General features: G+C 33.3%; 57 protein-coding genes (1 of these 57 running past the window's edge). 9 read left to right on the top strand and 48 right to left on the bottom strand.

From position 1 onward, the window contains the following. Positions 1-157 precede the first annotated feature (157 nt). From IRZ99_RS00005 to IRZ99_RS00030, 6 genes are all read right to left on the bottom strand, one after another. Positions 158-1471, bottom strand: a complete 1314-nt coding sequence (locus IRZ99_RS00005; protein ID WP_194655327.1) for an APC family permease — start codon at positions 1469-1471, stop codon at positions 158-160. A 191-nt stretch (positions 1472-1662) separates the two neighbouring features. After that, positions 1663-3942 (bottom strand): TonB-dependent siderophore receptor, encoded by a 2280-nt coding sequence (locus IRZ99_RS00010; protein ID WP_194655328.1) that lies wholly within the window; start codon positions 3940-3942, stop codon positions 1663-1665. A gap of 277 nt (positions 3943-4219) precedes the next feature. Next, positions 4220-4945, bottom strand: coding sequence for a DUF4198 domain-containing protein (locus IRZ99_RS00015; protein WP_194655329.1), 726 nt, complete (start codon positions 4943-4945; stop codon positions 4220-4222). An 87-nt stretch (positions 4946-5032) separates the two neighbouring features. Further along, a complete protein-coding gene (locus tag IRZ99_RS00020) occupies positions 5033-6169 on the bottom strand; it encodes an alpha/beta hydrolase-fold protein (RefSeq protein ID WP_194655330.1) in 1137 nt (378 codons plus the stop codon). 3 nt (positions 6170-6172) lie between these two features. Then, on the bottom strand, positions 6173-7342 hold the full coding sequence (locus IRZ99_RS00025) for a PepSY domain-containing protein (RefSeq protein ID WP_194655331.1): 1170 nt from the start codon (positions 7340-7342) through the stop codon (positions 6173-6175). A gap of 73 nt (positions 7343-7415) precedes the next feature. Continuing rightward, the gene (locus tag IRZ99_RS00030) at positions 7416-9815 is read right to left on the bottom strand and encodes a TonB-dependent receptor (protein WP_194655332.1); all 2400 of its coding nucleotides are present in this window, start codon (positions 9813-9815) and stop codon (positions 7416-7418) included. 186 nt (positions 9816-10001) lie between these two features. Here IRZ99_RS00030 and IRZ99_RS00035 point away from each other — a divergent pair, with 186 nt between their 5' ends. Then, complete coding sequence (locus tag IRZ99_RS00035) at positions 10002-10988, top strand: AraC family transcriptional regulator (protein ID WP_194655333.1); 987 nt, start codon at positions 10002-10004, stop codon at positions 10986-10988. Positions 10989-11044: 56 nt separating this feature from the next. On the opposite strand, the gene IRZ99_RS00040 is transcribed toward IRZ99_RS00035, so the two are convergent. Continuing rightward, positions 11045-13474 carry a TonB-dependent receptor gene (locus tag IRZ99_RS00040; protein ID WP_194655334.1) on the bottom strand — a complete coding sequence of 810 codons (2430 nt, stop codon included), beginning with the start codon at positions 13472-13474 and terminating at the stop codon, positions 11045-11047. Positions 13475-13717: 243 nt separating this feature from the next. Here IRZ99_RS00040 and IRZ99_RS00045 point away from each other — a divergent pair, with 243 nt between their 5' ends. Continuing rightward, positions 13718-14878, top strand: a complete 1161-nt coding sequence (locus tag IRZ99_RS00045; RefSeq protein ID WP_194655335.1) for an MFS transporter — start codon at positions 13718-13720, stop codon at positions 14876-14878. 35 nt (positions 14879-14913) lie between these two features. Here the strand turns inward: IRZ99_RS00045 and IRZ99_RS00050 are convergent, their stop codons facing one another. The 20 genes from IRZ99_RS00050 to IRZ99_RS00145 all read right to left on the bottom strand — a co-directional run bounded on the left by IRZ99_RS00050 (position 14914) and on the right by IRZ99_RS00145 (position 29787). Then, positions 14914-15426 (bottom strand): hypothetical protein, encoded by a 513-nt coding sequence (locus IRZ99_RS00050; RefSeq protein WP_194655336.1) that lies wholly within the window; start codon positions 15424-15426, stop codon positions 14914-14916. A gap of 8 nt (positions 15427-15434) precedes the next feature. Then, the gene (locus IRZ99_RS00055; protein WP_194655337.1) at positions 15435-15905 is read right to left on the bottom strand and encodes a hypothetical protein; all 471 of its coding nucleotides are present in this window, start codon (positions 15903-15905) and stop codon (positions 15435-15437) included. Positions 15906-15912: 7 nt separating this feature from the next. Beyond that, a complete protein-coding gene (locus IRZ99_RS00060; protein ID WP_194655338.1) occupies positions 15913-16389 on the bottom strand; it encodes a DUF6265 family protein in 477 nt (158 codons plus the stop codon). A 255-nt stretch (positions 16390-16644) separates the two neighbouring features. Continuing rightward, positions 16645-18960 (bottom strand): type IA DNA topoisomerase, encoded by a 2316-nt coding sequence (locus IRZ99_RS00065; protein ID WP_194655339.1) that lies wholly within the window; start codon positions 18958-18960, stop codon positions 16645-16647. Positions 18961-19257: 297 nt separating this feature from the next. Continuing rightward, entirely contained in the window at positions 19258-20415 is a 1158-nt protein-coding gene (locus tag IRZ99_RS00070) for an NAD(P)/FAD-dependent oxidoreductase (RefSeq protein WP_194655340.1), read from the bottom strand. Between the two features lie 60 nt (positions 20416-20475). Then, complete coding sequence (locus tag IRZ99_RS00075) at positions 20476-21231, bottom strand: AraC family transcriptional regulator (RefSeq protein ID WP_194655341.1); 756 nt, start codon at positions 21229-21231, stop codon at positions 20476-20478. Next, the gene (locus tag IRZ99_RS00080; protein ID WP_194655342.1) at positions 21221-22123 is read right to left on the bottom strand and encodes a hypothetical protein; all 903 of its coding nucleotides are present in this window, start codon (positions 22121-22123) and stop codon (positions 21221-21223) included. Before IRZ99_RS00080 ends, IRZ99_RS00075 begins: the two co-directional genes overlap by 11 nt. A gap of 193 nt (positions 22124-22316) precedes the next feature. Further along, positions 22317-23396 carry an acyltransferase gene (locus IRZ99_RS00085; RefSeq protein WP_194655343.1) on the bottom strand — a complete coding sequence of 360 codons (1080 nt, stop codon included), beginning with the start codon at positions 23394-23396 and terminating at the stop codon, positions 22317-22319. A gap of 141 nt (positions 23397-23537) precedes the next feature. Beyond that, positions 23538-24047: a hypothetical protein gene (locus tag IRZ99_RS00090; protein WP_194655344.1), complete on the bottom strand. Its 510-nt coding sequence runs from the start codon at positions 24045-24047 to the stop codon at positions 23538-23540. Positions 24048-24085: 38 nt separating this feature from the next. After that, the gene (locus tag IRZ99_RS00095; protein WP_194655345.1) at positions 24086-24517 is read right to left on the bottom strand and encodes a copper resistance protein NlpE N-terminal domain-containing protein; all 432 of its coding nucleotides are present in this window, start codon (positions 24515-24517) and stop codon (positions 24086-24088) included. A gap of 34 nt (positions 24518-24551) precedes the next feature. Continuing rightward, a complete protein-coding gene (locus tag IRZ99_RS00100; RefSeq protein WP_194655346.1) occupies positions 24552-24896 on the bottom strand; it encodes a hypothetical protein in 345 nt (114 codons plus the stop codon). Between the two features lie 53 nt (positions 24897-24949). After that, entirely contained in the window at positions 24950-25321 is a 372-nt protein-coding gene (locus IRZ99_RS00105) for a VOC family protein (protein WP_194655347.1), read from the bottom strand. A 117-nt stretch (positions 25322-25438) separates the two neighbouring features. After that, a complete protein-coding gene (locus IRZ99_RS00110) occupies positions 25439-25924 on the bottom strand; it encodes a hypothetical protein (protein WP_194655348.1) in 486 nt (161 codons plus the stop codon). Positions 25925-25962: 38 nt separating this feature from the next. Continuing rightward, positions 25963-26940, bottom strand: a complete 978-nt coding sequence (locus IRZ99_RS00115; RefSeq protein WP_194655349.1) for a hypothetical protein — start codon at positions 26938-26940, stop codon at positions 25963-25965. 129 nt (positions 26941-27069) lie between these two features. After that, entirely contained in the window at positions 27070-27876 is an 807-nt protein-coding gene (locus IRZ99_RS00120) for a hypothetical protein (protein ID WP_194655350.1), read from the bottom strand. A gap of 20 nt (positions 27877-27896) precedes the next feature. Then, entirely contained in the window at positions 27897-28043 is a 147-nt protein-coding gene (locus IRZ99_RS00125) for a hypothetical protein (RefSeq protein ID WP_194655351.1), read from the bottom strand. After that, a complete protein-coding gene (locus IRZ99_RS00130; protein WP_194655352.1) occupies positions 28040-28306 on the bottom strand; it encodes a hypothetical protein in 267 nt (88 codons plus the stop codon). The genes IRZ99_RS00125 and IRZ99_RS00130 overlap by 4 nt, the downstream gene beginning before the upstream one ends. A gap of 10 nt (positions 28307-28316) precedes the next feature. Further along, a complete protein-coding gene (locus tag IRZ99_RS00135) occupies positions 28317-28685 on the bottom strand; it encodes a hypothetical protein (RefSeq protein WP_194655353.1) in 369 nt (122 codons plus the stop codon). A 49-nt stretch (positions 28686-28734) separates the two neighbouring features. Beyond that, the gene (locus IRZ99_RS00140) at positions 28735-29232 is read right to left on the bottom strand and encodes a hypothetical protein (protein ID WP_194655354.1); all 498 of its coding nucleotides are present in this window, start codon (positions 29230-29232) and stop codon (positions 28735-28737) included. Positions 29233-29304: 72 nt separating this feature from the next. After that, positions 29305-29787, bottom strand: a complete 483-nt coding sequence (locus IRZ99_RS00145) for a WGR domain-containing protein (RefSeq protein ID WP_194655355.1) — start codon at positions 29785-29787, stop codon at positions 29305-29307. A 305-nt stretch (positions 29788-30092) separates the two neighbouring features. On the opposite strand from IRZ99_RS00145, the gene IRZ99_RS00150 reads away from it, so the two are divergent. Continuing rightward, the gene (locus tag IRZ99_RS00150; protein ID WP_194655356.1) at positions 30093-30326 is read left to right on the top strand and encodes a hypothetical protein; all 234 of its coding nucleotides are present in this window, start codon (positions 30093-30095) and stop codon (positions 30324-30326) included. Between the two features lie 318 nt (positions 30327-30644). On the opposite strand, the gene IRZ99_RS00155 is transcribed toward IRZ99_RS00150, so the two are convergent. The 3 genes from IRZ99_RS00155 to IRZ99_RS00165 all read right to left on the bottom strand — a co-directional run bounded on the left by IRZ99_RS00155 (position 30645) and on the right by IRZ99_RS00165 (position 33583). After that, positions 30645-31397 carry an abortive infection system antitoxin AbiGi family protein gene (locus IRZ99_RS00155; protein ID WP_194655357.1) on the bottom strand — a complete coding sequence of 251 codons (753 nt, stop codon included), beginning with the start codon at positions 31395-31397 and terminating at the stop codon, positions 30645-30647. Positions 31398-31562: 165 nt separating this feature from the next. Then, positions 31563-32507: a HEPN domain-containing protein gene (locus IRZ99_RS00160; protein ID WP_194655358.1), complete on the bottom strand. Its 945-nt coding sequence runs from the start codon at positions 32505-32507 to the stop codon at positions 31563-31565. Continuing rightward, positions 32507-33583 carry a DUF262 domain-containing protein gene (locus tag IRZ99_RS00165; protein ID WP_194655359.1) on the bottom strand — a complete coding sequence of 359 codons (1077 nt, stop codon included), beginning with the start codon at positions 33581-33583 and terminating at the stop codon, positions 32507-32509. The genes IRZ99_RS00160 and IRZ99_RS00165 overlap by 1 nt, the downstream gene beginning before the upstream one ends. A 582-nt stretch (positions 33584-34165) precedes the next feature. Between IRZ99_RS00165 and prfA the strand changes: the two genes are divergently transcribed. Then, complete coding sequence (gene prfA / locus IRZ99_RS00170) at positions 34166-35242, top strand: peptide chain release factor 1 (protein ID WP_026981929.1); 1077 nt, start codon at positions 34166-34168, stop codon at positions 35240-35242. Between the two features lie 331 nt (positions 35243-35573). Then, complete coding sequence (locus IRZ99_RS00175) at positions 35574-36932, top strand: DUF5723 family protein (protein WP_228518978.1); 1359 nt, start codon at positions 35574-35576, stop codon at positions 36930-36932. Positions 36933-37439: 507 nt separating this feature from the next. Here IRZ99_RS00175 and IRZ99_RS00180 read toward each other — a convergent pair. The 11 genes from IRZ99_RS00180 to IRZ99_RS00230 form a co-directional block, all read right to left on the bottom strand. Beyond that, on the bottom strand, positions 37440-37811 hold the full coding sequence (locus tag IRZ99_RS00180) for a hypothetical protein (protein ID WP_194655360.1): 372 nt from the start codon (positions 37809-37811) through the stop codon (positions 37440-37442). Positions 37812-37825: 14 nt separating this feature from the next. Continuing rightward, the gene (locus tag IRZ99_RS00185; protein ID WP_194655361.1) at positions 37826-38197 is read right to left on the bottom strand and encodes a hypothetical protein; all 372 of its coding nucleotides are present in this window, start codon (positions 38195-38197) and stop codon (positions 37826-37828) included. Positions 38198-38234: 37 nt separating this feature from the next. Continuing rightward, complete coding sequence (locus IRZ99_RS00190; protein WP_194655362.1) at positions 38235-38519, bottom strand: YtxH domain-containing protein; 285 nt, start codon at positions 38517-38519, stop codon at positions 38235-38237. Between the two features lie 47 nt (positions 38520-38566). Further along, on the bottom strand, positions 38567-38719 hold the full coding sequence (locus IRZ99_RS00195) for a lmo0937 family membrane protein (protein ID WP_139257033.1): 153 nt from the start codon (positions 38717-38719) through the stop codon (positions 38567-38569). Positions 38720-38755: 36 nt separating this feature from the next. Then, positions 38756-39397, bottom strand: coding sequence for a porin family protein (locus IRZ99_RS00200; RefSeq protein ID WP_194655363.1), 642 nt, complete (start codon positions 39395-39397; stop codon positions 38756-38758). 42 nt (positions 39398-39439) lie between these two features. Next, a complete protein-coding gene (locus tag IRZ99_RS00205; RefSeq protein WP_228518979.1) occupies positions 39440-40000 on the bottom strand; it encodes a DUF4142 domain-containing protein in 561 nt (186 codons plus the stop codon). A gap of 211 nt (positions 40001-40211) precedes the next feature. Then, positions 40212-41996, bottom strand: coding sequence for a CHASE3 domain-containing protein (locus tag IRZ99_RS00210; RefSeq protein WP_194655365.1), 1785 nt, complete (start codon positions 41994-41996; stop codon positions 40212-40214). 12 nt (positions 41997-42008) lie between these two features. Beyond that, positions 42009-42458 (bottom strand): response regulator, encoded by a 450-nt coding sequence (locus tag IRZ99_RS00215; protein WP_194655366.1) that lies wholly within the window; start codon positions 42456-42458, stop codon positions 42009-42011. Positions 42459-42478: 20 nt separating this feature from the next. Next, a complete protein-coding gene (locus IRZ99_RS00220) occupies positions 42479-43030 on the bottom strand; it encodes an AraC family transcriptional regulator (protein ID WP_072975628.1) in 552 nt (183 codons plus the stop codon). Positions 43031-43188: 158 nt separating this feature from the next. Beyond that, positions 43189-43374, bottom strand: coding sequence for a CsbD family protein (locus IRZ99_RS00225; protein WP_194655367.1), 186 nt, complete (start codon positions 43372-43374; stop codon positions 43189-43191). A 107-nt stretch (positions 43375-43481) separates the two neighbouring features. Next, positions 43482-43955 carry a Dps family protein gene (locus IRZ99_RS00230; RefSeq protein WP_194655368.1) on the bottom strand — a complete coding sequence of 158 codons (474 nt, stop codon included), beginning with the start codon at positions 43953-43955 and terminating at the stop codon, positions 43482-43484. A 236-nt stretch (positions 43956-44191) separates the two neighbouring features. On the opposite strand from IRZ99_RS00230, the gene pyrF reads away from it, so the two are divergent. From pyrF to IRZ99_RS00245, 3 genes are all read left to right on the top strand, one after another. Beyond that, on the top strand, positions 44192-45019 hold the full coding sequence (gene pyrF, locus IRZ99_RS00235; protein ID WP_194656114.1) for an orotidine-5'-phosphate decarboxylase: 828 nt from the start codon (positions 44192-44194) through the stop codon (positions 45017-45019). Between the two features lie 179 nt (positions 45020-45198). Then, positions 45199-45999 carry an ABC transporter substrate-binding protein gene (locus IRZ99_RS00240; RefSeq protein WP_194655369.1) on the top strand — a complete coding sequence of 267 codons (801 nt, stop codon included), beginning with the start codon at positions 45199-45201 and terminating at the stop codon, positions 45997-45999. 582 nt (positions 46000-46581) lie between these two features. Then, positions 46582-48075 (top strand): catalase, encoded by a 1494-nt coding sequence (locus IRZ99_RS00245; protein WP_194655370.1) that lies wholly within the window; start codon positions 46582-46584, stop codon positions 48073-48075. A gap of 376 nt (positions 48076-48451) precedes the next feature. Here the strand turns inward: IRZ99_RS00245 and purU are convergent, their stop codons facing one another. The 6 genes from purU to IRZ99_RS00275 all read right to left on the bottom strand — a co-directional run bounded on the left by purU (position 48452) and on the right by IRZ99_RS00275 (position 53488). Continuing rightward, positions 48452-49306 (bottom strand): formyltetrahydrofolate deformylase, encoded by an 855-nt coding sequence (gene purU, locus IRZ99_RS00250; protein WP_194655371.1) that lies wholly within the window; start codon positions 49304-49306, stop codon positions 48452-48454. Between the two features lie 130 nt (positions 49307-49436). Then, the gene (locus IRZ99_RS00255; RefSeq protein WP_072975615.1) at positions 49437-50156 is read right to left on the bottom strand and encodes a DUF4197 domain-containing protein; all 720 of its coding nucleotides are present in this window, start codon (positions 50154-50156) and stop codon (positions 49437-49439) included. Positions 50157-50445: 289 nt separating this feature from the next. After that, complete coding sequence (locus IRZ99_RS00260; RefSeq protein ID WP_194655372.1) at positions 50446-50931, bottom strand: hypothetical protein; 486 nt, start codon at positions 50929-50931, stop codon at positions 50446-50448. Further along, the gene (locus IRZ99_RS00265; protein ID WP_194655373.1) at positions 50918-51340 is read right to left on the bottom strand and encodes a DUF4348 domain-containing protein; all 423 of its coding nucleotides are present in this window, start codon (positions 51338-51340) and stop codon (positions 50918-50920) included. Before IRZ99_RS00265 ends, IRZ99_RS00260 begins: the two co-directional genes overlap by 14 nt. Before the next feature lie 18 nt (positions 51341-51358). Continuing rightward, positions 51359-51778, bottom strand: coding sequence for a cytochrome c oxidase assembly factor Coa1 family protein (locus tag IRZ99_RS00270; protein ID WP_194655374.1), 420 nt, complete (start codon positions 51776-51778; stop codon positions 51359-51361). A 108-nt stretch (positions 51779-51886) separates the two neighbouring features. Beyond that, entirely contained in the window at positions 51887-53488 is a 1602-nt protein-coding gene (locus IRZ99_RS00275; RefSeq protein ID WP_194655375.1) for a murein L,D-transpeptidase, read from the bottom strand. A gap of 295 nt (positions 53489-53783) precedes the next feature. On the opposite strand from IRZ99_RS00275, the gene IRZ99_RS00280 reads away from it, so the two are divergent. Next, the gene (locus IRZ99_RS00280) at positions 53784-57224 is read left to right on the top strand and encodes a methylmalonyl-CoA mutase family protein (RefSeq protein WP_194655376.1); all 3441 of its coding nucleotides are present in this window, start codon (positions 53784-53786) and stop codon (positions 57222-57224) included. An 87-nt stretch (positions 57225-57311) separates the two neighbouring features. On the opposite strand, the gene IRZ99_RS00285 is transcribed toward IRZ99_RS00280, so the two are convergent. Further along, positions 57312-57671 carry the 3' portion of a flagellar motor protein MotB gene (locus IRZ99_RS00285; protein ID WP_194655377.1) on the bottom strand. It continues 21 nt past the right edge of the window, so the window shows 360 of its 381 coding nt (coding positions 22-381); its start codon lies beyond the right edge, outside the window; its stop codon occupies positions 57312-57314.

A 57671-nucleotide genomic window follows, 5' to 3' on the forward strand; every position in this document is an offset into this window, starting at 1 on the left:
GCAAGAAGCTCTACAACGATTGTCTACTTTTCTATGCGGAGTTACTTGCGGGGATTCCTCGTTCGGAATGACAAAACAATACATATATAATAATTAATTCGTGAATTGATTCTCCTATTCCCTCAGGTAGAGTCATGGCCATTTCACATTTCACATTTTACTTCTTCCTCTTCAAAACCAAAAATAAAGGATAAGAAACCAATGTAATTCCAACAATAATAATAAAGCTTTTAGGATCGCTGTAAATAAATCCCATCAATAATGCGATAGAAGCTACGATTGCGATAATCGTCGTCCACGGATACCAAAAAGAGCGATATGGCCTTGGTAAGTCCGGTTCTGAAGCTCTTAACTTCAAAAGTGAGCAATACGCCAATCCCCAAACAATAATAGAAATAAAGGCAGCAAAGGAAAACAAAACTTCAAAAGAACCAATGCAGATTAAAAATAAGCTAACAAATGACGAAACTAAAAGAGCCACAATTGGCGTTCCGCCTTTATTAACCATAGTTCCTTTTTCAATAAAAAATCCATCGCGGCTTAATCCGTAAAGAATTCTCGGCGGAATCATCATAAAAGCATTCAGAATACTGATTAAAGAGAAGATAGAAATCACAGTAACAATTATAGCTCCGTTTTCGCCAAAAAGAATCTTAGCCACATCGGCAGCAGCCAGATTTGATTTTGCTACGTTTTCAAGTGATAAAACATGAAAAAAAGCAACGTTTACCAAAACATAAATGGCAATAACCAGAAGCACACCACTATATAATGATTTGGGAATGTTTTTACTTGGATCATCATTTTCCTCAGCAAAAAAGCAAACGCTGTTCCAGCCATTATAAGTTCCGATGATCAGCTGTAAGGATTTAAAAAAGCTAAATATAAGCCCGATTTGAAAAAACGAATTATCTGTTTTAATTGTTGGTACGGCAACACCAGAATACATAAAACAAGCCACAACCAAAGCTACAAAACAAATGACTTTAAGTAAGCTCGTAATTTGTTGAATTGTGCTTCCGTTTTTAACGCCACTTAAATGAATTATTACAAAAGCGGCCAATATGGAAATGGCCATAACCATTGAATAATTGGCAAGGGCAGGAAACAAAATAATCATGTATTCGCTTATGACAATACAATAAAATGCGGGCGGAATGGCATTGCAGATATAATCGTACCACCCAGATAAAAAACCGGCATATTCGCCAAAAGCTCTTTTAATATAATTGTAAGATCCTCCGGCTTTCGGAAGCATTGTGGCCAATTCTGCATACGAATTAGCGCCAATTAAAACATATAAACCACCAAAAAGCCAGGAAGCAATAATAAGCCAATAATTATCTAACATTCCGGCAATTGTTCCAGGTGTTCGTAGAATTCCAACCCCAATCGTTCCTCCAATTAATACGGCAATGTTAAAGCTTAATCCAAGTGTTTTTTTTAATTGGTTTGGTTTGGAATCTGACATAGAATTTTGTTTTGTTGAAATTGAGATGCTTTCTGCAAAAGTAAAGATATTTGAAGCAGTCTCGTCATGAATATAAAAAACCTCATCTATTGCTAAATGAGGTTTTTAGTGGAAATGAAACCAAAACTTCTGTTTTTTCAAGAATGAATAGACAGAAAAAGCTTTGGAATATTAAAATCTAATTCAAAAATTTAAAATTTGTATCTCAAGCTTGTCATGATTTGACGAGGCGCGATAGGATTCACACTATAATTTTCGTGAACGGTGTAATTTAATTCGTTTGTTATGTTTGATAGTTTACACAAAATCGAGATTTTTTTCCAGGTATAACCAGCTGAAACATCAATTGTAGTGTAACCTTCTAACGGAATTTCTCTATCCCAGATTCCTCCTGGTTTTGTAGAATCATATTGACTGTTCCAACCACCAATTCTGTCTCCAATATAATTTCCAATTGCACCAACAGACACACCTTTTAATAATCCTTCTTGTAAAGTATAGAAGAAACTTAAATTTGCTGTATTTAATGGTGTTCTTGCTACACGATCTCCTTCGATAAAGCTTCCGTTTAATCCTGAAGTTTCAGTATAACGCATATCGTTGTAACTATATCCGGCAATTATACTTAAACCATCTACTGGTTTAGCTGTGATGTCAATTTCTACACCTTTACTTTTTGTTCCACCACTTAATACTTTTATGTTTGTATCAGTGTTAGGTGTTCCGTCAGCTTTAAATTCGGCCATTTGTGCTAAATTACTATTGGTAATTTGATACACCGTAACATTTGTACTTAATAATCCTTTAAGGAAATCTGTTTTAATACCTGCTTCTACCTGATCAATAATAGACGGTTTTATAGGTTGTAGATCTGCAGTTGTTCCTGTATTTGGTGTAAAAGAGTTAGAATAACTTCCAAACAACGAAACATCTTTAGTTGGCTGATAAATCAATCCGGCTTTAGGAGAAAATGCGTTATCTAAACGTTTTGGAGTAACGGTTGGTATCGCATTTTCAGGCGCTACAGTTTGTTTTCCTCCTGCAAAAGTTTCTTTGTAAGTGCTTACTTCAGATTCCTGCCAAGACCAACGAATACCGGCAAGTACCTTGAATTTTTCTGTAATAGAAATTAAATCCTGAAAATAAACCCCAAAACGATTGGTATCGGTTTTTGCTATTTGTGTTGCTCTGTCAGTAGTTGGAATATCTTTTCTCTGATTATTTGGATCAAAAGTAAAAAGATTTATAGTATCATAAAGTGTTGGGCCATATACAGGCAATCCATCCTTTATACCTGTCTGAACATATTTTTCATTAAATGTATAAGTATAGGCTGTGGCAAATGAATTTTCCCAGTCTGCCCCTGTAAATATTTGATGTTTTACAGATCCTGTATTAAAATTTCCTTGTAAACTCAACTGATCGCCTAATATTTGTTCCAAGTTCTTATTCTTTGCTAATCCTCTGTTCCAATCACCAGGAGTTGCGTAAGTGTCTAAGTTTGATAATTGGGCAGTAGAATTACTTCCTCTGTTATAGCTTTGGAAAGAAGAGTTGAAATTTAATTTCCAGTTTTTATTAAAATCGTGATTTAATAATACAGATGCACTGGCAGATTTAGTTGTACCATTTGACCATAATGATCCGTAAAAAGCATTACGCGGTAAGTCTAAAATTTCTTTTCCGATAATTCCAGTTCCAAAATCAGGAGTCCAATCTGCAGATAGATAATCTCCCTGAAGCGTTATTTGTGTTTTTTGAGTTACATTAAAAAGTAAAGATGGATTAATGTATAAACGTTCGTTTTTTACAACATCTCTAAAACTTTCTGAGTTTTCATACGACCCGTTAATTCTAAAAGCGATAGAGTTAGTTAAGGGACCATAAAAATCGATAGATGGCTTATAAAAAGCATAACTACCTATTTGCATTGATATTTCACCACCACTTTTGAATGATGGAGTTTTGGTTACAAGATTAAGGATTCCACCCGGAGCGACATTTCCAAATAGCAATGCTGAACCGCCTTTAAGGAATTCTACTTTGTCTAAACCGGAAACATCAGGGATAGAACCCGCATTATAGCGGAAACCATTTTTAAACATATTATTTGGTCCCATATCATATCCTCTTGAGAAAAATGATTCCTGAGCACCACCTCTTGCAGAACTTACATAAACACCATTTGCATTTTTTAAGACCTCACTTAACCTGATAGCTTGTTGTTGTTCGATAATTTCAGAACCAATAACTTGTATCGCTTGTGGATTATCCATTGGCTTTAATCCAGAACGAACTGCTGTTACAGGTTTTGGCTCTCTTCCTTTAGTAACAATTACCTCATTAAGAATCTCTCCTTTTTTATTTTTTACAGTATCATTTAAAGTAGTCGTGTTTTCTGCACTGGTGTATTCCTGGCTATAAGCACCAAAGCTTAGGAAAGACAATGCAAGTAGTAAACTATGTTTCATGTTCTTTATTTAGATTTAATAAAAATAATTTTTTTGTGCAAATATAAGGTTACATTAATGTTTTAACAAAATTTAACAATGTATTTTCTTGCTTAAACTTATATTAGTTTTGTCTTAAGATTCGCTTAAGATGTTGTGGTTTTTATTTTTATTCATTATAAATAGTAATAATAGACTTCAATTTTAAAGCTTTAGAAACTAAGTAAAATGAAAAAACCTTGCTCAAAAGAACAAGGTTTTAATTATTGCAAATAGATAAAGATCTAAATATAGTATCTTATTTAACAGAAATTAAGTAAGTAGCCATTTTCCAGATTTCATCGTATTTTTTACCATTATGTTCACCCGAAGCTTTTTCTGTATATGCAAATTCTACCATATAATTTCCTGGCCAGATTGGTGTAAATGAAACTTCCCCGTTTTCATTACTCCATAATTCTTTTTCCCATCCGTTTGGAGCAATTACTTTCATTTTTTGTTCTTTGGCAATTTTGCCTTCATACAAAGCATTTACATTGATTTTAGTATTCTGTTTTGCAGTTAAAACATCTTTAGAAAATAACCCAATAACATTTGTGTTTGCTACAGCTTCATTTCCTTTTGCTGCATTGCCAACAGTAACATTAGCGCTTGAGTTATAATCTAAAACCATAGTACCATAAACATCTTTTACTTTATGATGCATTACAATAGTATATACTCCTTCTTCATCTGGTGTAAAAAAAGCCTGGTATTTATTATCTAATGCTTTTGCCGAAAGTTTAGTTTCTTTTTTTGATGGGCTAATTAAAACCAACGAAAAATCTTTTAGATCTGAAAACCATTTGTCAGCTTTAGTAATATCGTTATCTGAAAATTCTCCAAAGTAAACAGAGATTTCCTGTGCTTTTCCTTTTGTTCCTGTTGCTTTAGTTTCGATCCAAAGGGCATGTGCAAACAATTGCGGACTTGCAACTAACATAAAAAGGAAAAGGCTGACTTTTTTTAAAGTATTTAATTTCATAAGATCAAGGTATAAATTATTAAGTATGATATTTGTACAAATCTAAAGTTTATTTAGAACAATTAAAAATAAAATTCTGAAAAATGATTATTTTAATTGTAAGATCTTTTGTGCTGTTTCATTGGCAAGAGATTTATTTCCAATTTTGATATAAGCCTTTTCTAAAGAGAAATAAACATTTTTGCTTTTCGGATAATATTTTTCAGAAAGTTTAAAAAAGAAAATTGCCTGATCTGTTTTTTCATTGTCAAGACAATAATTTCCCATCCAGTCTAAATAACTTTCTGATGGAATAAAAGTAAAACCAGTATCTGCCGAAAGTTTTTTATATTGATTTTCAACAAGTGAAGGATCCTGCACAGCTTGTTTTACCTGAACCAGATGCTCCTTAAATATAAAACGTAATCCGTCATATTCAGCCGGAATCGGAATGGTGCCATGATCTTCATTTTCATAATATTTAAAACTCCAACGAAGGTTTTTGGGCTTTTTTTCTTTTAGGAGTTTTTCAAATTTCCTGATTCCTCTTGCCATATCTGTTGTAGTATCTTGCGGAATGTTTATTTTATTGGCCATTGCAACATAAATACTGCTGTGCTCAAAATCTTTACCATTAAAAATAGAATCGGCTTTTTTGATCATAATTTCATTATCCCACCAAAGACTCGGATCAATAATGACATAAGAATTGAACAATTTGGTATGATTTAAAAGAATATTAGTTGCGGTCAATCCTCCAAAAGAATGTCCGTTTAAAACATTATAGCCAGAGGTTCTATACTTTTTATCAATATAAGGGCGAAGTTCTTTTTCTAAAAAAGCAATAAAGTTTTTATTACCCCCACTTTGATTAAACATCTTTTTATTTTTATCAAAAAAGGCCTGGCGATTGGCTTCTGTAGGAGTTAAATCTCTTGTTCTATTGGTATTAGTAATTCCAACAACAATCATTTGCGGAATCATAGCGTAAGGTCCTTTAGCCAAAGATTGCTGCAATCCGGTAAACGAATGAAAATTACTTTCGGCATCTAATAAATAAACAACAGGATATTTTGCAGGAGCAAATTTTGTATTGTTATAATCGGGTGGGAGATAAATCCAGAAATTTCTTTCTTCGTTTAATGCCTTTGAAAAAATATGATGTTTGCTGCCAATTGTAATACTGTCCTGCGCAAATACTGTAACAGAGCAAAAGCAAAATAGGGCTAAAAGTATCTTTTTCATAATTTAAATAGTTTGCGGTTTTTTCTTTTTATTTCGTCGTCCGTACCAAATTAAAAAACCGGTTACTGGGAGAAACATACAAACCAATCCAACGGCTAAGGTTAAAATTTTCCCGATCCAGCCAGCCCAAAATCCAATATGAAGATTCATGGTGGTGTCGTCAATATTTAAGCCGTTCATGACTTTTACAGGAATTTCAATTTCCTGACCAGTATATCGGTTTATAGAAAATGTTTTTCCGTTTTGAATTCCCTTCAATCCAATATCTTCGGCTGCGACCGCAAATAAACTTGTAATACTGTCTTTTGCAGCAACTGATAATTTTACCTGTTCAACGGTTTTATCAGTTGAAAATAGTTTTTGAACAATTGGACTTATTGGAGCAAATGTTTTAGTGCTGTCGTACTCAGGTTTCAAATCCCGAATTTCCGCGTAGGCGCGAGGCATCCCGTCAAAAATTTTATGAGTGGTTTTATTTAAAGTTTTATTGACAATAATTAATCCGGTAATGGTAATAAAAAGGGCAGGTAATAAATTGTAAAATCCCGGAACATTGTGCAAATCATAATTAAGACGTTTAAAACTGGCGTTTGTTTTAATTGAAAAACTCTGCTTTTTAGTCGATTTATTCCATTTTTTTGGCCACCATAAAATAAGACCGGTAATCAATTCAATCAAAAATATCCAGACAGAAATTTCTACAATTAAATTTCCGACATCTCCAAACGGAATATGGCCACTGTGAATGTGAGCAATAACATAAAAAAAATCATACGCTTTTCCAGAAGTCAATATTTTTCCGGTATACGGATCAATCCAAGAAAACTGTAAATCTCTTTCTTTGGTCGAAGAAGCCAGTTTTATAGTTCTTTCGGGATCTCGATAAGTAATAAAGTAACTCGCTTTACGGTCTGGAAGCTGTTTTTTGAAAGCTGCCAGAATTTCTTCCGGTGATAATCTTTGTTCTTTTACTTCTGAAACATACAAAGAATCATAAGCCAATCCATCAATAATATCATCACAAAAAATAAATAAAACTCCGGTGAGTGAAACAATAAATACAATAATGCCGGAACTTAGTCCAAGCCATAAATGCAGCCAATGATTCAGCTTACTCCATTTACTTTTTTGCTTGGTTTTTATTTCAGTCTTTCTGATTGGATTTTTAGTCATAATATAAAACGGTAAAAACCAAGCCAGCAACTCAGAATTTGAGTTGGCAGCCTGGTTGTAACTAATAAAAAAATTAGAATTTTAAAGTAACATTGGCTACCAACTGTCTTGTAGGCATCATGTTAGACCAGTAATCTGAGGTCCAATATTCTTTATTGGCAATATTGTTTAATTTTAAACCAATTCTGAATTTTTGCTTTTCATAAAAAACGGTAGCGTCCATTACGGTATATCCGTCTACGGTAAACGTGTTTTCGTCATTTGCATAACTGTCGCTTTGTGTATTTCCTCCAAAACCAAAACCAACACCTTTAATTTTTCCGTCTAATATTTTATAGCTCAACCAAAGATTGGCTACATTTTTTGGTGCCGCATAAGGCGTATTTCCTTTCATTTCGCCAGATGTATATTCGCTTTCATTATACCCGTACCCCATAATCACGTGGAAACCTCTAAACGGATTCGCAATCAAATCTGCCTCAAAACCTTTACTGCTTTGTGTTCCGTCTTGCACAGGAAAAGTGTCTGTATAACGTACTTTGTCTTTTACTTTAATATCGTAATAACTTAGAGTTCCGTTCAATTTTCCGCCTAATAATTCCACTTTTACACCACCCTCTAATTGATTGGCTTGTTCCAATTTAAATTTTACTGGCACAGTCGGACTTTGGTCTGTTTCAGAGGGACCAACGTTTGTAAATCCGTTCATATAATTTCCAAAAACAGAAACTTTATTTTTTACGATTTGATACACTAAACCCATCTTAGGAGAAAGAGCATCCTGATTGTATTTTTCAACTCGGTCTTCATAATGATCAAAACGTGCACTGGCCATTGCAATAAATCGATCCGTAAAATTGATTACGTCAGACACGTAAACACTTGTAGTTCTTAAATCTCTATTGTTTAAAACCCATGGTTCGTCCATATCAGCAATCATTTGCTGATATTTTTCAAAATTGATAAATGGAGCATCTCCGTTTATTGGCGTCAAAGGATTCCCTGCTGCTGCATCATACGAATTGATCATCCATCTGTTGTCGTTTGTACTTAAATAAGTATAATCTAATCCTAGTAAAAGTCTATTTTTCATACTTCCAATTTTGAAAGTTCCAATGAAGTTTTGCTGAATTTGACTTGTTTTAAAAACACTGTTCACATTCATTAATCGACGCTGCAATAAAGGCAAAGCGTTAGCATCAGGATTATTGTTTATCAATAAGAATAAATAATTGGCTTTGTTGTTTGTAAATGCATTCGAAAAATTAGTCTGCGAAACCCATTGATCTGATAATTTATAAGTTGCTCTGGCAAAAATATTGGTCGTTTTAGCTTCAGATTGCAAATCATCCGTTGTATATGATTTTTTGAAATCAAAATTCAGATCATTAAAACTTTTGTATGGAGAATTTTCAACATCTAAGTTTCCTAAGCCAGTATAGGTTGAATTTCGGCTTCCGCTATAGATTTCTACATCAACATCAAAAGTCAATCGGTCATTTACTAAATAAGTAAACGATGGCGCAATAATAAAAGTGCGGCTTTTGCCATAATCCTGCCATGTTTTTTGATTGTCTAAAGCGGCGTTGATTCTAAAAAGCATTGTTTTATCTTCATCGATAGCTGTATTAAAATCGATTGTTGTACGGCTTAAAGCCAAGCTTCCTGTTGTATAGCTAACTTCGCCTTTGGTAGCTTCAAATGGTTTTTTGGTAACTCTGTTTACAAGCCCTCCATAAGTCGTTAAAGTAGAGCCGAATAAAGTAGCAGATGGTCCTTTGATCACTTCAATACTTTCTAAGTTTACAGGATCGCTCATGGTTACCCAGTTCGTACTCATTCCGTTGCGAATAGAACCGGCTGCCGAAGCACCGCTAAAACCACGCATTCTTAAACTTAATCCAACTCCTCCTGAACCCACACTTTGTGTTACATTACTTAATCCTGGCGCAGTTGTCAATGCGCTTCTAAAATCGACAGCAATTTGTTCCTGAAAAAGTTCTTTTGGGACTACAGTATAAACCTGCGGATTTTCAAGATTGCTGATTGGAAGTCTTGCTACATATTCACTTTTCTTTTCAGCGAATTTTTTAGCAGCTGAAACCACCACAACTTCCTGAAGCTCTTTTAAAGAAGATTCTAACTGAAAGGAAACATTTGCGGTTTCGTTTGCTGTTACAGTTACTGTTTGTTGAGCAGTTTTATGTCCCATCATATTAATTTCAATTTGATAGGTTCCAGCAGGTATTTTATGAAAAATAAAAACACCATTTTCATCTGTTAGGGCTGATTTTTTTAGATCAGGAATTACCACATTTACAGAGCCGGCATTTTGATCATCTGCCGTAAGCACAGTTCCTTTTATAGAACCTTCATTTTGTTGTGCAAAAGTATTTGTAATTAAAAAGAAAAATAAGAGCTTGAGGTAAACTGGTTTACTCAACATTTTTTTTGATTTAGTTTTAAAAAACATTCTATTTTTATTTAGATTGGTTATAAATTGTTAATTTTACGCAAAAGTAATATGTTAATAAAAACATAATAAACGCAAAAAGGATTTTTATAAACGCAAAAGGGATTTATTTGATATTATCTAATAATTAGATGGTTATGAGTTTGTAAGATGCATTTGTATAAGAGATAAATAAAAGAGACGGCAATGAAAACAATGATGAGAAGCGACATTTTTAAAAAAGAATTAGTGGTTGTAAACGATCCGATTCGGTTTAATAAAGAAGATCTTATCGAAAAGAAAATCAATTATAATCATAAGGGAATTGTTGGAATTATTACTGATATTATGCTGGATGGTGTTCATGTCGTATCCAGGGATTTAACAATAGAGAAAGAATATTCAATTGAAGTAGAACATGATTTCTCGTTTGTAAAGTTGCATATCGAAATAGAAGGCGATAATGAATATTGTCCTGAAAATTCTTCTGAAAGGGGGATATATATTCCGCAAGGGCATTATAATTTGTTTTATCTGCCGAAAATTAAAGGTGTTTTAAATTATCGTACCAAAAGAAGAAGAACGCTCGAAATCACTTTTACAGAAGAATATTTACAACAATTATTTTATCCGAATTTAAGTGCCACGATTCCGTTATTAGCGCAAGCTATTACGAATCAAACTTCTTATGTAATGTGGGAAGCCAGTAAAAGTATTCCGCCTAAATTGAATGTTTTGATTGAAGATATTTTGCAGTGTAATTATTCAGGAAATATCAAGAAAGCCTTTTTAGAATCCAAAATAGTAGAGATACTTTCTTATCTATTTACGATTATAAATGAAGAGGAAAATACTAAAGTGACTAGTGAATTAAGTGCCTGTGATTATGTGAAAATTCTTGAAGTAGAAAATATTCTCAAAACACAATTTAAAGAAAAACATACGCTGGCAAGTATTGCGACTCAGGTCGGTTTGAATAATTTTAAAATCAAAAAATATTTTAAAATGGTATTTAATACAACGGTATTTAATTATCTCACGCAAGTAAGAATGGAATATGCAAAACAATTAATCTTAGAAAAAGAATATCCGATTTGTGTAGTTTCTGAAGAATTGGGTTATAAAAATCCACATCATTTTACAGTGGCTTTCAAAAAAACTTTTGGCTATTTGCCAAGTAAACTAAAAAATTAAAAGGGACTAATTTTTAAAATTAGTCCCTTTTTCGAGTTTTAAAAGTAGTGTAATATTTAAAATTTATAAGTAAAACTTGCCACAGCATTTCTAGGTTTTTGCGGATTTAAAGTAGACCATCCACCATTAAAATAATCTTTATTGGTAATATTATTAATGTTTAAAGCAACTCGGAATTTATTTGTATTATAAAAAAGAGCTCCATTAATAACAGTGTACTCAGGTAAAACAAATTTGCCGGTTACAGAGCTATCCAAAATAGCATTTTCACTTGCATAATTTCCACCAAAACCAAGACCGAAATTTTCTAAAGCACCCTCATCAAATTTATAAGTTGCCCAAAGGTTAACTAAATTTTTCGGACCCGACCAGAAAGGCCTTTTTCCTTGTTCCAGCCAAACATTTCCTTCGTCTCCTTGTGTAATTTCACTGTCATTATAGCTATAGCCCGCAATAATACTTAAACCTTTTATTGGGGAGGCATTCAAATCAATTTCAAATCCCTTGCTTCTGGCTTCTCCGCCTTGCGCACTGTACATAGGATTACTGGTTACCAAATTGGCAACGTTAATATCATAATAACTAATAGTTCCGGTTAATTTATCTGAAAAAAGATCAGCTTTTACTCCAAATTCTAATTGATTGGCATGTTCCGGTTCAAAAGTTTGAGTTCCTATTATATTTCCGTCATCATCATAATTCACGCCAGGAGCGATATTTCTGAAACCATTCATATAATTAGCAAAAACAGATAATTTGTCCTGAATTGGCTGGTAAACTAATCCAAATTTTGGAGATAAAGCAGTTTGTGTATAATCGTCGTCATCAGCATTTGCATCTCCTTCAGTATCAAAATAATCAACTCTCAAACTTGCCATTGCTAATAATTTTGGCGTAATATTTAACACATCAGAAGCATAAGCACTGTAAGTCGCGTCTTGTGGATTGTAATTTCCGGCTGGCTCATTTGCCAAAAGCTGATCAACAGATGTTTGAGTCAGGAAATTTGGTGCATCTTCATCAAATTGTCTTACTTCCCCTTGTGCCGTAATATTGTATAATTTTCCATATCCTGAACCTCCATACATTACATTTCGATCAAAATAATCTAAACCAACAACCAAACGATTACGCATTTGTCCGATTTTGAAATCTCCTATAAAATTTTGTTGAATATCAGTTGTAGCAGTTTGTGATTGCTCTTTTGTTATCCAAAATCCAAAATCACCATTTCCATCTTCATTATCATAAATATAAGAGTAATATCCTCTTGATTTTGATGAGCTACGTGATAAAACAGTCTGCGAGGTCCATTGATCAGAAATCTTATAAGTCATTAAACCCTGCAAACTAAATCTCGGATTTTTCATTGCCAAATCATTACTGTAAAAAGACAAATCAGTGTTATAATTTAATTCATCTAAATTGGCAAATTGGAATGGTGTGTCTCTTCCTAAAAACAGCATTGAAGGCGTTGTTTTTTCTTCCTGCATGAATTCAGTATTAATAAGGAAAGACAATTTATCATTTACTTTATAAGACAGGGAAGGAGCTACAAAAAGCGAAGTACGAAATCCTGCATCCTGAAAACTATTTTCTGTTTGGTAAGCAGCATTTACTCTGAAGGCGATATTATCAGCATCATCAAGAGGTGCATTAACATCAAGAGTAACTCGGTTTAAACCAAAACTCCCCACTATATAAGAAGCTTCACCGCCAAAACCACTATATGGTTTTTTAGTAACGGTATTGATAAGTCCTCCGTAACTTACCAAACTACTTCCGAATAAAGTTCCCGATGGACCTTTGATTACTTCAATTCTTTCAATATTTGAAGGGTCTAAACTTCCATTTGTTAAACCAGGCAATCCGTTTACAATATTGGCCTGAACTTCAAAACCGCGCAAAGAATAATAAGAACCACCATCGCCACCGCGGCCTGTAGATTCCCATAATTTCTGGATTCCAGGTACGTTTTTCAAAGCATCTTCATAATTAGTAATCGCTTGCTCTTTCATTAATTCAGATGAAACGATGTTGTAAACCTGTGGATTCTCAACGTTTTTCAAAGGCATTTTAGAAACATAAGTACTTTGTTTCGGGAAAGCTTTGCCTCGGTTACTGGTAATGATAACTTCTTTTAATTGTTTGTTAGAAACTTTCAATTGCAAATTAAGTATAGAAGTTTCATTGGTTGAAACAGTAACTTCTTGTTCCAGAGTTTCGTAACCTGTTAAAGAAACTTGTACAGTATAAGTATTTGGTTTTACTCTGTTGAATTCAAATGCACCATCTTCATTGCTAATAGTTCCATATTTTGAATTTTTAAGAATAATATTAACTCCAACTGCCAGTTCTCCATCAGAAGTTGTAATGGTTCCTTTGATTTTTCCGAAGTTTTGCTGGGCAAAAATAGTATTTGTTAAAATGAGAAATAAACAGCTTATAGCAAAAATGAGCCTTTTATTGTGGTTTAAGTAATTCATGATTTTTCTTTTTTTTGGTTAATTCGCATTGTTATTATTTAGAATAAATAAAAACAGTGTAAATGTAAAAATTAATCTTTCCTTAACAAATATTATTTTACTTGATTTGATATACTTTTTGTTATATAATTGTTGATTTGTTTTTTTTGAATATGGTTATTTGAATTTTATTGAAAAACCACTGAAAGGGTAGAAGTTCCTTTTTAAAAGCCTTAATTTTGCATTCTGTAAAAAGCAAACTTCATGATTTTACCGTTCCTCAAGAAAATACAAAATACTCCACAAGGATTTCGTTTAGCCAATACTGTCTTTTTTTTCCTTTCTGGTTTTGGATATTCTTCCTGGGTATCGCGAATTCCACATATACAGGCAGAATTGCATTTATCTGAAGCCCAATTTGGAGCTGTTTTATTTGCTTTTCCAATTGGTTTGATGCTGACAATGCCTTTTACCGGAATGCTATTAAATAAATACAGCAGTCGTTATATTATGTTGTTAGGAGCAGTCATGTTTAATATTGCCTTGGCTTTACCGGGGTTAGTGGCTTTTGTGTGGCAGTTGGTTATCGTGCTTTTAATTTTTGGAGCTTCTCGTAATATTTTTAATTTATCGATTAATGCACAATCACTAGAGGTTCAAAAACTATATCCAAAATCGATCATAACGCGTTTTCATGCGGTTTGGAGTATTGCTGTTTTTTCAGGAGCTGGTGTTGGTTATGTAATGGTTACACAGCATATTGCCCCATCACATCATTTATTGGGTGTTAGTGTTTTCATGATGGCTCTTACTTTCTGTTTCTATCCCATGAGTATTCATAATGAGCCGGTACCTGTTAAGAAGAAGTTCTTTTCGATGCCGGAAAAAAACCTTGTCAAGTTTGCCATGATCTGTTTTGTATCAATGGCTTGCGAGAACACCATGTACGATTGGAGCGGTATTTATTTTAAAAATATCCTACATGCTTCTCCAAAGTTAACCAGTGCGGCGTTTGTGTTTTTTGCAACAGCAGTAACTTTAGGACGTTTGTTTGGAGATTATGGTGTAATGAAATTTGGTACGAAACGAATTCTGTTTTATAGTGGTATTTTGATCACTGCAGGATTTGGAATCTGTTTTATTCTACCGTACGCTTACCCAACTATTTTTGGTTATGTTTTGATTGGAGTAGGTGTTTCCTGCGTGGTTCCGCTGGTATTTGCTATCGCCGGCAGATCATCAAAATTAAGCAGCGGTTCTGCCTTAACTTCTATATCTACTGTTGGTTATCTTGGGTTTTTGCTTGTGCCGCCAATGGTGGGTTTTATCTCTGAATATCTAAGTATGAAATGGGCGTTTTTAATAATGGCGCTTTTAGGAATACTGATGATTTTTATGGTGAATAAGATTGGGGAAAACGAGTAATTTTTGAGTTGCTAAGATTCTAAGGTTCTGAGGTTCTAAGTTTTTTTAAGAATTTTTTCTTTCAATCTTCTATCATGTTTCCGACTACATATTTTGCTATTTAATATCCAATAAATAACATATCCCAACACAAGAGTCATCATTACAGAAAATATATTTACTCCACACAAATAATAAATTAAAGCTAGTAAACTTATTATAAAGATTTCTATGTAATAAGTTTCTTTTTCGGCATTGCGTTGCTTTATTATCATAATATTTCCACGTCTTTTTCCAATTCTTTCAACTACTTTTTTGGTTATTTTATCTACGCTGTAAAATTTATCACGATCAGGGAATGTAAAGCAAATTTCAAATTCGAGTTCGAGCCTGTCCATAAATTGATTATATTTTTTAACTCCTTTAAAAGAATTTTTAATATTATCTTTTTGGTGTGGTGGAAAAGTAAGGAAATCTAGAAAATGAGATTCTTCGAAATATAAATCGGGTCTCTGTCTTTCTTCTTTAAAGATTTCTAGAATTTTTTCTTTTATTTCGATGTCACTCATTATTTTTTTTATTTCTTTTTCTTGTTTTCAAATGCACCAATCATTTCACTCAAAAGCTTTGCTTCCTCATTTGTAATTCTATTTTCTTGCTCAGCTGGAACAATGATATCAATGACATATTCGTATTCTATTTTGTTATTTATTTTGCCACGTTTCAAAACTTTAGTCAGTTTATCTTCACGGACATAATCTAAATTTTGATTTTTTATTTCTTTCCAAAAATATTCAACGTATTCTCCTGAACATTCTTGGAAACGAGTAAATACTTCTTCAATTAGGTATCTTAAAGATGCTATTTTTTTGTACCGGGGCTCAGGATTAAGCGCAAAATCTTTTCTTTCATGATAATTTGTTATTACATGGAGAAATGTTTTTTCATCCCAATTATAAGGGGGGAATTTTCTAAAAGCCTCAATAGCAATGTCAACGGCTTTAGATAGTTTTAAAGCTTCAGTTTCGTAATCTGCTCTTTGTTTCATGAAAATTCTACTTCTTAGTCATAACAAACTTCTCCGTCGTCATCTTCCCTTGCAAATTCCCTGAAATTTCAGCAGTCAAAGTATTATTTGCTCCTTTTGAATACGTGATTTTTTGTGGATAATCATGTGATGGATTTTCGAAAACCAATTTGTTTTCATTTTCTGTAGTCGAACCAAAATCGATGGCTTTATCATTGTTTTGTCCGTTTACTGTTGCGCTGTACAATAACATTTCGCCTTTTTGAGCTAAGATTATTTTTTCAGCATGCAAAGTGTCGTTGTTTTTAATGAAATAAGAAGTCGCACTGAAAGTACTGTCGTTTATTTTTTGCCAGCTTTCTGTCAAAACACCGTCTTCTGATTTGTTTTCCCAGGTACCAATAAGCCAGTCGGCCAGTTTAATTTTATCTTTCTCAACTGTTTCTGCTTTTTTGCAAGAGACAACGGCTAATAAAACAAGTAGAAGAGTGGTTTTTTGAAACATTTTTTTTGGTTTTAGGTATTAAATAGTGGTACTAAAGTATGAAAAAAAAGCTTACCACAACTCAACCGAAGGGAATAGGTGAATCAGATTCAATAATTTTTATTTCACGCAGATTCTGCAGATTTAGGCAGATTAATTTTGATTTTAAAATATATAAATCTGCGCACATCTGCTTAAATCTTTTTTAAATCTGCGTGAAACAAAAAAGCACTTTAATCCTTGATCCCGATAGCTATCGGAAGTGGCCAAAAAACTTTAAAAACTTTCTGTTAAAATAATATAAACCAACTCTTTGCTTGGTTTTTGGTCTTTTAGTTTGGCTCTTACCTCATCAAAAGTCACCTTAAAATCACAGCCTAATTTATGATCGCTGCAGCCGTAAGCTGTGTTTCCTTTTAGAACTGTTCCTTTTTTACATTTTGGACATGTTAAAGAATCTGATGAAGCAGCTGTTTTTGCTTCAGGTTTTGCTTTCGGAGCTGTTTTTTTTGCTTCTAATTTAAGCTTGTAGTTTTCTTCAAAACGAATTAAACCTTCTACGGCACCAGCTTCGGTTTTAAAGCCTTTTATGTTTACGGTTGAACCTTTTTGAAGCAATCGCATATATTGGCTTTCTGTTATTTTTTTATCTGAAAAAACATAAGGCAATACAAAGTCACAACCCGATTTGTATTCAGAACAGCCATAAGCCGATTTTCCTTTTATCAGATTTCCTTTTTTACATTTCGGACAGGCTTCTGCCAAAATTCCGGCAGCTTTCTTTTGTTCGACTTTGACCGCTTCTTTCTGCACATTTCCGGCATGCGAAATATTAGCGTGTCTGGTTTCGCTTCGGACTTCAGTAACCAAAGCTTCAACCATGCGCTTCATGTTTTTTATAAAGGCTCCGGCAGTATAGGTTCCTTTTTCGATATCTTTCAATTGCTTTTCCCAGGAACCTGTCAATTCCGCCGATTTGATTAATTCATTCTGAATCGTTTCAATAAGCTGAATTCCGGTTGGTGTCGGCAAAACTTGTTTTTTATTTCGAACGATGTACTGACGTTTAAAAAGTGTTTCAATGATATTTGCACGTGTTGACGGACGGCCAATTCCGTTTTCTTTCATCAATTCGCGTAAATCTTCATCGTCAACTTGTTTTCCGGCGGTCTCCATCGCACGCAGTAAAGTTGCCTCTGTAAACTGATTGGGTGGTTTGGTTTCCTTTTCTAAAAACGAAGGTTCATGCGGACCTCTTTCTCCAACAACAAAACTTGGTAATATATCCGCTTCTTTTTCTTTAGCATTCGGATCTTCAAAAACAACACGGAAACCTTTTTTCAGGATTTCTTTTCCTGTCGTTTTAAATAGTACATCAGCTGCTTTTCCAACCACTGTGGTATTGGCAACCAAACAATCATCATAAAAAACAGCAATAAAACGCTTTACAATTATATCATAAACCTGTTGCTGATTGTACGGCAAATTGATTTCTATTCCAGTTGGAATAATAGCGTGGTGATCGGTAACTTTTTTATCGTTGAAAACCTTTGGCGATTTTTTAATCTTTTTCTCTAGAAGAGGTTGGGTCAACGTACTATAATTCGATAATTTTTGAAGAATTCCCGGTACTTTCGGATAAATATCACTTGGTAAAAAAGTCGTATCAACTCTCGGATAAGTCACAACTTTTTGCTCGTACAAACTCTGCGCAATTTTAAGCGTTTCATCTGCCGAAAACCCAAATTTGGTATTACAATACACCTGTAAACCCGTTAAGTCAAACAGTTTTGGAGCAAATTCGTTTCCGTTCTTTTTATCCACAGAAACAATTTCGAAGTCACTTTCTTTAACTTTATCCGCTAAAAGTTGTCCGTCTTCTTTATTCAAGAAACGGCCTTCTTCGTAACTAAAAAGTGTTTCTCTATATAAAGTCTGCAATTCCCAATAGGGCTGGGGTTTGAAATTTTCAATCTCTTTAAAACGATCCACCACCATCGCTAATGTTGGCGTTTGCACACGGCCGATAGACAAAACTTGTTTGTAACCACCATGTTTTACGGTATACAAACGCGTAGCATTCATTCCGAGTAGCCAATCGCCAATCGCTCTTGAAAATCCGGCGTAGAATAAATTATCGTAGTTGGCAGATGGTTTTAGGTTATCAAAACCTTCTTTTATGGCTTCTGTTGTCAAAGACGAAATCCACAAACGCTGTACTTCGCCTTTATAATTGGCTTCGTTCATTACCCAACGCTGAATCAATTCTCCTTCTTGCCCGGCATCCCCGCAGTTTATAACTACTTCGGCTTTGTCGAATAGACTTTTTACAATTTTGAATTGTTTTTGAATTCCTGAATTCTCAACTACTTTGGTCTCGAATTTCTCCGGAAGCATGGGCAGGTTATTCAAATCCCAGCTTTTCCAGTGCGGTTTGTAGTCGTTAGGTTCTTTTAAGGTACATAAATGCCCAAAAGTGTAGGTCACGGCATAACCATTGCCTTCGTAATAGCCATCGTGCTTGGTATTGGCTCCCAAAACGGATGCGATTTCACGTGCTACACTTGGTTTCTCGGCAATACAGACCTTCATTTTCTCTTTCTTAATTGGAAAGCGAAATTAGGGAATTAGAAATTGGTATTGAAATTTTTTGCCACTAAGGCACAAAGACACTAAGATTTTTTTTGAGCTTGATTTTTTTAATCTCGCAAAGCCGCTAAGGCGCAAAGTTTTTTATTGCAACTTATTTAACATAGATTTTAAAAAGATTTCAGCAGATTTTTTTACTTAAAATCAGTTGTAAAAAATCTGCGTGAAACAAAACTTTGCGACTCTGCGACTTTGCGTGAAAATTTCGCACTGTCTTTGATCGGTTTTTATCTCAGCACCTTAGTGATTAAAGAACTCCAACATCGTTTTCAATGAATCTTTAGAATGCATTTTTTCGCCATTTTCAAGCGATTCCTTTGCTGCTTCTGCAGCTCTTTCACGCATGTTTGATTCATAAAAGGAAATAGCTTCCTGAATGGTTTTGTATTTATCAGAAGTTAAGTATTCACTTAATTCTAAAGCATCAAGCATGGCCATATTGGCGCCTTCACCTGCAAATGGAGGCATTACGTGTGCAGCGTCACCAATGATGGTTATATTAGATAAAGCTTCCCAGGTTTGATCTAAAGGCATACAATTAATAAGACGCGGAATAAAAGGCACTGAAACATTTTCTAATAATTCATGCCAAACAGTGCTCCATTCGGGATAGGCGTTTTTAAACCATTCTAAAATTTGCACTTTGTCAGCGTAGTCCAAACCGCTGTTGACAGACCAGTTTTCATCAGTTTTAAAGCTGACGTAAAAACCTAGAGCGCCGCCACCTTTTTGGCCCATCAATATGTTTTTTTCATTTCCGAATGCCATTATTTTTCCTCCATTTAAAAGAGAATGCATGTGTGGTGCCATTTTTGCGGATTCGTAAATATTACCCTCCAGCATGGTGATGCCTGAATAAAACGGTTTTATGTCTGTGATGTAGGGACGGATTTTAGAATTAGCACCATCAGAACCAATTACAAGATCAGCGTAAACAGATAAACCGTTTTTGAAGTGCAATAACCAGCCTTCGTTTTGTGGCTCCATCGAAATAAAATGACTGTCCCAAACTATTGTTTCAGGCTTTAATGATTCAATTAGTATTTTTCGCAATACACCGCGGTCAATCTCCGGGCGAAAATATTCATTATCAAAATCTTCTTCAAGATTCGTTTCGTGGTCGCTGTAAAATACTTTTGCCTGCTCGTCTAAAAGGAGTGTTTTATCTGCACCAGGCATAAAATTAGTTCTGAATTCTTCAAATAAACTAGCTTTGCGAATAGCGGCTAATCCCGAATTATCATGCATATCCAAAGGTGAACCTTGTACTCTTGCGTTTTTATTTAAATCTCTTTCATATACTTTTACATTCACATTTTGCAATTGTAAAAGTCTGGCTAAAGTAAGTCCGCCGGGACCGCCGCCAATGATAGCGACTTGTTTATTTTCTAGTAACATTCCGTTTAATTTTAAATTATTTTATTCCATTTGACTTGTCAGCCTTTGGTCGGAACAAAATTATTGTTGTTTTAGAACGGATAATAGTATAAATCGGTCATCTTTATTTTTTAGCAATTCGCGTGGTGCAACCCCGGAGAATTTTTTGATTTCTTTGATGAAATGATTTTGGTCTGTAAAGTTCAATTCCGGAAAAAGTCTGCCTTTTGCAATATGTTCTAAAGATGCTTTGAATCGTAAAATTTTGCAAAAGGCGTTTAATGAAAGTCCGAATTGTTTATTGAAATACCTATTGATTTCGCGGCTGCTCCAGGATATTTCTTCTGAAAGCTGCTGTATTTTTATTTCGCCATTTGATGCGTAAACCAGTTTAAAAAGCTTACGTTTTCTTTCGTCGATTTTAGCGGGTAAAAGTTCCGTTAGTTTTGTGGCTATTTTAGAATGAAAACCCTCAAAATCTTTTAAATCATCAGCAGTGAATTCCCAAAAATCATTAGGTAAAACTTTGGCACTATTTAAAATATCAGCAATAGAAGTCTGCAAAAGATATTCTGCTCCTAAGGGTTTAAAACTAATTTTGAAAGCCAGAGTATTTGCCGGAATAATTTGTTGTTCAGGTACATTTTCCAGACCAATAAGTGTAATTTCAAATGGCTCTGATTCTGTTTTCATAAAAAACAAATCAATTCGTCCGTCTGGCATTAGGACTACTTCCATGTCATTGCTGGACGGATTATGAAACATCCCAATATTTTCTACAAAGTCAAGAAGTGACTCTTCTGGCTCTACAGCTTTATAATAGAAGTCATTGTTCATCGTTCATTTTTGTTATTACTGTTTTTATTCCATAAATACCCGTCAGCATAAATATCAGTCCAAAGACACCAAAAATTCCAAAATCCCAATATTTATCATCAGCACGAATAGCATTAACCTCTGATAATTTTAGGTAATCATTCTTTTTTGAGTGAACACTTTTAACGCTGATTGTTTCATTAAAAAAATAGTTGTCAGGAAACGACAAGGAATCTGTCTTTATTATTTTTGTCCTGTATTCTGTTTTATCAATTCCTAAAAAGATGGAATCTCCTGTTTTAATTTCATTTATTAACTCCTCAACAAAAGTAGCTTTTAAATCTTTGCCTTGAATTCTGAAATTGAAGTCAGGATAGGATTTTAATTTTATTAAAATGTAATCATGTTTTCTATTAATATATTGAATGCTCCCAGAAGTTTTGTCACCAAAAGCGATAATGTCCTTATCGTCAAGATCTTTATTTTGCAATTTATCATACGCACCGATAAGACATAATATTCCAATTAACGTGAAGACAATGAAAGCAATCAAGCCTGCTTTGTTTCGGTTTAATTCTTCCAGTTTTAGATTGCGTTGCTTATTTTTAGTCAACTCAATTTTTATTTCAAAATAATTATCATAGGTGTCGCTTGATAGTTTGATTTTTTCGCCCGATTTAAAGTGTAAAGCGAAAATTTCGTATCTGCCATATTTGCCTTTTACGTCAGCTTTCGTCCAGCTTATTAATTCATTTAAATTATAAGTTTTTTGCGATCTTCCAAATGATATTACAGTCAATTTATTGTTTGTAACAATATAGGTTTTTATCGAAATTAAAAAGTAGAAAATGAGTAAGGCAATCACTAAAAACAGCGCAGAAAAGATCAAACCAATATAGTTGGGATATTTCAAAGCTATGAATTTTGTATAGGAGTAAAGGGATAGCGCTAAACAAATAAGAATGCCTAGAGAATAAGATTTCCAATACCCTTTTTTATTTTTTGATTTCAATCCTTTCTCTGTCAACTTATTATTTTAGTATTACCGTTAAATTTCCAGATTTAAATATCCATGTACTAGTTCTGTGTCTCTCTGAGAGAGATTATTAAGCTTTCTTTCTTCTCTCGGTCAAATACTTTCGAATTGGAGTATCATAAAAAACCATTGTTAAATAAGCGAAACCAAGTAAAAGAAGTGTTCCAATGATTATGATGACAGTCAATTGACCTGCTGCCGGTTTGTATTTCGCATAATAGCCCGCGAATATCCACATCACGGCATAATGCGTCATGTATAACGGATAAGATATTTTTCCGAAGAAGATGCACAGTTTTCTGAAACCTTGCGTTAGTGTAGCTCCAGCTCCCACTGCAATTAATAGCGGAAAATAAACCAAGACAACTATAGGCTCTGTCAACCAGTTCCAACTAGTAAAAGGCAATAAGAGCGCAAACAACAATAATACAGATAAAACAATAAAACCCAGTTTTGTTTTGATGATCCAATTAGAACGATAAATCAACATACCAGCTAAGAAGGAAAACGAAATACGACCGCATCCATCCCAAAAGGTTTCTCCGCTCCATCCGCCCATTAATGAACCTCCCGCGCGATGGCTAACAAAACAAATTCCCGCTGCAGCAAAAAGGGTTATTATAAAGAGCGCACGACGACTTAGTTTGTGAAGGAAAAGGGCATAAAATATATTGGCAACATATTCCCAAAACAAGGACCAGGCTGGCGCGTTTAGACCAAATATATTGAAATAGCGATCTGGCATTGCCGGAAAAGGAATCAGAAGAAGCGTGCTCAAAATTATCAGAATCAATTTTCCGGTTTCATAACTTGCGGCATGATCACTAAACGGATCAAAAAGAAAAGTTAGTAACCCCAAAACCGAACCAAAAATCACCAGTGGATGCAATCGAATTAATCGTAATTTAAAAAATTCAGTAAGACTCATTTTCTCCATTCGATCATGATAGGCGTAGGCAATAACAAATCCGGAGAGGCAAAAGAAAAAGTCAACGGCTAAAAACCCGTGAGCAATGAAATTTTCTGCAGGCGGATAAACGATTTCCATAAAATGGAAAACGACAATGGCTAAAGCGGCTATTCCTCTTAAACCGTCAAGGATTTCAAAATGTTGTTTTGGTTTTAAAACTTCGGTAGTGATACTGGTCATTTGTAAATTCTGATTTTGAAGATGCAAAATAAGGATTTAGAATTTGCCAATGAAATTTTTTTACTACGAAGAGGTTCTGTTTTTTTATTCTTGAAAAGTTTTTAAACGTGGATAAGTAATCAAAGAAAAAGTAAATAAGGTTTAATATTTTTCCAGATGAGTATTTCTAACGATAAAATCAATAGCTAATTTAACTTTTTCCGGTTTTGTCAATCTCAGAATTTTTTTATTTATGCTCTTGTTTTCATCAAACATTAGTAAAGTAAAACTAGTTACAGAATGATTCAAATTAGGCTCCCAATTATGAAACTCTTCAATGTCAGACGAATAATTGTAATTGGTTGATAGCTTTCCTGTTCTTATATAAAACTGTTTAAAGTCTTCTGTTAGTATTAATGTTTTTCTTAATACAAATCCAAATAAAAAAGTCGCGGTATAAAGTTCTCGATTTTCAATCAACAGCCCTTTTTTAGTAAATAAAATAGAAATGAAAATAAGGATCAAAAACAGAAAAACTATTTCGATGCTATAATAAGATTTAAAATCAACCGAGTTTAGCATTCCCAGAAATACCATTACAGTAATAAAAGTCAAAATAATCAAATTTTGAAACTGTTTAAAATCTAATTTTCTTTCTAGAATAATTTTCATTTATGCGAATGGTTATTTTTAATCAAGACCTATTTTTTTTATATCTTAAAAACATCAATTCTCTCCATCCAGAAGATTCCTGACTCCAAAAAAGTAAGTCTGGTTTTGACAATTTTGTCCGACTTATCCCTTGGGTTTTTAGTTACAAATCTCGCCGTCGATTTATTAAAATCCAACGTATATTTTGTATCTAAATCCTCTTGTTTGTTTGAAGAAAAAGTAATCAGATTGTCTTTTGCAGTCCATTTTCCTTTTCCGTATTTATTGACTTCTGGAGGAACACCGCCATTAGTCTTTGAATAGGAATGAAATAAAAATGTTCCGTCCTGATTTAAGGTTAATTTGTATTCTATCAGATGTTTATTTTGTGTGTCTTCAAGTGTACGCTGATATTCGCCAGCAAATTGATTGGATTGGGCGAATAGGGTTAAGTTGAAAATTAAAAATAGGATGGTAGTGATTAGTTTCATTGGTTTGTTTTTTTTTAAAATCAGATTACTATTTTTACTCAATCTCCAGATATTCAGATCTTCCTTTTGCATTTTCTTCGTCTAGCCATTCCCAATCTAATGTCAATTTAATTTTGCCGTTTTCTGTCAGTCTAATTTTGGCTAATGCCTTACCAGCTTTCAATTCATTGTCTACTGTTAAACATTGATAAAGCATGTGTAATCTATCGTCTTTTAAGTCGGCGATAATTTTCCCGTAAGTTATTGTTCCTCCGGAATAGTCTGCTGTTACAAGATTGCCTTTCTGCTGATAGTGGAAAACGGTTTGCGTGTTTACTTCTCCGTTATCGGAATTTTCAATAACGGCAAATCTTTTATTATTAAAGTCAAATTTCTTCATTTTGAATGGTGGCTTAATTTCTGGTTTGTTGAGTAGCTCTCCTGAAGCAATTTTTACTCGCTCTTTTTTTGCAAATTAAAAACGGTTCCTGAAGGATCCATTATCCAATGCATGTTTTGCGGAATTTCTTCAATTTCATCGCAAGTCGATACACCATTTTGTTTTAAATAATTGGTCGCTTCTTCGACACTAGGCACTGTCAATTGTAACCAGGTTTCAGAATGGGTATAATTATCAACACAATCTAACCAAATAATATTATGTCCAAATTGCACCGAATGTGTTCTTGAAACGGTCGGATTAGTTATAGGCACTTCTTTAACTTCAAGTTTTAGAATGTCGCGGTAAAATGCTACTGTTTCATCGTATTTATGTTTCGGTAGCTTTATTGCGATATTAATTCCTGCTTCAAATTTTGTTTCCATAAGTAAAATGTATTTTAATTAAGAACTATTAACAAAATGAAATATAAGAATTTTTTGATTACTACTGAGGATTTGGAGTTTTTTAAGGAACTAGGGATAACAAAGTTCATGTGTTTTTTAATTATCCATATTAATAAATCCCAAAAGATTTGCAATTGTAATAACCATAAAAAGAAAACCTATAAGCATTGCAAATATCAAAGTTCCATAATTAAATTCTTTTTCTGTTTTTATAACAAATTTTTCAGGATTTTCGGCACTGTAGAGTATTGCAATATTTTTATCTATATTGCTTTTATAGGTTCTAAACTTGCTTAAATCTGAGGAGGCATAATAATAAGGTTTTGCAGTTATAAGTTGTTTTTCAAGAGTTTTAAATTCAATAATTGGTGTTTTATATCCTTCATTATCTGATTCGTAAGACTGTATTTTACCTATGCTTTCAATACCGCTTTTAGTAATATGATTTAGAAATAAGAAACTATTAATTCCATAATGAAATATTAAAATGCCTAGTATAAAAAAACAAACGATAGGCTTAAAGAACATGAAGAAAACAAAAAGGATAATTATAATGATAGAATATTTTTTATTAAAATTCATTTTGGTTAGCGTTTATGTTTAGAATTAAAAATAATACTTTATCCTTCAATTGTATAAGGAAAATTACCACTTTCCGGAATGGTCAAAAGTCCTTTCTCTTTCATTTCGTTTGTCGCTTGTGTATAAATAAGATGGTACCACCAGATAAAAAATTCTTCAAAAGTTATTTCTTTGTCGTAGCCTAATTGAACGTATATTTTTTTGCTGTAGCTTCTTTCTTCTTCTAATATTTTTAATAATTCAGGCAAAAAGTTTTTAGCCATTTTATCAAAGGTTTCGTTGTCTGCCGTTGAAACCAGATTTTCAGAAACAGCCATTTTTAAATGATCGCGGTTATTTCCGTAGACACTCACATAACGGCCTTCAATTTGCTCGGTTTGATTGCCGTAAATTCCAAATGATTCTATTTGCTGATTGGTATTTTCAGTGATTCTAAAATAATAATGTTTGCCGTTTCGTAAAGGTCTGTCATCCTGCTTAAGAAATTCTTTTTCCACATTATCAATTTGCCAGGAATCTAAAAGAACGTCGCTTAAAACAAAAAACGACCAGGTTTGAAAATCCTGTTTTTTTGCTATTTCTGTTTTGCCAAATTGCTCTTTTATTGCGGCTAAATTTTTACGTATAGATTTCGTTATTTTTCCTGAAATTGGTTTTGCATATTTAAAAAGCAGCTCACCATCTTTTGCATCGGCAATAAAAACAGTTGGTTTGTATTGATTGTTAACCTTATGAAGCCAGTTTTTAGATTCTAAAAGTGCGATTGAACTATTCATTTTTTCATCACTGAACTTTACATACTCCTGAAAATCTTTTGGTGAGAAGCCTTTATGAAGAGCAAATAAAAATTTATCTAAGCTGTCCTTTTTTATTTTAAAATCGGGAAAATTATCTCCTCTCGAGATCATAGCCCTTTCAATTTTAAGTTTAAAAATTTCGTCAATTTTATTTTGCGCTTTTATAGGTTTTCCAAGTAATAGTAAAAAGATAATGATGAGTAGGTTTTTTGATTTCAATGGTTTGTATTTTGGTTTGTAATTTTGTTTTTATTTGCTTCTGAAACTTCGCTAGCGTGAGCATCACGCTTCTAACATCTGATAACGTACTATTTATTATTAAAATCAAATTTATTCATTTAGATACTTTTATTTTTCGATTTTCATCGTTACTGTTTTCCATTCCATTACGGCATTTCCATCCCCTCGCATGTCAGAGATTTCCAGGAACTTAAATTTGTTTTTCGAAATTTTTTTATAAAGTTTATGAAAGTCCTTAAATGCTTCATATTTACCATTATTGAAATAAAATATAAAATCATCAACTAACTTCCATTTACCATTTTTCAAGGTCCAAATCTTAAATACTTTAAAATTACTGGCGCAGGATGAATTATACTCTGCAATTTCATTTCCTCCATCCTCGTCAATATCTCCAATGCTGAAAATACTTTCGGGATGACAACAATTTGAATTGGATTCTATTCTTGGAATTTGATTATCGGTAAAATAATAAGATTGACCTTCTTCACACCAACCTAAACCGGGTAAAATAAAAACAGAATCCTTTTTTCCATCTCCATTAAGGTCACCCAAAGTTTTAAACTTTTTCTTGAAAACTTTTGTCGCTTCTAAAGAATATTCATAAAATGCTTTCTTTTGTACTAGTGTTGGAAAACATTCTTTTTTTGCATTTTCTAAAACATATCGTGAAATGTCTAATTTGAATTTTCCTTCAAGAATCGAATCGTTTATAAATTGAATGTCATTAGAGAGGATTGAATTTTTAGGTTTGTTGATTTTTAGGTTTTGAACTACTTGCTTACGAGAAAGTTTTTTAGGAGAATTAGGTTTAGCAACCTCTTTTCTATCTATGGTTTTTCCATCTGTTTTTTCAGCTTTATTTGTGCAAGCAATCAGACTAAAGAATACAGCCAAAAAGATAAGTTTCCTCATTTTACGTGTTTTAAGTTTGCTTATTTCTTCGCGATCTCATAAACAATAGTTATAGTTTCTTCTAGTTCTTTTTCTTCCACTTCAAATTTGTCAAATGAAGTTTTTGCACTTGCAGCCATCGCAAGCATTGGTTTATTAAATCTCACTTGTTCGTAGTATAATTTCAAGAAAGTTTTACTAGTCTGACAATTTGATAAATAGCATGATTTTTTAAAGATAAAGAACGGGCAATTTCTGGAATACTTTGCATGTTAACTTCACAGATATAACCAAATTCTAGTTCTGAAACAATCTTACAATGTTCTGCTATTATTTTGGACAACTCTTCATCTGCTTTATAAAGTTCGACATAAACCAAATATAAACTATCGGAATACTCTCTTGGAGTGCCAATGTTTTTGATGTATTGTTCGTAATCCTTATTTTCCATTTGTTTGAAATTAATCTAATTTTTCTAAACCGAAATTTACGTACTTTCCTTCAAACAAAGCTTTTCCTTTAGCCGTATTTCCATTTATATTAAATATTTCTACAGACATCGTTTTTCCTATAAGTTCTGGCACAGGCCCTTTCGTAAAAATAAATTCATAAGTACAATTTGATTTCCAAACGATTGTACCTTGAATAACTGCTGGCGATTCTTTAATAGTTTCTGTTTGAGTGGTTTTGGTTCGGGTTACGGTTATGTCTGGAAGTCCTTCGCTGGTATAGAGAAATTTTCCGATTTTAAATTTTTCGCAAATAGATTCCTGAGAAAAACCGATGTTAAAAAGTAAACCAAAGAAGAGGAGGAAATAGAATTTTTTCATGATTGTATTTGTTGTAATGTTTTGAAAAATAATACTTTGCAAAGCGGAATTATTTATTTAACTGATATAAATTCTCTAAAAACAAAACCTTTTTATCTTCATCCCAAATATTGGAGTAAACCAGCAGATTTAAAAAATTATCTTTAGCAGAACCGAATAGAAATACATTATCCAGTTTTCCATCGTTGTATTTCCAAATAATATATTCTGATTCAGCATTCTCTTTGATCTTGTCCGTTTTATATTTGTTCTCTTTAATATAATCGGAATCCCAGACATAAAATAATTTTACGTTTTCGAAACCAGATTTATTACTTTTGAAAAAGGGATAGGATTTTTTAGGATTTTGAGCAATGGCAATTATTACGCCTTCACTATTTTTTAAGTACGTCTGGCCAGAGTCATTTATTGAATTTAATTGTTCCCAGTTTCCTGGGATTTTTACATCGCCAGTGTGTGTTTTTACAGTGGAGAAATCTGTTGTAGTTTGTGCATTAGTATTTAAAGCGAAAGCAATAAAAAGTAGAAATGTAATTTTTTTTATCATGGTTTTGGTTAGGATTTAGTTTTGATTGGGATTTGATTTTTGAAACCTTTTGAAGCTGGCGCCAGCTGTTGCTTATTCTTGATCAATTTTATAAATTCTTGAGTAGTTTGCAAATTGGGTCCCTTTCAGTTTTTCTTCTATTACTTTCTTTGCTATATCAAAGTCAACAACAATGCAACCCACTTCCATTGTTCCGCTGCCTATACTTCCTCCATCAGTATGTCCAAGTCCTGTCCATCCTAAAATTTCGTCCATTTTAGCTTCGAGTTTATGTCTTTTCTCTAAATCGTGTTCTGTTCCAAAACCATCAATAATATATTCGATTTCTAAATATGAAATTCTACCTTTATCAAATTCGGCATAACCTTCTTTTACTTTCTCAGCAATTTCTTTTAGAACTTTCTTTTTAAAATTTGAAAAAAAGTTTCCTGTCACTTCTTTGTCTTCGCCACGTTCTCCAACTTTCCCCCAATGAACAATAGCTGTTTTTTCATCTTTGTTCCAAGTTTCCCAGTAGTAAAGTTGATTGTCTTTTACTTTATAAAGTTTAAACATAGTATTTAATTTTCTGTTGAGTTTGAATTGTTTGTTTCCCTTGCTAATGCAAGCGTTTTGCTCAGCGGCAAACTCTCGCCTGCGAGAGGGAAATCATTTTTCAAACATAATCACTTATAATTCTAAAACCTTACGTGAAACCGTAATTATAATGTTAGCAGGATTCTTAAAAGCCAAGAGACTTAATGATACGATTTAATATCGGTTGTATACAATCGTTTGAATACAATCACATAGAAATAATCGATTATACATAATTTCGTTTCCATGAAAAAAGGAAATTTATATTCCAAAATTTTACAATTATGTGCACAAACACCCTTTCAAAAGAAACCGAAAAAAATCTAATAGATTTTTTCAATAAATCTGTTGATCCAAAAGCAATGGCAAAATTAATAAGACAGCTAAATTATGTCGTTGCTTTAGGAGTTATGAGAGAACATGAAACTCTTCAAAACAATATAACCAATCTGGAAAATAGCTTTTATTGGTTGAATGAGTTGGCGGAAGTTTTAAATCCTTATTTGGATATTGAATGATTTTTATGGTCTTGTAATTGCAAGCTTTGGATTGATTCTACGCTGCGCAATCCCGAAAGCCTTCGGGACTGACTTTGCGCCATTTATATGATTTTTTAGAAAGCGCTAAACCTCTAAAAAGTCTCCGACTTTTAACGATTCGTTGTAATAAAATATTATTTACGACAATCTAATTATTTAAAAATATCAAGACAAATTCGGTAAAATTCGGGAGACTTTTTAGAGGTTTTGTAGTTTCTAAGAAGATAAAAAAATTACGCAAAGTCAGAGACATTTGCGTAGCGTTTTGGAAGGAACACTTCACAGAGCTGAGGATACCTAAAAGTCATTGCATATTTGATTTTTAGTAATAATCTTTGTACTCAAAATTTTCAGATCGCGTGAAGTACAGCCTACTTGGTTTTCGTATGTTTCATTAAGTATTTTAAGTATACTGGGAATATCATTTTCATCTTCGACAATGATGTAAGAAATATCTTTAAATGAAAATTTAATAACGCAGTCCTTGATTTTTTCGTTATATTTATTCTTTTCTTTTAAATAGTTTTTTCCTGAGACTATTACAGGTGCACCATTTAAATCTTCCTTTGAAGCAACATATCTCCATTCTCTTTCGTCATAAAATCGATATGAATTGGTATTAATTTTTTCATGTACTAATTTTCCTTCGTAGTTTTTACAATAAGAAAGAAAATTTGTAAACTCATTTTGAAGTTGTAAATCCATTCCAGTTGTTTTATGCAATTCAGCTATTCTTTTGTATTGAGTACCTATATGATTAGCGAGAATTGATTCTTTTTCAAGATAAAGAACCGGATTTAAACCTTTTTCTTTTGCCCAGTCTTTTGTGAGCCCAATTCCATAAAATCCATATGAATCGAGATGATTCTTAACCTCAGAAAGTGGAATATCACAAAATGATAACATTGGAATAGCTGATGATAATGATCTGCTTTTTGTTTTGAGGTTTTCCGAGCAATATTTTAATTTAAATCCTTGAGTAGAAATAATTCCTTTTAAATTATCTAATTTGCTTGTGTAATGAATTACTGAATTCGTACTTATTGACATATTAATGTTACGTGAATTAATCTTATATGATTTTTACCTATTGTGGTCATTTCTTTACACTGCGAGCACCTCACTCGTGCCCGAAAAGTTTTTCATTGTTTTTGTATTGACATGGCTGTCTTGTTCATGAGCGTGACGCTCGCATCAGCGAGGGGGAATTAAATTTTAAGGAATGTACCAATCAATCAACTGATTACTAGCCGATTTTATAACAAGTATTTCGTTATTATTTCTTGCTCTAATCAAAGCTTGGACTTGTAGAGTTGCTAAAGATAATTCCGTTTTTACAGCGCGAGTTGATGTTGAACTATATTCTTTCCATCTGCCATTTTTTTCCAAAATAAATCGAAATTTTAAATGACTTAATTCTATATTTTTTCTTTCATTTAAAAAATCTACATCATTATTTGTAATAAATTTTAGACTTCTAGTTAGAAGACAATCAAAACCTAAAGCTATCACTTTAGCTTGCGTTACGAAGTCTTGTAAGTCAATTAGTAGGGAGTCGGCAGCGACATTATGTGCGGCCTTATGTCTACGTTGTGCAGCATTTTTAAAAATATCACCAGGGTTTAACAAAGTAATGCTTATTGCAGAACTAACTTGTTGAATTTTACCCCAACCATCTTTTACCCCAAAAATACCTAAAAACAATTTTATATCATCTGCAGAAACATTTGATTTATCCCACCCTAAGGAAAATTCTGAGAATTCAAAGACAGCATCCTTTGTACTTGAAACGTACCAGGTCTCATTTTGGATAAAGCTTATATGGTCTTCTGCATTTCGCTTTAGTGTGTCTGCTCTGTTTTGAATTCCTTTTAATGCGTTTACAGTTGCGGCTTCTCTAATTTTTGATGGCAATGCGGAAAAACTGACGGTAGTTAAACCGATATTTTTTAAAATTTCTCCAACTTTCTTTTTTATAAAATCTTCAAGTATAGTAAAAGCTATAATTGCCAAACCATTTCTTAGCATTTTTACTTTTTCGTTGTGCTCAACGTCAGTAAGAGCTCGTGAAATTAAAACTGAATCCACCGGATTAAAAGGAGAAACAATTTTTTCAAAACTTGAAATTCGATTAATGAAATTTTCTTTTGCGGTTGGCATTAGGCAATTGCTTCTGAAATTAAGTTATTCATGGTCGAAATTCTATAATTTACCTGTTTAATATTTGACGTAAATTGTCTAATTGAGTTTTCGAATTCACCATCTGATTTGTATTTTTGCTCAAAGGCTTTTTTAATTTCATTCTTTTTTGCGATAAGTTCTTTTTTATTTTTTTCTACGAAAAATGAAATTGATACTGTTTGCACATCAAAAATTCCTTGAATAATTTCTTTTCTTCCATCGGGTCTTTGAAAAGCTTGATCTCCCCATATTATTTCACAAATCTCGAGAGTATCATTAAATATTGATTCTATTTTATTAAGGTCAGTCAATTTATTCAAATAATTAGCTTCCATGTATTTATCCATTGCAACTCTCATATTTCCAGTGAAAGAATTCCATGTGTCTCTTAGAGTAAAGAAGCGTAAAATATATTCGACATCTAACATCTCTCGATAAAGTTTTGAATTTTCTCGTGTTTTATCATTATCTAGACTAAACTGTCTCCTAAGGAAAGGATGAGCTGATAATTTTACAAGTAAGTCGTTAAAATCACCTCCATATGCAGCATTTCTGATCTCCTGGGGTAAAAGACGATCACCTCCTGTATTTAATCGATTAAAAACTTCGAGTTTTAGACTTGGATCTGATTGCTTTAAAAGTGTAATAACTCTTACGTAAGGTCGAATTCTTAGTGCATTGTTTAGCTGAGTTGGTAATTGATCAAAGGTTAAGTTTTCAATCTCAACAAATTTTTCTAGCTTTTGAAGAGGTTGTCCTAGGCCTATGAAATTGTATATTGATGTAATTCTTTGCTTACCATCAATTACAGAATATTTACCATATTCGTCTTCCGCTAAGAATATTGGTGGAACTGGTATGTTTAATAAAAATGATTCAATTAAAGCAGATTGCTTAGTTTTATCCCATCTTTCTCTTCTTTGATATTTAGGCTTGATATTGATGGCTTCTGCCTCAACCATATTTGAAATTGATTCCAGTGATAAATCTGAAGATTGAAAAACTAATCTATTTTGTGCTTCTAGAAACTTATCAATTATATCTTTTGTGTTCATCTTTTTTTTTTGTTATAAAACCGAAAATAGTTATTAATTTCTGTCAAGTTATAAAAAATCCCTTTTAGTAGCAAAGTACAAAAGCAACTTTCTAATCTGCTTATATCTTGGTGTATATATTTATAAAATATCTTTAAACCAATTATAATAAAGAATTAAATATAAGGTTAAGTGCTGTGGTTTTAATATTATATTTTAGAAATTATACTTTTAACATCAAACTTCGTCTTTAATCTAAAATAATCACCAAGTAAAAATACGTGATTTTATTTAAAATTATTTTTTGCTAAAAGTAAATTTGTTTAATTAAATAACCTTACGGAAAACCGTAAAACCTCTTCTGAAAACAATTTCCCTAGCCCTGATAGCAGCGGCATCCTTTTTAGGCAAACGAAAACATCTAATCCAAACGAAAACAATCTGCCTAAAAAGATACAGCGGATAGCAGGAAACAGCTTCAAATAATTAACATAATTCCACCAAACAATCTCAAGAAACTAATCCTAAAAAACTCAAAAAGTTAATGATAGAATTTTCAACAAAAATTTTGTAATTTTGCAGTCCAATAAAAAGGAATTAAAAATGTTAGATAGACTTCAAATAGTAAAACAACGTTTCGACGAGATTTCGGACTTAATTATCCAGCCGGATGTTATTTCTGATCAGAAACGTTATGTGCAATTGAATCAAGAGTACAAAAACCTGAAAGCATTGGCTGAAAAGCGTGATGAATATGTGCTTTTGATGGCTAATATAGATGAGGCAAACGAAATTATTGCGGATGGAAGTGATGCAGATATGACCGAAATGGCCAAAATGCAACTAGATGAAGCAAAAGAAAGATTGCCTGAACTGGAGGAAGAAATCAAGTTTATGCTGATCCCTAAAGATCCTGAGGATGCTAAAAATGTGATGGTCGAGATTCGTGCCGGAACGGGTGGGGATGAAGCGAGTATTTTTGCCGGAGATTTGTTCAGAATGTATACTAAATATTGTGAGAATCAAGGGTGGAGAACTTCAGTTGTGGATATGAACGAAGGAACTTCCGGAGGTTTCAAAGAGGTTATTTTTGAGGTTTCGGGTGAAGATGTTTACGGAACTTTGAAGTTTGAAGCGGGTGTTCACCGTGTACAGCGTGTTCCTCAGACAGAAACTCAAGGTCGTGTGCATACATCGGCTGCTACTGTAATGGTTTTACCAGAAGCAGAAGAATTTGATGTACAAATTGATATGAACGATGTTCGTGTGGATTTCTTCTGTTCGTCTGGACCTGGAGGACAATCGGTTAATACAACGAAATCGGCTGTACGTTTAACGCACATTCCAACTGGATTGGTGGCGCAATGTCAGGATCAGAAATCGCAACACAAAAATAAAGATAAAGCTTTGAACGTTTTACGTTCTCGTTTATACGAACAAGAGTTAGCTAAGAAAGAAGCTGAAGATGCTACAAAACGTACTTCTCAGGTGAGTTCTGGTGACCGTTCGGCTAAGATTCGTACGTACAACTACGCTCAGGGTCGTGTAACCGATCACAGAGTTGGTTTGACACTTTACGATCTAGGAAACATCATGAATGGTGATATTCAGAAGATTGTGGCTGAGCTTCAGTTGGTGAATAATATGGAGAAATTGAAGGAAGCTTCGGAGGTGTTTTAATTTTTAGAGCAAAGAATAAAGAATAAAGAGAATAGACTAGAGCCGAACTTACGTTCGGCTTTTTTTATGAATTTAGCGCACGGTTTTAACCGTGGGAGACGTTTGTGAATCAAGAATAAAGAGAAGAGATTAGAGGCGGACTTACGTCCGGCTTTTTTTTTATAAATATAGGCTACGGTTTTAACTTTGGGAGACGTTTTGTTTAATATTGCGAGTTACACGCGAGGTTTTTATTACAATTTTTGAAGTAAAATTAAAAACTTAACTAAAACCTAATTGGTTGAGTTTTTTTATTGCGTTTTTTTGTTAAATATTTGCAAATATCTAAAACATGATAAAAATAATAACCAACCAATTTATGAAGAAAACTTTACTTTTATTATGCTTCCTGGGAAGCTTTTTTTGTGCCCGATCGCAATCGTATTTCGGATTTAGAGATGACAATTTTGCCGGAATTCAGGGTGCTTTATTTAATCCGTCTGTTATTGTAGAATCTAAATACAAGGCTGATGTTACTCTTTTTTCTACCAGTTCAACTTTACAAAATGATTTGTACGGTGTTAATTTCGCCCAAGTGTTAGATGGTGGTTTTGATTTACAGGCGGATGCAAGCAAAAACATTAAATCGAACAACAGAGGGAATTTTAATGTTGATATTATGGGACCTTCGTTTATGATGAATATTACGCCGAAACATAGTATAGCACTTTTTTCGCGCGTAAGAAGCGTTACCAATCTTATAGGCATTAACGGAGAACTTATTGACGAAGTGAATAAAGACATTGATGTTTCAAACGGTTTTATGATTTCTGGTGGAAGTCCGAATGCGGTTAGTAATTCGTGGGCTGAAATTGGTGCGAGTTATGCCACTGTATTATGGGATGATGATTACCATTTTATAAAAGGTGGAATCACATTAAAATACTTAATGGCGGGCGTTAACGGTTATATCAACGGAAATGATTTGAATGTTGCCTTTAACAAAAATGAAGTTGATCCGGCTTTGAGTCAGTATTACTCGACAGGAACGTTAAGAACGTCTGCTAGTTATGATTATGAAAATGGACAAGATCCGGAATTTGATGCTACATCGGCCGGTGTTGGTGTTGACTTAGGTTTTACTTATGAGTATCGTACCAATTGCCATACTTGTGTTGGAAATCGTTACAAGTATAAAGCAGCTATTTCGGTAACAGATATTGGTAAGATTAACTATAAAAATGCAATTGAAAACACATATGATTTAACAGGTGTTGTTACACAAGATGATATTGATAGTGCTGATGATATCTTTGAGTTTTTTGATGCAAACTATACAAAAACAGCAACCAGAAAGGGAATGAAGGCAAACTTGCCAACGGCTTTGCACACAAACTTTGACTGGAATATCAATCAAAGATTTTACTTGAATTTAAGCGGTGATTTTAATTTGGTTGATGCCAAAAAAATAAACGCAACGGCTATTGCGAACTCGGTTACTTTTACGCCAAGATATGAAACAAGACAATTCAGTTTTTATCTTCCTGTAACGTATATGCAATACAGCGGTACACAGGTTGGAACTGGTTTTAGAGCCGGGCCATTATTTATTGGATCTGGTTCTTTAATTTCGAATTTGTTTTCAAATACTTCTAAAGCTTGTAATCTTTATGTTGGTTTGAAATTGCCGATTTATCAGAATTATAATTAAGGGACTGAGGTTCTGAGTGGCTAAGGGACTAAGTTTTTTTTTTTATAGGAAAGAAGTAAGAAGCAAGAGGAAAGAATATAGAATATAGAAAAGCGGACTACTTTGTCGTTTGGCTTTTTGTTTCTTGTTAGCTTAGTGTCTAGAACCTTAGAATCTTAGCGCCTTAGACTCTAAGAGCCTTATCAACTCAGCATCTTAAAAATAAAAAGAGACTATTTCACCAATGTGAAATAGTCTCTTTTGTTTAAAGTTGAGGACTTTTACCTAGGAACTTAGAATCTAAGAAAAACTTAGCATCTTAGTCCCTTAGCACCCCAGAACCTTAAAAAATATAGTGAAGTATTAACTGTTTAACCGTTGTTAAAGTAAAAACGTATAAACGAGTTAGATACCTAGAAATACTCTCGTGAATTCAAAACATTTATATAGATTAGAGTACATGTACACACCATTTTTTATTATTATTTCTTCGATCTTTTCCATAATACATAATATTTAGTTAGACAATTACTCTTCTGACGATTCGTGTTGTGATGATCCTTGCGGTGAAGATTCATGATGTGGTTTTGCAACCAAAGTGGTTACGGCAAGTTGCAAAATAGACCCCAGGATATTTTTGAATACCGAATCTGTTTTTCCTACAACTAATTTTTTTGCCAGATAACCAATTCCGATGCTGATCGCTGATTGCGCCAGATCGCTTTTAAAACCAACCGTTTCATTGATTTCTTCCACCGTGTTTCGAATAAGATTAAGAGGTTTTAAATTCTCTTTAATTTCATCGATTTCATCTTTTATTGCAACCCATTCCGCATCTTGTTGTGCCTCTAGTTGCTTTATTCTCTGATTTAATGCATCAATAGTATAAACAGCTTCCATAACAGTCTTATTTATTAATTAGTTAAATCAGTTTTTGTTTCTTTTAAAATACTGGAAACAATCATATTTCCGATAGGCGTTTTTATCAATGAGTGTGACGCTTTGTGTAAAACAATAGCAACAATAAGATAAAATAGCGCCATGATAAAAAAGCCGTAATAATACTCACCAAGCTCTTTTCCAATCCATAAACTAAGTCCGATATTCAGGAACAAAGTAAAAAATGCAACAACAGCGCCAACCGCAATTTTGGATGTTAGTGATGATAATACATCTGCTGATGCTGCTACTGTTTTCAGCTTGATTAACTCAAGGCTGGTTTTAGTATAGTCCTCAGCTTTTTCATACATATTAAGGTTCTCGGTGGTTGTTGCATTTGATTCCATGATATAGGGTATTTTTATGGTTGAAAAATTTCACTATTTAGTAGTTCGTTTTTACAGTTTTAGCTTCGTCTTTAATAGCATTGTAATCTTCTTTTACCTGATTGAATTTTGCTTTTCCTTCATCAATGATGTCTTTACCATTTGAAGTAATTGTGCTTAAAATTCCATCAACTTTGCTTTTTAGGTTATCTCCGTAATCTTTTGATTTATCTGAGATTTTTTTTCTTGTATTTGAACCTTTATCCGGTGCAAACAATACTCCTAAAAATGCTCCTGCCGCTGCGGCTCCTAAAATTCCTAATAATGTGCTACTCGTTTTCATAATATTTGATTTAGTGATTAATATAAATTTGTATAATTTTTAATTTTTTAGATTTCTCGACCTTTAATAAGTCTGAATAGTATTGCGATAATGGCAATAACTAATAATATGTGGATAATACTTCCAGCGCTATAAGCAAAGAACCCAATGGCCCAAAGTATAACTAAGATAACTGCGACTGTGTATAATAAATTTGACATGGTTTTTATTATTTAGTGGTTAATAATTTGTTTTTATTAATTTAGCTTATACGATAAGTATAAGGTAAGATTGCTGTTTTTTGCATCTGGAAACGTATAGGTAGTTCCGGCAACTGTTCTTTCTTTACCAACGGTTGTTAAACCATAATTGTAACGTAAACCAACACTAATTGGGTTAAAATCTACTCCTACACCAGCTGAAAGACCAGCATCAAATTTGTTCAAATCATCAGTATCAATTGCTTCATCAAAGTTGATGTCTCCGTCACCGGTAACTTTAGAACTTACCAGGTATGATGCATAACCACCGGCGTGAACATTAAAGTTTTTAGTGATATTAACTCTAACTAATAAAGGAACTTCGATATAATTTAATTTGAATTTTGCATTTCCTTCTACAAACGCGTTGTTATAGTCTAATTCGGCACCTTTTGTAGTGTACAAAATCTCTGGTTGAATCGCGATAAAATCGGAAATTGGTAAAGTTGCATAAAGACCGGCATTGAATCCGTAAATTACATTGTTATCATCAGCTTCGCTTTGATAAAGATTTGACATGTTAAATCCTCCTTTTACACCAAACTCAGTGGTTACTTTTTCTTCCTGAGCTTGCAGCATTCCAAATGAAGCTGTCATAAAAAGGGTTAAGGCGCATAAAAAATTTGATTGCATTTTCATTGTTAAAAATTTTAGTTGTTAAAAAAATATATATAAAGGCATTTAATAAAATTCATTCTTAATTTGTTCTGTTTCACGTAAAAGCTGGTATTGTTCAGGCAAATATTGCAGGACTAATTTCAAAATCAACTGATCATTTGTTCTTTTTGAAATTTGCTCAAATAACTTGATTTGTTGGTCCAGTGCTATTGTCATCGAACTTAAATAAGCATCATTAAAATTGGAACCAGTTGTATTACTCAACGCTGTTAATTCCTCTTTATGAGCTGCGTTGATGTCGGTAATGATAATGAGCTTTTTATTGGCCATTTCAGTTACTTGCTGCAACAATTGATTTTGATGATCCGCAATCTTTTTGCTTACTTCCACTATTTTACTGTCAGAACTTTTTTGTTGTGCAACTTGACTTTTTGAAATCATTGAATTCATAACATTTCCCATTTCTATAAAAAAAGAATTTTCTAATTCTTCATTATTACTTTTATTAAAAGCTTCTTTCTTAAATGAGTTTGTCTGTTGGTTTTTTTTCCCGCAGGAAGAAAAACAAATTGTAAAAATCAATAAGAAAAGAACTTTAAAAATGGGTGCTTTTAATAGGGGCATTGTTTTCATTATTACTTCATAAAGTATTACATTACAAAGATGCTAACGAATAGAAGGTTTTGCTTTACAGCATAAAAAAGAAACGTTATATAATTCCCATAACGGCTTTATATAACGTTTTTTAAGGTGTTTTGGAAGTATGAAAAAAGCGTTTACAGCAAATGAAATAAGATCATTTTGCGGTAAACGCCTTCCTACAATATTGTATGGCTTATTCCGGAAGAAAAACGGTAAAAACAGATCCTACATTTGGAGTACTATCGGCCAGAATATGTCCTTTATGATTTTCAACAATCTTCTTGCAAATCGCCAAACCAATTCCGGTTCCGGGATAATCTGTTTTAGAATGCAGACGTTGAAAAAGTATAAAAATGGTTTCTTTGAATTGCGGATCAAAACCCAATCCGTTATCTGTAAAAGTTATTTTGTGGAATTTCTTCACCGATTGTTCTAAAAGATCCGGATAATCAGCTGACAGCACTTTTTCGCTTTCAATAGAAATTTCAGGCGGAACACCTGGTTTATTATACTTTAAAGAATTTCCGATTAAGTTGATAAAAAGCTGTTCTATCTGATACGGTATAACCTCCAATTTCGGCAGTTTTGATGCTTTGATGATTGCTTTATTCTCGTTAATAACTTCAGTCAATTCCGATTCAGCATTTTGAAGTAATTCATTCAAATTCGATTTTATAAACTCTTTTTTAGTCGTATTCGTTCTTGAGAATAAAAGTAAATCGTCAATTAAGACACGCATTCTTTTAGCAGAAACGGCAATTTTAGCCAGATAATCGCGTCCACTTTCAGACATAACCGCTTTATCTGCTTCAGAAACTCTCGATATAAAGGTTTGAATTTTTCGAAGTGGTTCCTGTAAATCGTGACTTGCCACATGATTGAATGAAGCCAGTTCTTTATTACTTTTTTCTAATTCTCTGTTACGTTCCTGAAGTTCGATATTAAGTAAATGTTCATCGGTAATATCAAAATTGATTCCGAGTAAAATTTTACTTCCTTGCTGATCGGTTAATAATTTGCCGGTTGATTTAAAATATCTGATTTCATTATTTGGACGGACAATTTTATAATAAATAAAGGGAAGATTTTTTTTCTCTATTATTTTATCCATGGATTCTGAAACAGCTGCTCTGTCATCAGGATGTACGAAATCAAGAAAAGTTTCTATGACCGGTACAAAAGAGTTTGGTGTAACGCCCAGTAATCGATACTGATTGTCAGAATAAGTAATTTTATGAGAGTCTAATTCCCATTGCCAGGTACTGAATTTTCCAATGATTTCAGACTCGGCCATCAAGCCTCCGGAAATTAAAAGTTGTTTGTTGAATAATTTTAAGCGCTGAAAATCACGACTGATTTGTCGATAGGCTAACATAATAAAAACTAATGCGGTTAAAAAGAGCGAGATTGAGAAAACAGGACTTAGCGAAATTTCCTGATCGTATATTTCTAATCTTTTTTTAAGATATTTCCTTTCGATATCATTCATTTTATCGACCTGAAAGCGAATGTTCTCCATTAATATTCGTCCGCCAAACATATGATTGTCCAGTTTTCGTTTATCGTATGTTTTTGGATCGCTGTATTTCAGGCAATTTTCGAACGAAACAAATCGCTGAATAATTAATTTGAAAAGATTTTCGAGATTTTTTTGCTGAACGGCATTGTCAACAGTGAGTTTTTTAAGCGTAACAAAGGAAGCGTTTACTTTGTCACGCGAATAAAGATACGGACTTAAGAATCTGTTGTTTCGTGTGATGATGTATCCACGCTGTCCAGTTTCCGCATCTTTAATCGCCGACATTAATCGTTCTAATTGTATGTTGATTTCATACGTATGCATTGCCAGCTTACTGGATTCGTTTAAATCCTGATTGTGCTTGTAAGCAATAGAAGATAGAAATAACAGAATGAAAACTGCGATGACAAAAATAACTCTCAAAGAGTTTGAAGAATTAAAATTTGGTATCCATTTCATTTAGTATGCGTATTATTTTAGTCGTAACAAAAAGTTATCACGATTCAAACCGGATGTATGGTAATGCCAGTTAACCGTCACGACTTCGTTGATTATTTTTTTAAGCGTATTAAAATCGCTTGGTTTTTTTATATATATATTGGCTCCTTGTACAAATGTATCTTCAATATCTTCTTCAGATGATGAAGTGGAGTAGATGGCAATAATAATGTTTTTTAGATAATCTGTTTTTTTAATTTCGATCAAACATTCCTTACCTGTTTTCTTTGGCATATTCAAATCCAGAAACAAGATATCCGGCAATTTCGTTTCAGGATCCAATAAATGATCCATTAACTGCATTCCATCATGAACAAATTGTACTTTGGTTTGTATTTTGATTTCTTCAAAAGCGTCTTTGAAAAAAAGACGATCATCTTCATCATCATCAGCCAATAAAATATTTAATGCGTTTTTTTGCATTTTAGTATAGTATTTAGGTTTTATTTTAAATTTTCTCTTCGTTTTTTAATGATTCTCTGAAAAGCCGATGGCGTAATTCCGGTAGTATTTTTAAACTGCGTACTTAAATGTGCAACACTTGAGTAATTTAGTAAAAAAGCAATTTCCGTCAAACTCATTTCATTAATAATTATCAATTGTTTGGCTCTTTCAATTTTTTGTAAAATGATAAAATTTTCAATTGAGGAATAGGTTACTTCTGAAAAAACGTTGGATAAGTAGCCATAGCTATGGTTAAGTTTTTCTGCTAAAAATACAGAACTTTTATAATTGTTACTGTCTTCCAGGAAAACAAGCTCAATAATAGCATCCTTAATTTTTTGAACTAAAACACTTTTTTGGTTCTCAACTACTTCAAAACCATGAGGAGCTAAATTTTCTTTTAAGGCTTCAAGTGCTTCAACGTTCAGATTATCTTCAATTTCGATCTCACCAAAACCTAAAGTTTTAAAGTTTACATTTTGTTCTTCAAGATTTTGCTTTAAATAAAGAGAACAAATGGTGTTTATGTCGAACTTTATAAATAGTTTCATTTTATAAAAATTTGGTTAAAGATAATTAAATTATTTTTGGTTCCGGGCGCACGACCCATCGGATACTTCAAGTAATTCATGAATATACTAAAAAAAATCAAAAAAATACCGTCTAATGTTTTTTTTATTAGACGGTATCCTGGCTGACCGGGAAGATTTTATAAATCTGAAATGATTTTTTGAACCTCTTCCTTGGTCTTACCTAATTTTTGCTGAAGCTTTCCATACATTTCATCTTCTTTACCTTCAGCGTACATTAAATCATCATCTGTAAGTTCTGCATATTGCTGTTTAAGTTTCCCCTTCATCTCGTTCCAGTTCCCCTTTATTTGAGTCGTATTCATGATTGTTGTATTTGTATATTAATAGTATTGTAAAATTGCAAATTATCGGTTAGGTTGTTGTTACATTTATACGGCTAACTGTTGTATAATTCACATTTGATATTTTGTTAAACCTGATAACGTCTTAAAATCCAGGCCATTTTTTCATGTTCCTGTAATAAACCTGTAATAAAATCAGCCGAACCAATATCGTTGTTTTCAGTCTCAAAAACAGGAATATAAGTTCTGAATTCTGTTACCAGTTGCTCGTGATTTTCCAAAAGTTCTTCCAGCATGTGCTTTTGTGATGCATATTCTTTTGGAGATTCTTTTAAGGTTGAGTTTTCAATAAACTCTTTCATTGTACCAATTGTTTTTTCACCAAGCTGGCTGATACGTTCTGCAACTTCATCAATGTTAGCTTCCAAAATTCGGTATTGATCTTCAAACAATTTGTGTAATTCCATAAAACTGTTTCCTGAAATGTTCCAGTGAAATTTTCTGGTCTTAACATACAAAGTCATTTCGTTAGATAATATAGTGGCTAATATACTTGTGCTTTTCTTTAAGTTTTTTGGACTAATTCCGATATTTGGGCTCATAATTGCTTGATTTAAGGTTATTTTACAAAAATAGATTAGGAGTTAGTTTGTTCTCTTATACAATTTTAAGAAGATGTTATAGGAATTCAATGTTTATAGAAATTAGGACAAAAATTAATTCGTGAAATCCAGTTTTACGATCATTCAATTCGTAAAAATTCGTGAAATTAGAGGCCGAAAATCATTCGCAAACCAATAATATTATTTGTAATTTTGCCGCACTAGTAAAATACAATATGACAACACAACAACTACACGAACAAATTCTTCAAAAAAAATCATTTTTATGCGTTGGCTTAGATCCTGATTTGACCAAAATACCACCTCATTTATTGGAAACAGAAGATCCTATTTTCGAGTTCAATAAAGCTATAATTGATGCGACTCACGATCTGGCTGTTGGGTACAAACCAAATACCGCTTTCTTCGAGGCATATGGAATAAAAGGGTGGATGTCATTGCAAAAAACAATCAATTATATTAATGAAAATTTTCCTGAACAGTTTACGATTGCCGATGCAAAACGTGGTGACATTGGGAATACTTCAAGCATGTATGCGAAAGCTTTTTTTGAAGATTTAAATTTTGATAGTGTAACCGTTGCACCTTATATGGGAAAAGATTCAGTTGAACCTTTTCTGGCTTTCGAAAATAAACATACTATCATGTTAGCCTTAACGTCTAATGAAGGTGCGTTTGATTTTCAAACCTTAACTACCAACGGAACTGAATTATACAAACAAGTTTTAGAAACATCTAAAACGTGGAAAAATAGTGAAAACCTAATGTATGTGGTTGGTGCTACCAAAGCCGAATATTTCGCAGACATCAGAAAAATTGTTCCGGACAGTTTTTTATTAGTTCCCGGAATTGGCGCTCAGGGCGGAAGTTTATCTGAAGTATGCAAATACGGAATGAACGATAAAGTTGGTTTGTTAGTAAACTCTGCAAGAGCAATTATCTACGCCTCAAAAGGAACAGACTTCGCTGAAAAAGCAAGGGAAGAAGCATTGAAAGTGCAACAGGAAATGGAAGAGATTTTAAATTCCAGGTTTCAGGTTTAAAGTTTCACGTTGCCTTACTTTGAACATAATTTAACCGCAAAGTTCGCAAAGTTTTTTCGCAAGGCTCGCAAAGGGATTAACTTTGCGTTCATAGCGTAAACCTTAGCGAACTTTGCGGTTAATAAACATTCCAACAAAACTTGAAACCTGAAACAAAGAAAACCTGAAACAAAAATAAAATGAAACAATTAAAAGATCAGCTTGGTAGTTTACATTCTTTTGAGAGTGCTCCAAAACGTATTATTTCGTTGGTTCCTTCTCAAACCGAATTACTATTTGATTTAGGTTTAGAAGAAAAAATAATAGGGATTACAAAGTTTTGCGTGCATCCGTATCATTTAAAATCGACTAAGAAAGTTGTTGGCGGAACCAAGAAGATTCATTTTGAGAAAATAAAATTATTGCAGCCCGATATTATCATTTGTAACAAAGAAGAAAATACACTTGAAATCGTGGAGCAATTAAGTGCGATTTGTCCGGTTTGGGTAACGAATATTGTTTCTGTGGAGGATAATTTTCAGATGATTTCAGATTTCGGTCAATTGTTTAATTGCAGAACCGAAGCTCAAAAATGGAATGATAAATTAAATTTCGCTCTAAACGATTTCAAAAAATACATTCAGGATATTCCATCAAAAAAAGCAGCTTATTTTATTTGGAAGAATCCCTATATGGTTGCAGGAAAAGATACGTATATAAATGAGTTATTAAAACTGAATCATTTTGAGAATATCTACGAAGAGAAAGGTCGTTATCCTGAAATAGAACTTAAAAAAATGAGATTAGAAGGCGATCCTGATCTGGTTTTCCTTTCATCAGAACCGTATCCTTTCAAAGAAGAAGACGCTTTTGAAATAGGCCGTTTTACACATCACGCCAAAACCATCTTCGTCGACGGCGAAATGTTCTCCTGGCACGGCAGCCGACTTTTAAAGGCTTTCCCGTATTTCAAATTACTCCACGAAAGATTGAGAAGTTAGTTTCAAGTTTTCTTTGTTTCAAGTTTCAAGTTTTGTTGGAACGTTTATTTAACCGCAAAGTGCGCTAAGATTTTACTTAACCGAGATGTTTTAACCGAGATGTTTTAACCGCAAAGCTAGATCAACACAAAGCTTTGCGAACTTTTCGTTTCTATAAAAACCAAGAGAATAAAAATCTTAGCGCACTTTGCGGTTAAATTTATGTTCAAAGTAAGGCAACCTGAAACTTGAAACCTGACCCGAGGCTGAAAGCCGAACTGGCGAAGCAAACTAAAAAAACAAAAAATCCACAAAAAAAGAATGCCGGCATCTCGAAGACGCCGGCATCATTTAACTAACCAAAACCAAAATAATAAATAACCAGTTTATTACACTACAAAGATCTAACATATATGAATGTTTTGCTGTTAAGGTTTTGTTATTACTTTGTTGGACATAAGTTAAGATTTTTTAAGAGTTCATTTTGAGGATTTTATTGCTGTAAATTGTTTTTAATTATTATAATATAATAACTATCAATTTTACTTATGAATATGATAAGTATTAGTTTGTATATTTGATAAAACATTAAATATCAGCAAGATGGAATTAGACAAAAAATTAACAACTGCAACCGGAACGCCGGTTCCAGACAATCAAAACATTCAGACAGCCGGACCTCGCGGACCTGTTTTATTACAAGATTTTTGGTTTTTAGAAAAGATGGCGCATTTTGATCGTGAGGTAATTCCGGAGCGAAGAATGCACGCCAAAGGTTCTGGTGCATACGGAACTTTTACGGTTACACATGATATTACAAAATACACAAGAGCCGACTTGTTTTCGGAGATTGGTAAAAAGACCGAAATGTTTGTGCGTTTTTCTACTGTTGCAGGAGAAAGAGGTGCTGCTGATGCCGAAAGGGACATTCGTGGTTTTGCCATGAAATTTTATACCAATGAAGGGAATTGGGATTTGGTAGGGAACAATACACCTGTTTTCTTTTTCCGTGATCCGATGAAATTTCCGGATTTAAATCACGCCGTAAAACGTGATCCAAGAACCAATTTGAGGAGTGCTGATAACAATTGGGATTTTTGGACTTTATTACCCGAAGCCTTACATCAAATTACGATCGTAATGAGTGACAGAGGAATTCCGAGATCGTACAGACAAATGCACGGATTCGGGAGTCACACTTTTAGTTTCATCAATCATCAAAACGAAAGACATTATGTGAAATTCCATTTCGTAACACAACAGGGAATTGATAATCTTTCTGATGAAGAGGCAGCCAAATTAGTGGGCGGTGACAGAGAAAGCCACCAAAGAGATTTGTATGATGCCATTGAAGAAGGAAACTTCCCAAAATGGAAAATGTTTGTGCAAATCATGACAGAAGAACAAGCTGAGAATTATCGTTTTCATCCTTTCGATTTAACTAAAGTTTGGTTAAAAGGCGATTTTCCGCTAATTCCGGTTGGTGAATTTGAATTAAATAAAAACCCTGAAAACTATTTTGCTGAAGTAGAACAGGCAGCCTTTAACCCGGCGCATGTACCTCCGGGAGTTAGTTTTTCTCCTGATAAAATGCTCCAAGCACGATTATTCTCTTATGGAGATGCTCACCGTTACCGTTTAGGTGTAAATAATTTCCAAATTCCGGTAAATTCTGCAAGATGTCCTTATAACACTTTCCACCGCGATGGAACAATGCGCGTAGACGGAAATAACGGAAGCCGTAAACATTATGAACCAAATAGTTTTGGAGAATGGCAGGAACAACCAGAATTCAAAGAGCCGCCATTAAAACTTCATGGTGATGCGTACGCCCATAATTTCAGGGAAGATGATAACGATTATTTCACGCAGCCAGGCTTATTGTTCCGTTTACTAACAGATGAGAAAAAGCAATTGTTATTTAAAAATACGGCCGGACAAGTAGGAGGAGCCCAGAAATTTATTCAGGTTCGTCATATCCGCAATTGCTACAAAGCAGATCCTGCATACGGAGAAGGCGTAGCAAATGCTTTAGGATTAACAATGGATGAAGTAAATAACTTTGATGACCCGAGATTGTCGATAGTGGCAAGGTAAGAGAGGTTCAAAGGTTCAAAGGCTCATAGGTTCAAAGGGACAAAGGTTTCTGGGCTTTATTAAAATTAAATAATTAACCCCGATAGGCTTTTAAATCTGTCGGGGTTAATTATTTAGTTTCACGAAAAGACCTTTTAATCTTTGAACCTCTGCCTCTTTGCACCTAAGAAATATAATTTGTTCCTCCGGAACTATATAAGAATTTTTGGTTTACGTTTTATAGGCGGATTTCGTTACGTTTTAATTTTTATAGACAAAGCTTTGCGAACTTTATAAAGTTTCAGTAAAGACAAAGAAATATAACCTTAGCGCACTTTGCGGTAAAAAATCCTGCAGTAAAAAACCTTTGAACCTTTGTACCTCTGCCTCTTTGTACCTAAGAAAAAACAACTGTCTTATTACTATAAACCATAGTCTTACGCTCGGCATGTAATTTAATAGCACGAGCCAAAACAATACGTTCCAAATCTCGTCCTTTCATAATAAAATCATCAACAGAATGAATATGCGATACCCTTGCAATATCCTGTTCGATAATTGGACCTTCGTCTAATTCGGCAGTTACATAATGACTTGTTGCTCCAATAATTTTCACCCCACGTTTAAAAGCCGAATGATAAGGTTTTGCACCTGGAAAAGCCGGTAAAAACGAATGGTGAATATTAATGATTTTATTCTCGTAAAGCGAAATCAATTTTGGCGTAATAATCTGCATATATCGCGCTAAAACAATAAAATTGATCTGATATCTTTTAAGAAGCTCAATTTGTTTGGCTTCGCCTTCTTCTTTATTATCTTTTGTAAAAGGCACACAGTGATACGGAATGTCAAAACGTTCTGCAATCGATCTTAAATCATTATGATTGCTAATAATTACCGGAATTTCGACATTCAATTCTCCAGCGCTGTAACGTCCTAAAATATCAAATAAACAATGATCATATTTAGAAACAAACAAAGCCATTTTTGGTTTTTGTTCCTGATTGTACAAATCCCACGACATATTAAAATCAGAGGCAAGAGATTTATTAAAATCTTCTTTAAAGCTTTCAACAGTAATGTGGTTATTCGTTAATTCACATTCCAATCGCATAAAAAACACATTTTGTTCCACATCAACGTGTTGGTCGATATAGATAATGTTGCCTTCCATTTTTGCAATAAAAGTTGTAACAGCGGCAATAATTCCCTTTTGGTCTTTACAATGAATCAGAATGGTAATTTTTTGCATTTTTGGTTGGTTTTTTGTTTTAGGTTTGAAATTTAACCGCAAGGTTCGCAAAGGTTTACGCTATGTTCGCAAAGAAAAAAAACATAGCGTTCTTTGCGTAAACCTTTGCGCTCTTTGCGGTTAAGCGTCTTTATTTTCCGTCCTGCATCGCAAAAACACTTTTTAATAAAGGCGTTGTTCTTGCGCTGATATTATTTCGGATTTCTTTTTCTTCAACAGCAATCATTTTAAAAACACCAGACAAAGCCTGGTTTGTTGTATAATCAGTCAAATCAGGATTTACCTTTTTAACTAACGGAATCGTATTGTATTTTGTAATAATCTTTGTCCAAACGACATCGGCACCTACTTTTTCGAACGAGCTTTTAATCACCGGATTAAATTTTCCGTATAAAGCTGTTGTTGTACTTCCTTGCAAATAACTTGTTGCAGCGCTGTCGTTTCCTAACAAAATGTTTTTAGCGTCTGTAAAAGTCATGTTTTTCACTGCTGATACAAATATAGGAGTGGCTTCTTTTACCGCATCTTCAGCAGCACGATTTAGCATTTTAACACCTTCATCGGCTAATGAACTTAAACCTATTTTTCGTAAAGTAGCATCTACTTTTTGTAATTCTGCCGGAAGCAAAATTTTTACTGCTTCATTTTTATAAAAACCATCAACAGCAGTTAATTTACTAACTTGTTGTGTAATTCCTTTGTTTAATGCTTCTTTCAATCCGGAAGCAATATCTACACCGCCCACTCCTGGAATTTGTGATGAAATTTGCGGGAACTGATTTAATGTTTGCTGCATCTCAGCGCAGGATGTAAGTGAGAACGTAAGGGCTAATAATAAAATCTTTTTCATGTTTGGGGTTTTATGAGTTCAAAAATACTACTTATTCAAAAACAAAGCCACAATTTTATTTTAGGAGCATAAGTAATTTGTTTCATAATTAACTTTTTTAAGATTTTGAGGTTCTGAGATGCTAAGGTTGTGAGATTTTTGAATATAGAATATAGAATATAGAATATAGAATATAGAATATAGAATATAGAAGAAAGATGTAAGCCATTATTAGGATAACTTATATAACCTTGTGGAGATCTCCGTTTCTTAGAATGAAAAAATGAAGGAAAATTTTGGGTTCTAACTATTAATTTTTCCTTTTTCTCCATTCCTGAAGCGCACGTTCAAAAAATGATTTAATTTCTTTTTTTTCACCTTCTACACTAACCTTAAAGGTACTTCCGTTTTTTGCTGTAACAAGAAGGTAGGGGCAATATGTTGCTCCAGCTTTGTAAACGGTATCAATTTTTGAAATATCATGATAATAAGCAAAGACTATTTCATTTTTTCTTTGGTCTCTTTTATCAATCCAATAGGATGCTAGTCTTTTATCAGTAAAGAAATTTCCAGCATTTTTTAGTTTGAAATTACTATAGAATCGATAGATAGTTTCATTATCGTCAAGTATTTTGAGGCTTTTTATATATTGAATGTCATCTTTACTCAATGTACTCTGATTTTCAATCTTGTTGCATGAAAAGAATAGATATAAAACTGTTGCAAAAGTCACGCTATTTAGTACTCTTTTGCTAACTATTAGAATAGGAATTGTATGCTCTTTAAGTTGATTCATCAGTTATTTTAATTAAATACCAGCAATTTTCTATTACTTTAAATTCATATAATTGATATATTCCATTGTCATAACCTACTCGCTTATAGATTAATCCCTGTTTTATTTTTTCCTTTTCGATGGTAAATTTATCAGTTTCTTGATTCATTGCTTTAGAATCTTTTGAAAAATCAATATATCTAAAATCAGATTTAGAAGCAATTAATTCAGTTTCAAGTTTTTCATAATTAGCGTTATCGTAAAAAAGACATTTCAAAGGAAATTTAATATGTTCTTTTTGATAGATACTATCCGTAGCAAATTTTTCAAAGAATTGATTAAAATCTAAAAGAGATTCTTTTTTACTTTTTAGATCCTTTTTACAATTAATAAAAAAGAAAATAAATGCAAATAAAAAAAGTTTTTTCATTGACAGGAAATTAAAAAATTACTTAGCCAGTAAATCAATTTCTTCATCCGTTGCTTCAATATAAACAGACATTTGACTGTATTTCCATTTGCCTCTTTTCTCGGCAACCACAAATAACGTTCCTTTGCCTTTAGAGCCTTTTATCGGAATTTGTAAATCGCAGTTTCCCGTATCATTATGAATACTGATATTGCCACTCACCATTCCGTCAGCTTCAATAGGACTTCCTAGTTTGTCGTTTACTGATTTATCATGTTGTACAATAGTCATGGATTCTTTATAAGCATCAGAATCTTTCATCATCGAAGTTACACCAAAGAAGATTCCGGCAATAAACAATCCAAAAAGAACTATAAGACCCAGACATCCGGTCGGAACAAACCATTTCCAGTTTCTGTCCCACCAATTTTTTCTAACTTCTGTGTAATTATCTTCCATAATAAAAGGGTAATTTTAGATTTGAGTTTAATATTCGAAAGATATTATTTTTCTTCCAAATTCTAATCAAATTCTAAAATTACCCCCGAGTTTAAAAAAAATATATTTTTAATTGCTTACAACATTATTTTCAGGAGAAAGGTTTTGGTCAAAATCACTATCTTTTTCATAAACGTCCTGAAAGAAACTTACCTGACCCGCTTCGTTTACCCATGTTGTAAAATAAGTAATATAGATTGGAACTGAAGTCGGTAATTTAAAAGTCGTTTCTGCTGTTCCGTCCATAGCCTGATCAATTTTTTCAGTGGTCCATTCCGGATAATCTTTCACCATTGCAATTGCTAGTTCTTTAGCATCACGTACATTAATACAACCGTGGCTAAAAGTTCTTTGTTCAAAATCAAACAAGGTTTTAGATGGTGTATCGTGCATGTAAATATCATCCGGATTTGGGAAAATAAATTTCACTAAACCTAATGAGTTATTCGGACCCGGTTTTTGTCTCACCATACCATTTACCATTTCCATATTGCGCTCTGCCAAATAATTTGGGTCGGCAGCTATTTTCATTTTTAATTCATTTTCAACAATACTTTGCGGAACTGTCCAATAAGGGCTAAAAACCACTTTTTCAATTTTTCCGCTAAAAATAGTTGTTTTAGTTAATGGTGCTCCAACAAAAACTTTTGATACCAGTTCTACTTTACCATTTTTTACATAAATCAACTCAAATGAAGGAACATTGACCATTACATATTCGGTGTCTGTTAATAAAGTTGGATAAATCTCTTTACAACGCTCCATGTTAATGGTAATTTTTTTAATTTTTTCCTGTATCGACTCGTTCATGTCTTTAATATTGGCTTCAGAAATAATGTAATTTGGTTTTAAACCGCTACGGACTTTATATTTCATTACACCTTCCATTAATTCCTGATCATAAAAATCACTTTTTGAGTCGTTTTGTAAATCTCCCATCACAAACAATCTGTTTCTGATTTGAGCAATTGTAGCTGATTTTGCATCAGGTCTGATGTCTTTAAAAGGAGTTTCAACTTGTATCGGTTTCCAGGTATTGTCTTTCTCTATTTTTCTATATTTGTTTAGAACAGTCTGAAGTTTGTTGTATTGATCAAATTTTACAATTTTATTATTATTCTCCGCAACAGGTTTTGTAGTTGAAGCAGCTGTTAAAGTATCAACAGTTACTTTTTTCTTAGGCAACAACCATTCTGAATTTTTAACGGTTTCAATATCTACTCCTTCAAATGTATGGTGGGCATATATAATGTAAGCGGCACTTAATAACATGTCAGAATCTGTTTTTGAAGGTTTTTCTGTTGCTGTTTTATTGAATATCTGGTCAATTTCATTTTTGTACGGAAATTCAAGTGGTACTTCAAAACTAGCGGTAGTTATTTTTGAGTACAATAAAATTCCGTATTCCGTAATTTTTCCATTTTCAAACCAAATAGTTCCGTACGATCTGTCCTTGTATAAAGAGATCACATCGTTTTGGTATTTTTTTAGGTTAGTGTATCTTTTGAAAAAATCACTCAAAAGTTCATTATCTACTACATCATCATTAGTAGAAATGTAATTATGAGTTAATGCTTTCTTCTTCTCTAAATCATTTTTGTCCAAGTTATTAAAAGAGGAAAGAAAGAAACTTGTAATTAAGATTGCGGTGATTGGATATAATGTTTTCATTTTATTTTAAATTTTTACGTTATTGCTTGAATAAGTAAGTTTTGGTAAAAATTTGGGGCTTTTCTACGATGTAAAATTAGTGTAGGACACTGGTAAACATGTTGTTATATTTTATTTTAATGTTGCGAAATTGCCACGTTTTGTAGGTTTATATATAGTATATTTGATTAGGTCTCAAATTGTTACCCTTCAAGACAAAAAAACTATTCTTTTTTTTGTTAACATAAAGCTAGGGAAGTAATCAAATATTAAAATATTTTGTAAATTGCTCCCTTAAAATTATCATATTCATAAAATGGAACAACAAATACCATATATTCCTAAAAATAAAGTAAGAATTGTCACCGCAGCCTCTCTTTTTGACGGGCACGATGCAGCGATTAATATTATGCGTCGTATTATACAGTCAACGGGTGTCGAAGTGATTCATTTAGGTCACGACAGAAGTGTTGAAGAAGTGGTAAATACCGCTATTCAGGAAGATGCAAATGCCATTGCAATGACATCGTATCAGGGTGGGCATAATGAATACTTTAAATATATGTATGACTTGCTTCATGAAAAAGGAGCGGGACATATCAAGATTTTTGGTGGAGGCGGAGGAGTAATCCTGCCAAGCGAAATTTCTGAATTACATGAATATGGTATTACCAGAATTTATTCTCCGGATGATGGCCGTTCTTTAGGTTTACAGGGAATGATTAATGATTTAGTACAACGTGCCGATTATCCTATTGGAGATAAACTAAATGGAGAAATCGATCATATTGAAAATAAAATTCCAACTGCAATTGCACGTTTGATTTCGGCTGCTGAGAATTTTCCTGAGATTGCAAAACCAGTTTTTGATCAGATTCATACTAATAATGCTGATTCTAAAATACCAGTTCTAGGAATTACCGGAACAGGTGGTGCCGGAAAATCTTCTTTAGTTGATGAACTGGTTCGTCGTTTTTTAATTGATTTCCCGGAAAAAACAATAGGATTGATTTCTGTCGATCCATCTAAAAGAAAAACTGGAGGCGCTTTATTAGGAGACAGAATCCGAATGAATGCGATTAATAATCCTCGTGTTTATATGCGTTCGTTGGCGACACGTCAATCGAATTTGGCTTTATCTAAATATGTTGCCGAAGCCATTCAGGTTTTAAAAGCTGCAAAATACGATTTGATTATCCTTGAAACTTCAGGAATTGGACAGTCTGACACAGAGATTATGGATCATTCTGATGTATCCTTATATGTAATGACACCGGAATTTGGAGCTGCAACACAATTGGAGAAAATTGACATGCTTGATTTTGCTGATTTAGTAGCTTTAAACAAGTTTGATAAAAGAGGTGCTTTAGACGCCATTCGCGACGTTAAAAAACAATACCAGCGCAACCATAATTTATGGGATAAAAATCCGGATGAAATGCCGGTTTTTGGAACTATTGCTTCACAGTTTAATGATCCTGGAATGAACACGCTTTATAAAGCGATCATGGATAAGATTGTCGAGAAAACCAGTTCTGATTTAAAATCGACTTTTGAGATTACGCGTGAAATGAGCGAGAAAATCTTCGTGATTCCGCCACACAGAACACGTTATTTATCTGAAATCGCAGAGAACAACAGAAGTTATGATGAAATTGCACTTTCTCAACAAAAAGTAGCACAGAAATTATACGGAATTTTCAAGACTATAGAATCTGTTTCTGGTAAAATTCCACAAATTACAAAGGCAGGACTTGATGATGCAACTGTTTTACCAAGCGGTATTCAGGAACATGATGAAAATAGAATTTTCTTAAACCTTTTACTAAATCAATTTGATAAAGTAAAAATGGATTTAGATCCGTACAATTGGGAAATTATTCTGAATTGGGATGAGAAAGTAAACAAATATAAAAACCCGGTTTATACCTTTAAGGTTCGTGATAAAGAAATTAAAATCGCGACACATACCGAGAGTTTATCACACCTACAAATTCCGAAAATTGCTTTACCTAAATATGAGGCCTGGGGCGATATCTTACGTTGGAGTTTACAGGAAAATGTTCCGGGAGAATTTCCTTTTGCTTCAGGATTATATCCTTTTAAAAGAGAAGGCGAAGATCCGTCAAGAATGTTTGCCGGAGAAGGCGGACCAGAGAGAACGAATAAACGTTTTCACTACGTAAGCGCAGGATTGCCGGCAAAACGACTTTCGACGGCTTTTGACAGTGTGACTTTATACGGAAATGATCCCGATTTGCGTCCGGATATTTACGGAAAAATTGGAAATGCCGGAGTTTCAATCTGTTGTTTAGATGATGCTAAAAAACTGTATTCCGGTTTTGATTTGGTACATGCTTTAACATCAGTAAGTATGACCATTAACGGACCAGCACCGATGTTATTAGGTTTCTTTATGAATGCCGCAATTGATCAGCAATGTGAGTATTATATTAAGGAGAATGATTTAGAAAAAGAAGTTGAAGCTAAAATCAACAAAATATACAAGGAAAAAGGAACTAAACGTCCAAAATACCAAGGCGATTTACCGGAAGGAAACAATGGTTTAGGATTAATGCTTTTGGGTGTTACCGGAGATGAGGTTTTGCCTTTGGATGTATACAATGAAATAAAAGTAAAAACCTTATCACAAGTTCGTGGTACGGTTCAGGCTGACATTTTAAAAGAAGATCAGGCGCAAAATACCTGTATTTTTTCAACTGAATTTGCACTTCGATTAATGGGTGACGTTCAGGAATATTTTATTACCAAAAACGTTCGTAATTTCTATTCTGTTTCGATTTCAGGATATCATATTGCTGAGGCAGGAGCGAACCCAATTACACAGTTGGCTTTCACGCTTTCAAATGGTTTCACTTACGTGGAATACTATTTGAGCCGCGGAATGAGCATTAACGATTTTGGACCGAATTTATCGTTCTTTTTCTCGAACGGAGTAGATCCTGAATATTCAGTGATTGGTCGTGTGGCTCGTAAAATTTGGGCGAAAGCCATGAAAAACAAATACGGAGCCAACGAAAGAGCACAAATGCTAAAATACCATATTCAAACTTCTGGTCGTTCGTTACACGCGCAGGAAATTGATTTTAATGATATCAGAACAACTTTGCAGGCTTTGTATGCGATTTACGACAACTGTAATTCACTACATACAAACGCTTACGATGAAGCGATTACAACACCAACAGAAGAGTCAGTGCGTCGCGCCATGGCGATTCAGTTGATTATCAATAAAGAATTAGGTTTGGCGAAAAACGAAAACCCAATTCAGGGATCGTTTATCATCGAAGAATTAACAGATTTAGTGGAAGCAGCTGTTTTACAGGAATTCGACCGAATTACAGAAAGAGGAGGCGTTTTAGGTGCTATGGAAACCATGTACCAACGTTCTAAAATTCAGGAAGAAAGTTTGTATTACGAAACTTTAAAACACAATGGAGATTTTCCAATTGTGGGTGTAAATACGTTCTTAAGTTCAAAAGGTTCTCCAACGGTAATTCCGGCAGAAGTAATTCGCGCCACCGAAGAAGAAAAACAATATCAAATTACGATGCTGGATAACTTACACCAGTTCCACGAAGCAAAAGTAAACGAGCACTTAAACAAACTGCAGGAAGCAGCTATTAAAAACGAAAATTTATTTGACCATTTAATGGAAGCTACAAAGGTTTGTTCATTGGGTCAGATTACTTCGGCTTTGTTTGAGGTTGGTGGGCAGTATAGAAGGAATATGTAATTTTTCTTAGAAGAAAAACATAAACAAAAAGCAGCTCTATTTTAGAGCTGCTTTTATTTTATAGACAGAAGTGTACTATTATAATTTTTATTTCTTTTTAGTTGCTATTTTAGATTTGCGTTTCAATCGTTCAATCAATGCATCGGCTTTTTCATTTTGAGAAATGAATCGTAACGATTCTGCATATCGGTAATAATACATTGGTTCAAGATCATATGTCATGGCAAATAACTCGCCGTACCATTTCGCTGCTTTATCCAGATTGCAAATAGCATAAGAAGAATTTCCTAGTTTCTGAAACAGATCTATAGATTTATACCCTTTTGCGGCCACTTTTTCGTAAGTTTTGGTTACATCAACATAAGCGTATTTTTCGCCAGTTTTCTTGGTTACATAATTTTCATTTTGAGCAGAAAGCTTTAAACAAAAAAAAGTGAATGGTAATAA

Source organism: Flavobacterium sp. LC2016-12, assembly GCF_015351595.1.
Classification (GTDB): Bacteria; Bacteroidota; Bacteroidia; order Flavobacteriales; family Flavobacteriaceae; genus Flavobacterium.

Bases quoted from the DNA above. Each gene is read 5' to 3' on its own strand.
- IRZ99_RS00045 (WP_194655335.1), top strand. From the start codon at position 13,718: ATGATTTTACCGTTCCTCAAGAAAATACAAAATACTCCACAAGGATTT.
- IRZ99_RS00085 (WP_194655343.1), bottom strand. From the start codon at position 23,396: ATGACCAGTATCACTACCGAAGTTTTAAAACCAAAACAACATTTTGAA.
- IRZ99_RS00095 (WP_194655345.1), bottom strand. From the start codon at position 24,517: ATGAAACTAATCACTACCATCCTATTTTTAATTTTCAACTTAACCCTA.
- IRZ99_RS00190 (WP_194655362.1), bottom strand. From the start codon at position 38,519: ATGAAAACGAGTAGCACATTATTAGGAATTTTAGGAGCCGCAGCGGCA.
- IRZ99_RS00100 (WP_194655346.1), bottom strand. From the start codon at position 24,896: ATGAAGAAATTTGACTTTAATAATAAAAGATTTGCCGTTATTGAAAAT.
- IRZ99_RS00105 (WP_194655347.1), bottom strand. From the start codon at position 25,321: ATGGAAACAAAATTTGAAGCAGGAATTAATATCGCAATAAAGCTACCG.
- IRZ99_RS00075 (WP_194655341.1), bottom strand. From the start codon at position 21,231: ATGAACAATGACTTCTATTATAAAGCTGTAGAGCCAGAAGAGTCACTT.
- IRZ99_RS00030 (WP_194655332.1), bottom strand. From the start codon at position 9,815: ATGTTTTTTAAAACTAAATCAAAAAAAATGTTGAGTAAACCAGTTTAC.
- IRZ99_RS00155 (WP_194655357.1), bottom strand. From the start codon at position 31,397: ATGTCAATAAGTACGAATTCAGTAATTCATTACACAAGCAAATTAGAT.
- IRZ99_RS00010 (WP_194655328.1), bottom strand. From the start codon at position 3,942: ATGAAACATAGTTTACTACTTGCATTGTCTTTCCTAAGCTTTGGTGCT.
- IRZ99_RS00135 (WP_194655353.1), bottom strand. From the start codon at position 28,685: ATGAAAAAATTCTATTTCCTCCTCTTCTTTGGTTTACTTTTTAACATC.
- IRZ99_RS00225 (WP_194655367.1), bottom strand. From the start codon at position 43,374: ATGAATACGACTCAAATAAAGGGGAACTGGAACGAGATGAAGGGGAAA.
- IRZ99_RS00280 (WP_194655376.1), top strand. From the start codon at position 53,784: ATGGAACAACAAATACCATATATTCCTAAAAATAAAGTAAGAATTGTC.
- IRZ99_RS00200 (WP_194655363.1), bottom strand. From the start codon at position 39,397: ATGAAAATGCAATCAAATTTTTTATGCGCCTTAACCCTTTTTATGACA.
- IRZ99_RS00195 (WP_139257033.1), bottom strand. From the start codon at position 38,719: ATGTCAAATTTATTATACACAGTCGCAGTTATCTTAGTTATACTTTGG.
- IRZ99_RS00120 (WP_194655350.1), bottom strand. From the start codon at position 27,876: ATGAGGAAACTTATCTTTTTGGCTGTATTCTTTAGTCTGATTGCTTGC.
- purU (WP_194655371.1), bottom strand. From the start codon at position 49,306: ATGCAAAAAATTACCATTCTGATTCATTGTAAAGACCAAAAGGGAATT.
- IRZ99_RS00020 (WP_194655330.1), bottom strand. From the start codon at position 6,169: ATGAAAAAGATACTTTTAGCCCTATTTTGCTTTTGCTCTGTTACAGTA.
- pyrF (WP_194656114.1), top strand. From the start codon at position 44,192: ATGACAACACAACAACTACACGAACAAATTCTTCAAAAAAAATCATTT.
- IRZ99_RS00165 (WP_194655359.1), bottom strand. From the start codon at position 33,583: ATGAACACAAAAGATATAATTGATAAGTTTCTAGAAGCACAAAATAGA.
- IRZ99_RS00055 (WP_194655337.1), bottom strand. From the start codon at position 15,905: ATGAAACAAAGAGCAGATTACGAAACTGAAGCTTTAAAACTATCTAAA.
- IRZ99_RS00160 (WP_194655358.1), bottom strand. From the start codon at position 32,507: ATGCCAACCGCAAAAGAAAATTTCATTAATCGAATTTCAAGTTTTGAA.
- IRZ99_RS00145 (WP_194655355.1), bottom strand. From the start codon at position 29,787: ATGTTTAAACTTTATAAAGTAAAAGACAATCAACTTTACTACTGGGAA.
- IRZ99_RS00015 (WP_194655329.1), bottom strand. From the start codon at position 4,945: ATGAAATTAAATACTTTAAAAAAAGTCAGCCTTTTCCTTTTTATGTTA.
- IRZ99_RS00210 (WP_194655365.1), bottom strand. From the start codon at position 41,996: ATGAAATGGATACCAAATTTTAATTCTTCAAACTCTTTGAGAGTTATT.
- IRZ99_RS00275 (WP_194655375.1), bottom strand. From the start codon at position 53,488: ATGAAAACATTATATCCAATCACCGCAATCTTAATTACAAGTTTCTTT.
- IRZ99_RS00205 (WP_228518979.1), bottom strand. From the start codon at position 40,000: ATGCCCCTATTAAAAGCACCCATTTTTAAAGTTCTTTTCTTATTGATT.
- IRZ99_RS00245 (WP_194655370.1), top strand. From the start codon at position 46,582: ATGGAATTAGACAAAAAATTAACAACTGCAACCGGAACGCCGGTTCCA.
- IRZ99_RS00240 (WP_194655369.1), top strand. From the start codon at position 45,199: ATGAAACAATTAAAAGATCAGCTTGGTAGTTTACATTCTTTTGAGAGT.
- IRZ99_RS00180 (WP_194655360.1), bottom strand. From the start codon at position 37,811: ATGGAAGCTGTTTATACTATTGATGCATTAAATCAGAGAATAAAGCAA.
- prfA (WP_026981929.1), top strand. From the start codon at position 34,166: ATGTTAGATAGACTTCAAATAGTAAAACAACGTTTCGACGAGATTTCG.
- IRZ99_RS00150 (WP_194655356.1), top strand. From the start codon at position 30,093: ATGTGCACAAACACCCTTTCAAAAGAAACCGAAAAAAATCTAATAGAT.
- IRZ99_RS00040 (WP_194655334.1), bottom strand. From the start codon at position 13,474: ATGAATTACTTAAACCACAATAAAAGGCTCATTTTTGCTATAAGCTGT.
- IRZ99_RS00215 (WP_194655366.1), bottom strand. From the start codon at position 42,458: ATGCAAAAAAACGCATTAAATATTTTATTGGCTGATGATGATGAAGAT.
- IRZ99_RS00090 (WP_194655344.1), bottom strand. From the start codon at position 24,047: ATGAAAATTATTCTAGAAAGAAAATTAGATTTTAAACAGTTTCAAAAT.
- IRZ99_RS00185 (WP_194655361.1), bottom strand. From the start codon at position 38,197: ATGGAATCAAATGCAACAACCACCGAGAACCTTAATATGTATGAAAAA.
- IRZ99_RS00005 (WP_194655327.1), bottom strand. From the start codon at position 1,471: ATGTCAGATTCCAAACCAAACCAATTAAAAAAAACACTTGGATTAAGC.
- IRZ99_RS00270 (WP_194655374.1), bottom strand. From the start codon at position 51,778: ATGGAAGATAATTACACAGAAGTTAGAAAAAATTGGTGGGACAGAAAC.
- IRZ99_RS00260 (WP_194655372.1), bottom strand. From the start codon at position 50,931: ATGAATCAACTTAAAGAGCATACAATTCCTATTCTAATAGTTAGCAAA.
- IRZ99_RS00175 (WP_228518978.1), top strand. From the start codon at position 35,574: ATGATAAAAATAATAACCAACCAATTTATGAAGAAAACTTTACTTTTA.
- IRZ99_RS00060 (WP_194655338.1), bottom strand. From the start codon at position 16,389: ATGTTTCAAAAAACCACTCTTCTACTTGTTTTATTAGCCGTTGTCTCT.
- IRZ99_RS00025 (WP_194655331.1), bottom strand. From the start codon at position 7,342: ATGACTAAAAATCCAATCAGAAAGACTGAAATAAAAACCAAGCAAAAA.
- IRZ99_RS00265 (WP_194655373.1), bottom strand. From the start codon at position 51,340: ATGAAAAAACTTTTTTTATTTGCATTTATTTTCTTTTTTATTAATTGT.
- IRZ99_RS00255 (WP_072975615.1), bottom strand. From the start codon at position 50,156: ATGAAAAAGATTTTATTATTAGCCCTTACGTTCTCACTTACATCCTGC.
- IRZ99_RS00110 (WP_194655348.1), bottom strand. From the start codon at position 25,924: ATGAATTTTAATAAAAAATATTCTATCATTATAATTATCCTTTTTGTT.
- IRZ99_RS00070 (WP_194655340.1), bottom strand. From the start codon at position 20,415: ATGTTACTAGAAAATAAACAAGTCGCTATCATTGGCGGCGGTCCCGGC.
- IRZ99_RS00140 (WP_194655354.1), bottom strand. From the start codon at position 29,232: ATGATAAAAAAAATTACATTTCTACTTTTTATTGCTTTCGCTTTAAAT.
- IRZ99_RS00220 (WP_072975628.1), bottom strand. From the start codon at position 43,030: ATGAAACTATTTATAAAGTTCGACATAAACACCATTTGTTCTCTTTAT.
- IRZ99_RS00035 (WP_194655333.1), top strand. From the start codon at position 10,002: ATGAAAACAATGATGAGAAGCGACATTTTTAAAAAAGAATTAGTGGTT.
- IRZ99_RS00050 (WP_194655336.1), bottom strand. From the start codon at position 15,426: ATGAGTGACATCGAAATAAAAGAAAAAATTCTAGAAATCTTTAAAGAA.
- IRZ99_RS00130 (WP_194655352.1), bottom strand. From the start codon at position 28,306: ATGGAAAATAAGGATTACGAACAATACATCAAAAACATTGGCACTCCA.
- IRZ99_RS00065 (WP_194655339.1), bottom strand. From the start codon at position 18,960: ATGAAGGTCTGTATTGCCGAGAAACCAAGTGTAGCACGTGAAATCGCA.
- IRZ99_RS00230 (WP_194655368.1), bottom strand. From the start codon at position 43,955: ATGAGCCCAAATATCGGAATTAGTCCAAAAAACTTAAAGAAAAGCACA.